The 57,671-nt window shown below is 45.7% G+C and carries 35 protein-coding genes and 2 pseudogenes (1 of these 37 running past the window's edge); 25 read left to right on the top strand and 12 right to left on the bottom strand.

Annotation, left to right across the window (positions count from 1 at the left end):
* The 8 genes from RIG66_RS23740 to RIG66_RS23705 all read left to right on the top strand — a co-directional run.
* Positions 1-2,862, top strand: partial view of an amino acid adenylation domain-containing protein gene (locus RIG66_RS23740; RefSeq protein ID WP_446381165.1) — the 3' portion only. Its footprint begins 2,856 nt before the window's first position; the window shows 2,862 of its 5,718 coding nt (coding positions 2,857-5,718); its start codon lies beyond the left edge, outside the window; it ends in the stop codon at positions 2,860-2,862.
* An 87-nt stretch (positions 2,863-2,949) separates the two neighbouring features.
* On the top strand, positions 2,950-6,207 hold the full coding sequence (locus RIG66_RS23735; RefSeq protein ID WP_446381164.1) for a non-ribosomal peptide synthetase: 3,258 nt from the start codon (positions 2,950-2,952) through the stop codon (positions 6,205-6,207).
* Positions 6,204-9,620: a non-ribosomal peptide synthetase gene (locus RIG66_RS23730; RefSeq protein WP_446381163.1), complete on the top strand. Its 3,417-nt coding sequence runs from the start codon at positions 6,204-6,206 to the stop codon at positions 9,618-9,620. Before RIG66_RS23735 ends, RIG66_RS23730 begins: the two co-directional genes overlap by 4 nt.
* Positions 9,617-14,323, top strand: coding sequence for an amino acid adenylation domain-containing protein (locus RIG66_RS23725; RefSeq protein ID WP_446381162.1), 4,707 nt, complete (start codon positions 9,617-9,619; stop codon positions 14,321-14,323). Before RIG66_RS23730 ends, RIG66_RS23725 begins: the two co-directional genes overlap by 4 nt.
* A gap of 84 nt (positions 14,324-14,407) precedes the next feature.
* Positions 14,408-15,442, top strand: coding sequence for a TauD/TfdA family dioxygenase (locus tag RIG66_RS23720; RefSeq protein ID WP_446381161.1), 1,035 nt, complete (start codon positions 14,408-14,410; stop codon positions 15,440-15,442).
* Positions 15,443-15,522: 80 nt separating this feature from the next.
* Positions 15,523-19,920 (top strand): non-ribosomal peptide synthetase family protein, encoded by a 4,398-nt coding sequence (locus tag RIG66_RS23715; protein WP_446381160.1) that lies wholly within the window; start codon positions 15,523-15,525, stop codon positions 19,918-19,920.
* 71 nt (positions 19,921-19,991) lie between these two features.
* Complete coding sequence (locus tag RIG66_RS23710; RefSeq protein WP_446381159.1) at positions 19,992-20,747, top strand: class I SAM-dependent methyltransferase; 756 nt, start codon at positions 19,992-19,994, stop codon at positions 20,745-20,747.
* Between the two features lie 130 nt (positions 20,748-20,877).
* Entirely contained in the window at positions 20,878-22,281 is a 1,404-nt protein-coding gene (locus RIG66_RS23705) for an aspartate aminotransferase family protein (protein ID WP_446381158.1), read from the top strand.
* Positions 22,282-22,367: 86 nt separating this feature from the next.
* Here RIG66_RS23705 and RIG66_RS23700 read toward each other — a convergent pair whose 3' ends face one another.
* Positions 22,368-23,204, bottom strand: a complete 837-nt coding sequence (locus tag RIG66_RS23700; protein WP_446381157.1) for an iron-siderophore ABC transporter substrate-binding protein — start codon at positions 23,202-23,204, stop codon at positions 22,368-22,370.
* Positions 23,205-23,581: 377 nt separating this feature from the next.
* On the opposite strand from RIG66_RS23700, the gene RIG66_RS23695 reads away from it, so the two are divergent.
* The 4 genes from RIG66_RS23695 to RIG66_RS23680 all read left to right on the top strand — a co-directional run bounded on the left by RIG66_RS23695 (position 23,582) and on the right by RIG66_RS23680 (position 26,518).
* Positions 23,582-23,740 carry a hypothetical protein gene (locus RIG66_RS23695; RefSeq protein WP_446381156.1) on the top strand — a complete coding sequence of 53 codons (159 nt, stop codon included), beginning with the start codon at positions 23,582-23,584 and terminating at the stop codon, positions 23,738-23,740.
* 43 nt (positions 23,741-23,783) lie between these two features.
* On the top strand, positions 23,784-25,157 hold the full coding sequence (locus RIG66_RS23690) for a GH1 family beta-glucosidase (protein ID WP_446381155.1): 1,374 nt from the start codon (positions 23,784-23,786) through the stop codon (positions 25,155-25,157).
* Between the two features lie 46 nt (positions 25,158-25,203).
* On the top strand, positions 25,204-25,353 hold the full coding sequence (locus RIG66_RS23685; protein WP_446381154.1) for a hypothetical protein: 150 nt from the start codon (positions 25,204-25,206) through the stop codon (positions 25,351-25,353).
* A gap of 457 nt (positions 25,354-25,810) precedes the next feature.
* Positions 25,811-26,518, top strand: coding sequence for an N-acetylmannosamine-6-phosphate 2-epimerase (locus RIG66_RS23680; protein ID WP_446381153.1), 708 nt, complete (start codon positions 25,811-25,813; stop codon positions 26,516-26,518).
* A gap of 496 nt (positions 26,519-27,014) precedes the next feature.
* On the opposite strand, the gene RIG66_RS23675 is transcribed toward RIG66_RS23680, so the two are convergent.
* From RIG66_RS23675 to petB, 3 genes are all read right to left on the bottom strand, one after another.
* The gene (locus RIG66_RS23675) at positions 27,015-28,160 is read right to left on the bottom strand and encodes a glycosyltransferase family 4 protein (RefSeq protein WP_446381152.1); all 1,146 of its coding nucleotides are present in this window, start codon (positions 28,158-28,160) and stop codon (positions 27,015-27,017) included.
* A gap of 407 nt (positions 28,161-28,567) precedes the next feature.
* Entirely contained in the window at positions 28,568-29,050 is a 483-nt protein-coding gene (gene petD, locus RIG66_RS23670; protein ID WP_446381151.1) for a cytochrome b6-f complex subunit IV, read from the bottom strand.
* Between the two features lie 56 nt (positions 29,051-29,106).
* The gene (gene petB / locus RIG66_RS23665; RefSeq protein ID WP_006105380.1) at positions 29,107-29,775 is read right to left on the bottom strand and encodes a cytochrome b6; all 669 of its coding nucleotides are present in this window, start codon (positions 29,773-29,775) and stop codon (positions 29,107-29,109) included.
* 462 nt (positions 29,776-30,237) lie between these two features.
* Here petB and ctpA point away from each other — a divergent pair, with 462 nt between their 5' ends.
* On the top strand, positions 30,238-31,476 hold the full coding sequence (ctpA, locus tag RIG66_RS23660; RefSeq protein ID WP_446381150.1) for a carboxyl-terminal processing protease CtpA: 1,239 nt from the start codon (positions 30,238-30,240) through the stop codon (positions 31,474-31,476).
* A gap of 460 nt (positions 31,477-31,936) precedes the next feature.
* Here the strand turns inward: ctpA and RIG66_RS23655 are convergent, their stop codons facing one another.
* Positions 31,937-32,566, bottom strand: coding sequence for an MBL fold metallo-hydrolase (locus RIG66_RS23655; protein WP_446381149.1), 630 nt, complete (start codon positions 32,564-32,566; stop codon positions 31,937-31,939).
* Between the two features lie 166 nt (positions 32,567-32,732).
* Between RIG66_RS23655 and RIG66_RS23650 the strand changes: the two genes are divergently transcribed.
* The 3 genes from RIG66_RS23650 to trmFO all read left to right on the top strand — a co-directional run bounded on the left by RIG66_RS23650 (position 32,733) and on the right by trmFO (position 36,273).
* Complete coding sequence (locus RIG66_RS23650) at positions 32,733-34,037, top strand: site-2 protease family protein (protein ID WP_446381148.1); 1,305 nt, start codon at positions 32,733-32,735, stop codon at positions 34,035-34,037.
* 263 nt (positions 34,038-34,300) lie between these two features.
* On the top strand, positions 34,301-34,816 hold the full coding sequence (locus RIG66_RS23645) for an FHA domain-containing protein (protein ID WP_446381147.1): 516 nt from the start codon (positions 34,301-34,303) through the stop codon (positions 34,814-34,816).
* A 98-nt stretch (positions 34,817-34,914) separates the two neighbouring features.
* Positions 34,915-36,273, top strand: coding sequence for an FADH(2)-oxidizing methylenetetrahydrofolate--tRNA-(uracil(54)-C(5))-methyltransferase TrmFO (gene trmFO, locus RIG66_RS23640; protein ID WP_446381146.1), 1,359 nt, complete (start codon positions 34,915-34,917; stop codon positions 36,271-36,273).
* A 64-nt stretch (positions 36,274-36,337) separates the two neighbouring features.
* Here trmFO and RIG66_RS23635 read toward each other — a convergent pair whose 3' ends face one another.
* Positions 36,338-36,901 (bottom strand): hypothetical protein, encoded by a 564-nt coding sequence (locus tag RIG66_RS23635; protein ID WP_446381145.1) that lies wholly within the window; start codon positions 36,899-36,901, stop codon positions 36,338-36,340.
* Between the two features lie 221 nt (positions 36,902-37,122).
* On the opposite strand from RIG66_RS23635, the gene RIG66_RS23630 reads away from it, so the two are divergent.
* Positions 37,123-38,667: a phytoene desaturase family protein gene (locus RIG66_RS23630; RefSeq protein ID WP_446381144.1), complete on the top strand. Its 1,545-nt coding sequence runs from the start codon at positions 37,123-37,125 to the stop codon at positions 38,665-38,667.
* 272 nt (positions 38,668-38,939) lie between these two features.
* Here the strand turns inward: RIG66_RS23630 and RIG66_RS23625 are convergent, their stop codons facing one another.
* The 3 genes from RIG66_RS23625 to RIG66_RS23615 all read right to left on the bottom strand — a co-directional run bounded on the left by RIG66_RS23625 (position 38,940) and on the right by RIG66_RS23615 (position 46,301).
* A complete protein-coding gene (locus tag RIG66_RS23625) occupies positions 38,940-40,085 on the bottom strand; it encodes a YbjN domain-containing protein (RefSeq protein ID WP_446381143.1) in 1,146 nt (381 codons plus the stop codon).
* A 179-nt stretch (positions 40,086-40,264) separates the two neighbouring features.
* A complete protein-coding gene (locus RIG66_RS23620; RefSeq protein ID WP_446381142.1) occupies positions 40,265-40,957 on the bottom strand; it encodes a hypothetical protein in 693 nt (230 codons plus the stop codon).
* A gap of 19 nt (positions 40,958-40,976) precedes the next feature.
* The gene (locus RIG66_RS23615) at positions 40,977-46,301 is read right to left on the bottom strand and encodes an eCIS core domain-containing protein (RefSeq protein WP_446381141.1); all 5,325 of its coding nucleotides are present in this window, start codon (positions 46,299-46,301) and stop codon (positions 40,977-40,979) included.
* 179 nt (positions 46,302-46,480) lie between these two features.
* Here RIG66_RS23615 and RIG66_RS23610 point away from each other — a divergent pair, with 179 nt between their 5' ends.
* The 6 genes from RIG66_RS23610 to RIG66_RS23585 all read left to right on the top strand — a co-directional run bounded on the left by RIG66_RS23610 (position 46,481) and on the right by RIG66_RS23585 (position 50,138).
* Positions 46,481-46,663 carry a hypothetical protein gene (locus tag RIG66_RS23610; protein WP_446381140.1) on the top strand — a complete coding sequence of 61 codons (183 nt, stop codon included), beginning with the start codon at positions 46,481-46,483 and terminating at the stop codon, positions 46,661-46,663.
* A gap of 43 nt (positions 46,664-46,706) precedes the next feature.
* Positions 46,707-48,257 carry a lysine--tRNA ligase gene (gene lysS / locus RIG66_RS23605; RefSeq protein WP_446381139.1) on the top strand — a complete coding sequence of 517 codons (1,551 nt, stop codon included), beginning with the start codon at positions 46,707-46,709 and terminating at the stop codon, positions 48,255-48,257.
* A 27-nt stretch (positions 48,258-48,284) separates the two neighbouring features.
* A complete protein-coding gene (locus RIG66_RS23600) occupies positions 48,285-48,656 on the top strand; it encodes a hypothetical protein (protein WP_446381138.1) in 372 nt (123 codons plus the stop codon).
* A 137-nt stretch (positions 48,657-48,793) separates the two neighbouring features.
* Entirely contained in the window at positions 48,794-49,402 is a 609-nt protein-coding gene (locus tag RIG66_RS23595) for a Uma2 family endonuclease (RefSeq protein WP_446381137.1), read from the top strand.
* Positions 49,403-49,475: 73 nt separating this feature from the next.
* Positions 49,476-49,790, top strand: a complete 315-nt coding sequence (locus RIG66_RS23590) for a DUF433 domain-containing protein (protein ID WP_446339833.1) — start codon at positions 49,476-49,478, stop codon at positions 49,788-49,790.
* The gene (locus RIG66_RS23585) at positions 49,791-50,138 is read left to right on the top strand and encodes a DUF5615 family PIN-like protein (protein ID WP_446339835.1); all 348 of its coding nucleotides are present in this window, start codon (positions 49,791-49,793) and stop codon (positions 50,136-50,138) included.
* 239 nt (positions 50,139-50,377) lie between these two features.
* Here the strand turns inward: RIG66_RS23585 and RIG66_RS23580 are convergent.
* Positions 50,378-51,694: pseudogene (locus RIG66_RS23580) on the bottom strand (IS630 family transposase).
* Between the two features lie 52 nt (positions 51,695-51,746).
* Between RIG66_RS23580 and RIG66_RS23575 the strand changes: the two are divergent.
* Positions 51,747-52,274 (top strand): annotated as a pseudogene (locus tag RIG66_RS23575) (IS1634 family transposase); the annotation flags it as partial.
* A 158-nt stretch (positions 52,275-52,432) separates the two neighbouring features.
* On the opposite strand, the gene dnaE reads toward RIG66_RS23575, so the two are convergent.
* Complete coding sequence (gene dnaE / locus RIG66_RS23570; RefSeq protein ID WP_446381136.1) at positions 52,433-55,762, bottom strand: DNA polymerase III subunit alpha; 3,330 nt, start codon at positions 55,760-55,762, stop codon at positions 52,433-52,435.
* Positions 55,763-55,942: 180 nt separating this feature from the next.
* Here dnaE and RIG66_RS23565 point away from each other — a divergent pair, with 180 nt between their 5' ends.
* Positions 55,943-56,335, top strand: a complete 393-nt coding sequence (locus RIG66_RS23565) for a hypothetical protein (protein WP_446381135.1) — start codon at positions 55,943-55,945, stop codon at positions 56,333-56,335.
* Here the strand turns inward: RIG66_RS23565 and RIG66_RS23560 are convergent.
* On the bottom strand, positions 56,315-56,908 hold the full coding sequence (locus RIG66_RS23560; RefSeq protein ID WP_446381134.1) for a hypothetical protein: 594 nt from the start codon (positions 56,906-56,908) through the stop codon (positions 56,315-56,317). The two genes, RIG66_RS23565 and RIG66_RS23560, sit on opposite strands and share 21 nt — an antisense overlap.
* Between the last annotated feature and the right edge of the window lie 763 nt (positions 56,909-57,671).

Here is a 57,671-nt window from a genome sequence, read left to right as displayed (position 1 = left end):
CGCTTGGTAGCCTATCTTCTGGCTCAGACATCGTTAGATGGCATCATTCACGAACTGCGTAACTTATTAGAGGAAAAGCTACCGAATTACATGATGCCGTCGGTTTTTATGCAGTTAGAGGTGCTACCGCTGACACCCAACGGCAAGATAGCTCGTAGTGTTCTGCCCGCACCTGATATCGCTAGCTCCTATCTGAAAAGCTCTTTTGTCGCACCTCGCGATTCCCTTGAACAAGAGCTAGCTAGGATTTGGAATCAAGTTCTTGGTCTCAAGCAGGTAGGTGTCTACGACAATTTCTTTGAGTTAGGTGGACATTCACTCTTGGCTACTCAGGTGATTTCTCTCCTACGAAAAACCTTCAAGGTAGAACTACCGCTACGCTGCTTGTTTGAGTCACCGACTATAGCTGGACTGGCTAAGAGCATCCAAGAGCTAATGAAGGCAGAACTAGAACAGAAGGCTTCTACCATTGAGCGTGTCTCCTCCCGACAAGCTAAGCAGCCCCTATCCTTTGCCCAACAGCGACTGTGGTTACTAGAGCAACTACAGCCAAACAGTGGTATTTACAATACTCCTGCTGCCGTGCGCCTAGTTGGGGAACTCAATATCACTGTACTAGAACAGAGTTTCAATGAAATCGTGCGTCGTCACGAAGGTCTACGAACGACCTTTTCCCAAACTGATGGGCAACCCGTTCAAGTGATAACCCCAGCCCTCAATCTGAGCCTGCCCATAATAGATATTTGCGATTGGCAAGAAGCTGCACGAGAAGCTGAGGTTCAGCGCCTAGCTCGTCAAGAAGCCCAACGCCCTTTCAACCTGGTTCAAGGACCACTTCTGCGATACACTCTCCTACGCCTTGACGAGAAAGAGCATGTCCTATTGTTCACAATTCATCATATTGTTTCAGATGGTTGGTCAATAGGTGTGTTGGTACGAGAGTTAGCCGCACTTTACGAAGCCTTTTGTGGCGGTAAGCCCTCCCCTCTACCAGAACTGCCCATCCAGTACGCAGACTTTGCCGTTTGGCAACGACAGTGGTTGCAAGCAGAGGTACTTGAAGCCCAACTCGCTTACTGGAAGCAGCAATTGGGTAGTAATCTACCTGTGCTGCAATTGCCTACAGTTCGTCCCAGAGAAGAAGTAAAAACCAACCGAGGTGCTACTCAATCGTTCCGAATTCCCGCCAATCTATCCAAAGCGCTCCAAACACTCTCGCGCCAAGAGGGAGTCACCTTGTTCATGACTCTGTTGGCAGGTTTTCAGGTACTGCTACAACGCTATACCGATCAAGATGACATTGTTGTCGGCACTGATGTTGCCAACCGTAATCGGGCTGAGACAGAGCCATTGATTGGTTTTTTTGTCAACTTGCTGGTCTTGCGTACTGACTTGAGTGGAAACCCCAGTTTCCGAGAGTTGCTTAAACGAGTACGGGAGGTAGCCTTAGGAGCTTATGCTCATCAAGATTTACCCTTCGACAAATTAGTAGACGCTCTACAGCCTAAGCGAAAATCGAGCCACACTCCCCTATTTCAGGTGTTGTTTGTACTTCAAAATGCCCCGATGCCGCCTTTGGAATTACCAGGACTAACGCTAAGCTTTCTGGAGGTCGATAACGAAATAGCAAGGTTTGAGCTGATTTTATTTCTGACAGAAAGGGATCAAGGCATTGAAGGAAAGTGGCAGTACAATGCTGACTTGTTTGAATCCGCCACTATCAACCGTATGTCAGGTCAGTTAGAGACGCTACTCAAGACCATTGTGGCGCAACCTGATGCCAAAATAAATACTCTAGACATGATCCCGGAAACTGAAAAAGAACAACAAGCTGTAAAAAAACAGAATAAAATCACAAAACTCAAGCAGTTTCTAGCCGTTCAACCTCAAGCTGTAGACTTATCACAAGCGAAACTGATAAAAACGGGTTATTTACCGACCAAGGAAACATTGCCTTTTGTAATTAAACCGAATATTGAAGAGGTTTGTATAATACAATGGGTCAAGAGTAATCGGGAATTAATAGAAAGTGAACTCTTAAAGCATGGCGCTATTCTTTTCCGAGGATTTGATATTAGCTCAGTCTCCGAGTTTGAAAGGTTAGCTGAAGCTATTTGTCCAAGTTTATTTGGAGAATACGGTGATTTACCGCGTGAAGGAGTTTCTGGAAAAGTTTACGGCTCGACCCCCTATCCTTCCGACCAGGCTATCTTATTCCACAACGAAAGTTCTCATCTGCACTGCTGCCCCCAAAAAATCTGGTTTTTCTGCGTAAAACCGTCTCAATCAGGGGGAGAAACGCCGATAGTTGACTGTCGAAAAATCTTTCAATTACTTGATCCAAAACTGCGAAAAATATTTGATAAAAAGCAGTTAATGTATGTCCGAAACTACACCAATGGTTTGGATGTAAGCTGGCAAGACTTTTTTCATACCACTGATAAGAAGAAAGTGGAGGACTATTGTCGCAAAGCATCAATTCATGTTGAGTGGAAACCCGATGGAGGCTTAAGAACTCGTCAGGTGCGTCCGGCAATTATCCAGCATCCTCAGACGGGTGAGTCGGTATTTTTTAATCAAATCCAGTTACACCATGCCTCTTGCCTAAAACCAGAAGTTAGGGAATCCTTACTCTCTACATTCAGTGAAGATAATCTTCCACGGCATGTTTACTATGGTGATCACTCGCCAATTGAAGATTCTGTCATTGAAGAAATTATGGCAGTTTACCAAAAAGCTCAAGTGAGCTTTCCTTGGCAGAGAGGAGATGTGTTAATGCTAGATAATATGCTGACTGCTCACGGACGCAATCCTTACGTAGGCGATCGTAAGATTGTGGTGACAATGGGTGAAATGGTTTAAGGGGCTTAATTCACATAAGTATTAGGTAAAGAGGATCAAGAGCCTGCTTTATGGATCGTAAACAGCTAAATGAGTAGATGTGTATAAATGCAAAATCAAATTACTAAAGGCTTTCGACTTTCTCCTCAACAGAAGCGTGTTTGGTCATTACAGCAAAATAGTTCAGCTTACTGTGTCCAGGGCGCCCTTCTCCTAAAAGGTCATATCAAACCAGAGATATTGAACTATGCTTTACAGAACGTTGTCAATCGGCAGAGAATTCTAGGTACAAATTTTCGCCGCCTCCCTGGGATAAAAATGCCAGTCATGGTTATAACTGATAGCAGTAGCTGGTCGTGGCACAGCATCAATTTGAGTGATTTGGAAGCGGAGGAACAAGACGCTAAAATTGAGTCCCTTTTTCTGGAACAGAGACACCAAGGATTTGACTTGGAGCAAGGAGCGATTTTGCGTTCATTTCTACTCAAACTCTCAGCCACTAAGCAGGTTTTGATAGTTAGCTTACCTTCCCTTTGTGGCGACGCTTGGACTCTCAAGAATTTGGTCGCTGAAATTAGTAAGGCTTACTCGGCTTACCTACAAGGTGAGGAAGTGTCCGATCCAGTGGTGCAATATGTTCAATTTTCAGAGTGGCAGAATCAGTTACTCGAAGACGACGATGCTGAAGCCGGGAAAGAGTATTGGGAGCAGCAAGATTTCTCAAATGCAAACAGATTGAAGCTGCCTTTTGAGAGCGAATCTTTGCCACAGTCAAAATTTGCTCCTAGCTGTCTGAGCGTGACGCTTGGCTCTGATGTACTCGAAAAAATTGAGGCGCTGGTGCAGCAGTATGAGACTTCACCGTCTGTCGTGCTACTAACCTGTTGGCAAATCCTGCTTTGGCAAGTTACAGGACAGTCAGATATTGTCGTCGGCACAATTTATGATCGCAGAGACGGAGAATATGAACCCCTGCATAACGTACTAGGGCTACTTGCTACTTGGCTGCCGATTAAAATTCACGTTGTACCAGACTTGCACTTCACAGAAGCCTTAGAACTCGTTAAAAAAGCGACAGTTGATGCTGAAGAATGGCAAGATTATTTTTGCTGGAATGACGATAGAATAACGTCTCAAATTGGTTTTGAATGGGTTGAATGGTCGGAACAATGGTTGAGTGCTGGTGTTTCATTCTCTCTTTACAAGCAGTACAGTTGTATTGAACCGTTCAAGGTTAAACTGACCTGTATTAGTAGCAATAACTCTCTGAGTTTAGACGTTCATTACGATACTAATTTATTCTCTGTAGATGCCATTCAACGCCTGTCTAGACAGTTTCAGACTGTATTAACCAGCGCGATTGAAAATCCAGAGGCGCTCATTAGTCACTTAGAGATGCTCACGCCTAGTGATCGCCAACAACTTCTGGTCGAGTTTAACCACAGCCAGATTGATTACCCTCTAGATCGATGTATTCACCAACGCTTTGAAGAACAGGTAGAAAAAACACCGAATACTATTGCTGTGGTTTTTGAAGACCAACAGTTAACCTATGCCCAGCTTAACCAAAAAGCCAATCAACTGGCTCACACCTTACAGCAACGGGGAGTCAAGCCAGAGGTTGTAGTTGGACTGTGGGTAGAGCGTTCCCTAGACATGATTGTCGGACTCCTGGGTATCCTCAAAGCCGGAGGAGCCTACTTACCCCTTGATCCAGCCTTACCCATTGAGGCTCTAACCTTCCGGTTGCAGGATGCTCAAGTTCCCATCCTCTTAACCCAACAGTTGTTAGTCGAAACTTGTCTAACTCTTACGGCACAGGTAATCTGTTTAGATACGGACTGGGATACTATGGCTCAACAGAGTGATGCCAATTCCAGTAGTGAAGTCACCCGTGAACATCTAGTCTACGTTATTTACACATCAGGTTCTACAGGCAAACCCAAGGGTGTGGCAATTGAGCATCGGCAACTGCTTAATTATCTGAACGGAATTATCAACCAACTCGACTTACCCAGAGGTGCTAGTTTCGCAACGGTTTCCACCTTCGCCGCCGATTTAGGGAACACTGCCATCTTCTCAGCGTTGTGTACCGGGGGATGTCTGCATATTATCTCCCAGGAGGGGGCAACGAATCCAGAAGCCTTAGCCGATTACTGCAACCATCATCCCATTGATTGTCTCAAAATTGTCCCGTCTCACCTAAAAGCGCTTTTAAGTGCATCTCACCCGGAGAAGATTTTACCCAAAAAGCGGCTGATTCTGGGGGGCGAGGCGCTGAGTTGGACATTAGTGGAGAAACTCCAGCAGTATTCACCAACTTGCCAAATTGTCAACCACTATGGACCAACAGAAACGACAATTGGAGTCCTAACTTATTCCATCGAAGATAGAGCAATTTGGGAGCGATCGCAGACTGTCCCCATTGGGCGTCCTCTTGCCAATACTCAGGTTTACATTCTAGACGAGTATTTACAACCTGCCCCGATGGGTGTAGCTGGCAAACTTTATATCGGTGGAGATAATCTGGCGCGGGGGTATCTGAACCAACCCGACTTAACCAACGAGCGATTTATTCCCAACCCCTTTAGCCATGAGTCGGAGTCACGGTTATACAAAACGGGAGACGTGGCGCGTTATCTGCCTGACGGCACAATTGAATTTCTGGGGCGAATTGACCATCAACTCAAAATTCGTGGCTTCCGCATTGAACCGGGAGAGATTGAGTCGGTACTCAGACAAAACCCCGAAGTTCAGGACGTTGTAGTCTTAGTTCGAGAAGATGACTCTGGTGGCACACGCTTAGTCGCTTATGTTATTCCCAGGCAGGGCAAAACCTTCAATACTAGTGAACTGCGCCATTTTCTGAAAGAAAAGCTGCCTGACTATATGATGCCATCAGCCTTTGTGCTGTTGAAAAACCTGCCCCTAACTGCCAACGGTAAGGTGGATTTTCAGGCGCTGCGTTCACTGGAGATAACTAGACCCGATTTAGAAGATGCTTTTGTGGCACCCCGAACACCTGTTGAAGAGTCACTGGCAAGAATTTGGGCAGAACTGTTGGGGCTTGAGCAGGTTGGTGTTCACGACAATTTCTTCGATTTAGGTGGGCACTCCCTGCTCGTCACTCAGGTTGTATCTCGTTTGCGTGACACCTTTGCCGTGGAGTTACCCCTGAGCAACTTTTTTGATGCTCCCACTGTTGCTGATTTGGCAGTAATCATTACACAAAGGTTAGCTGAACAGACGGATAGTGAACTGCTGGCTAAGACGTTTGCAGAACTAGAGCAGCTTTCCGAGGAGGAGGTTCAAGCCCTACTTGCCACCGAAAAAGAGTTCATTAGTCAGGAGGGAAGTAGAAAATGAGTGACGTAATTAAAGGGATTGCTAATCTTTCTCCCCAGAAACGTGAGCTTCTGCTACAACGACTGAGGCAGAAACGAGATAACGTCTCACCCCAAAAAATCAAGCCTCAACCTCGACACTCCAGTACTTTTCCCTTGTCCTTTGCTCAAGCTAGGCTGTGGTTCCTTGAGCAGTTAGAGCCGGGAAACCCCTTCTACAATCAATCGGCAGCCGTACATCTGCTGGGAAGGCTGAACTTAGCTGCACTAGAGCAAAGCTTCAATGAAATCCTGCGCCGCCACGAAGTCTTGCGAACGACCTTTACTGTGGTAGAGGGGCAGCCTGTTCAAGTGATTGCTCCCACCTTACCCTTAACCCTGCCAGTTGTTGACCTACAAAAACTCCCTGAAGCCGAGAGAAAAGGCGAGGTTCTGCGCCGAGCTACTGAAGAGGGTCAGCAGTCTTTCAACCTCTCAAAGACACCCCTACTGCGATGCACTCTCCTGCGGTTGGACGAGACAGAGTATGTGTTGCTGTTCACTATGCACCACATTATCTCCGACGCTTGGTCTAAGGGGGTACTTCTTCGTGAACTAGCAATACTCTACGAAGCCTTTTCTATAGGAAAACCTTCGCCGCTACCAGAGTTACCCATTCAGTATGCAGACTTTGCGGTCTGGCAGCAACAGTGGCTACAGGGAGAAGTCCTAGAAACCCAGCTAACCTACTGGCGGCAGCAGCTTGAGGGCAGCCCTCCGCTTTTGGAACTCCCCACAGACCGAACCCGCCCCCCAGTTCAAACCTTCCGGGGTGCAACACAATCGTTCATTTTGCCTAAGGCGTTAACCGAAGCGCTTAAAGAGTTGAGTAAGCAGGAGGATGTCACCCTTTTCATGACCCTGCTGGCGGCATTCAAGACGTTGCTCTACCGCTACACAGGGCAAAACGATATTCTTGTAGGTTCGCCTATTGCTAACCGAAACCGGAGCGAAATTGAGGGACTGATTGGGTTTTTTGTCAATACCTTGGTCATGCGTACCAACCTTGGAGGTCGTCCCAGTTTTCGGGAGCTTTTGAGCCGAGTGCGTAACGTCGCGCTGGCAGCCTATGCTCACCAGGACTTGCCCTTTGAGCGCCTTGTCAATGAACTGCAACTGGAGCGGGATCTGAGCCACACGCCGCTGTTCCAGGTAATGTTCGAGTTCGGCAACACGCCAATATCGGCTTTAGCGTTACCCGGTTTGACCCTGAGTCTTTTAGAAACAAAGAGCAGTACGGCAAAATTTGATTTGAGCCTGTCGATGAGGGAAACCGAGCAGGGGCTGATTGGGAGCTTAGAGTACAATACCGATTTATTCGACGCAGGTACGATCGCCAGAATGCTAGGGCATTTCCAGACCTTAGTGGCAAGCATTCTCGCCAATCCTGACCAGCGTCTTGAAAACTTACAGCTCTTAACAGACGCTGAAAAACAACAATTGCTAGTGGAGTGGAATGACACTGGGGCAGATTATCCCCAGAATCAATGCATTCATCAGTTGTTTGAAGCTCAAGTCGAACAGACACCGGATGCAGTAGCGGTTGTCTTTGAAGATCAACAGTTGACCTACCGAGAACTGAACGCTAAGGCGAATCAACTCGCGCACCATCTGCAAAAGCTGGGTGTAAAACCAGAGGTACTGGTGGGACTATGTGTAGAGCGATCGCTCGAAATGGTTGTGGGTGTATTGGGTATTCTCAAAGCTGGCGGGGCTTATATGCCTTTAGATCCAGGGTATCCGCAAGAACGCCTAGTATTCATGCTTGAAAATGCTAACGTGCCAGTGCTACTAACGACAGAAACGTTGGTGTCACGGTTGCCAGACTACCAGGCTCAGGTTGTGTATCTCGATGATGACTGGCAGGAGATTAGCCAAGAAAGCGATCGCAATCCCATCAGCAAGGTCACGACTCAAGACTTAGCCTATTTAATCTACACCTCTGGCTCCACAGGCAAACCAAAAGGCGTTCAAATTCTGCATAGTGCTTTAGTTAACTTCTTAAGTGCGATGCGCCTAAGTCCAGGGTTAACTCAAGCCGATACCTTCCTATCAGTTACTCCATTATCCTTTGATATTGCAGCCCTAGAACTGTACCTACCCCTGATTGTCGGCGCTCGTGTGGTAGTAGTCAGTCGTGAAGTTGCGGCTGACGGCACTCGCTTATTAGAGCGATTAGCATCTTCCGGTGCCACAATCATGCAAGCGACACCAGCCACTTGGCGAATGCTTTTAGCCGCAGGGTGGCAGGGCAGTGAGTCCTTGAAAATCCTCTGCGGTGCTGAAACGCTTAACCGCGAACTTGCGATTCAGTTACGTGAACGAGGTACTGAATTATGGAATTTATACGGACCCACAGAAACCACGATCTGGTCAACTGCCTACAAAGTAGATAGTCAAAAGAGCGACTTTAGAGCAGGTGAAGTCATCTCCATCGGTCGCCCAATTGCCAACACGCAATTGTATGTTTTGGATCAAGACCAGCAACCTGTTCCTGTGGGGATTATCGGTGAACTACACATCGGCGGTTTAGGTTTAGCCCGTGGTTATCTCAATAGACCTGAGCTGACATCTGAAACGTTTATTTCAAATCCCTTTAATGATGTTTCAACGTCCCGACTGTACAAGACGGGTGACTTAGTTCGCTACAGACCCGATGGTACTCTTGAGTACATCAGTCGCATGGACTACCAAGTAAAGATTCGAGGTTTCCGCATCGAACTGGGAGAAATTGAAGCCCTACTCAATCAACACCCAGGGGTACGAGAAACGGTAGTTCTAGCTCAGGAAAAGGTACAGGGGGACAAGCGCCTGATAGCCTATATCGTTACCGATCAAAAACTAGCACCTTCTATCAATGACCTGCGCCGCTTCCTTAAACAGAAGTTGCCCGATTACATGGTGCCTTCAGTCTTCGTGCCACTCGAAGCGTTACCCCTAACCCCGAATGGTAAGGTAGACCGCAATGCTTTGCCTGTACCGGATCATGTTTGTCCAGACATAGACGTTGCCTATGTGATGCCACGCAATCAGGTGGAGCAAACCATTGCCAAAATTTGGCAAGACATTCTCGGTGTCAAACAAGTTGGTATCCATGACAACTTTTTTGAGTTGGGTGGTCATTCCCTACTGGCAACTCAGGTCATTTCTCAAATGCGTAAACTTTTCCAAGTAGAACTGCCCTTACGCCACCTCTTTGAAGCCCCGACTGTAGCTGACCAAGCGTTTGCCATTCAACAGAAACAAGGTAATAAAGACCCCCAGAGTCTCAATACAATTTCAAAAGTTGAACGAGAAAATACAGAACAGCTACTAGAAAAGCTCGATCAAATGTCTGAGCAAGACGTTGATTCATTGCTTCAGGAAATGTTAGCAGAACAGGAGGTTAATTCATGAGCAATACGTCCAAGCAAGTCACTGACCATTCACCGAAAAAAAAGCGTGAACTTCTAGCACAACTACTCCAAAAAAAGGCAACTCAGTCTCAGCGATTCCCCCTGTCTTTTGCCCAACAGCGGCTGTGGTTTATTGACCAATTGCAACCGGGTCTTTCTGCCTACAATATCGCCACCGCTTTACGGATTACGGGTTCCCTGAATATCCCAGCACTGGAGCAGAGTCTCAATGAAATCGTGAGGCGTCATGAAGTCTTGCGAACCACCTTTACAACCGTCAATAACCAACCATTCCAGTGCATTGCTCCTAGCTTAACCTTAACCCTGCCCCTGATAGACCTGCGGCAGCTACCTCCAGAGGAGCGGGAGGTTGAAGTCAGGCGCAGAGCCAATGCAGAAGCCCAACACCCCTTCAACTTGACAGGCGACCCCTTATTGCGAGCCACGATCCTCAAGCTCGATGCAGAAGACTACGTGGTGTTGTTCACGATGCACCATATCATCTCTGACGGCTGGTCAATGGGAGTACTCATTCAAGAGGTTGCCGCTGTTTACGAAGCCTTCTGTGTCGGAAAGCCCTCACCCCTGCCAGAACTGCCCATCCAGTATGCAGACTTTGCCATCTGGCAACGAGAGTGGTTGCAGGGGCAAGTTATGGAAACCGAACTCGCTTACTGGCAGCAGCAGCTTGGCAACCCTCCCTCCCTACTTCAGTTACCCACAGATTATCCCCGACCTGCAGTTCAGACGGGTCAAGGTGCGACTCAAATTTTCTCCCTATCCCCCAACCTGACTGATGCACTCAAAGCACTCTCGCGCCAGGAAAATGTCACTCTTTTCATGACCCTATTGGCAGCGTTTACGACGTTGCTTCACCGTTATACTGGGCAGGATGACATCTTGGTCGGTTCACCCATCGCCAACCGCAACCGCCCTGAGGTGGAAGGACTCATTGGCTTTTTTGTCAATACCCTAGTGCTGCGTAACCACCTTTCCGGCAATCTCAGTTTTCGGGAATTGCTGAGTCAGGTGCGGGAGGTCTGTTTAGCTGCTTATGCTCATCAGAACCTGCCGTTTGAAAAGCTAGTAGAGGCACTGAATCTAGAGCGTAATCTGAGCCACAATCCATTGTTTCAAGTCATGTTCGCCCTTCAGAATGCGCCCCAAGAAGACTTGGCAATTTCAGGTTTGACGGTGAGTCCCCTAAGGGTTGAGACGGGTACAGCACAGTTTGATTTGAGCCTAAACATAGTAGAGACAGAACAGGGATTGATCGGCTCGTTGAATTACAGCACGGACTTATTCGAGTCTGCCACGATTACCCGGATGGTGGGGCATTTCCAAACCCTGTTGGAAGGCATTGTTGCTAATCCTAACCAGCGCCTCGGGGACATTGGTTTATTGACAGCCAGGGAACGGCAGCAGTTGTTGGCGGAGTGGAATGATACCCATACTGATTATCCCAAAGACCAGTGTATCCATCAGCTATTTGAAGCTCAAGTAGAACGAACTCCAGATGCAGTAGCGGTCGTCTTTGAAGACCAACAGTTAACCTACCGAGAACTGAACACCAGAGCGAATCAACTCGCCCACTACCTGCAGAGGTTGGGGGTAAAGCCAGAGGTATTGGTGGGTATTTGTGTAGAGCGATCGCTTGAGATGATCGTGGGTGTATTGGGTATTCTCAAAGCTGGGGGAGCTTATGTCCCCCTAGACCCGGCGTATCCCCAAGAGCGTTTGACTCATATCTTGTCCGATTCCCAGGTGTCGGTGCTGTTAACTCAGCAAAGGTTAGTGTCAAAGCTGGATAAACATCACGCCTGTGTCGTTTTGTTGGATGCAAATTGGCAAGTCCTTGCTCAACAGAGCCAGGGAAATCCTGTCAGTGCAGTTCAGCCGGAAAACCTCGCCTATGTTATCTACACCTCCGGTTCCACGGGAACACCAAAAGGAGTTGCGATCGCTCACTACAGTACAGTTGTCTTATTAAATTGGGCAAGAACTGTCTTTGCACGAGAGGATCTGGCTGGAGTCCTCGCCTCGACCTCTATCTGCTTCGATCTATCAGTGTTCGAGCTGTTTGTACCCCTGAGCTGGGGGGGTAAGGTTATCTTGGTTGAGAATGTGTTGCATCTGCCTACTTTGCCTGCAAACCAGGAAGTCACCCTGGTTAATACGGTTCCTAGCGCGATCGCTGAATTACTGAATATTGACGATTTACCTGCTTCGGTGCGTATCGTCAACCTGGCAGGTGAACCTCTCCAGAATGGATTGGTCGAGCGCATCTATCAGCGAGACACGGTTGAGAAAGTCTTTAACCTCTACGGTCCTTCTGAAGATACCACCTATTCCACATTTGCCTGGGTTAAGAAAGGAACCCACAAACTCCCTCCCATCGGGCGACCAATTGTTAACACGCAAATTTATATCCTCGATCGCTATCTCCAGCCAACTCCCATTGGTGTACCCGGGGAACTGCATATTGGTGGTGCTGGGTTAGCCAAGGGCTATCTTAACCGCCCTGATCTGACGGCACAGAAGTTCATCCCCAACCCCTTCCAAAGGAGCAGGGGGAGAAAAGAAGACCCATCCTCAAATATAAAGCGGTTATACAAAACAGGCGACTTGGCTCGTTATCTCCCGGATGGCACGATTGAGTTTTTAGGTCGCATCGACCATCAGGTAAAGATTCGTGGCTTTCGTATCGAACTTGGAGAAATTGAAGCCGTATTGAGCCAATATCCAGGGGTACGAGAGGCTGTGGTTCTGGCTCAGGATGATGGACGTAGCCATAAGCAGTTGGTTGCTTATGTCGTGATGGGGAATCAGTCAGCCCTTTCTATCAGTAACCTGCGCCACTTCCTGAAAGAGAAATTGCCTGACTACATGGTGCCTTCCATATTCATATCCCTGGAAGCCCTACCCCTAACTCCCAATGGTAAAGTAGACCGCCGCGCTCTGCCAGCGCCCTGTGCGACTAGACCGGAGTTAGACAAACCCTTGGCTAAACCTCGTACCTTTGTTGAAGAAATATTAGTGTCCCTTTGGCTCGATATCCTGGGGTTAGAACAAGTGGGTATCTATGATAACTTCTTTGAGCTAGGCGGACATTCACTACTCGCCACCCAAGTTATTTACCGGGTACGCTCAGCTTTGCAGGTGGAACTACCCCTACGCTGTTTGTTTGAGTCACCTGCGATCGCACAATTAGCCGAGACCATTGAAACGAGAATGAAGGTGGGGCAAGGACTAAACGCTTCCCCCATTGTACCCGTCCCCCGGAGTCAACATCTACCCCTCTCCTTCGCTCAACAACGGCTGTGGTTCCTGAATCAGGTGGAGCCAAACAACACAGCGTATAACATTCTTGATGCCGTGCGTCTCACAGGTTCCCTGAATATCCCAGCACTGGAGCAGAGTCTCAACGAAATTGTGCGGCGTCACGAAATCTTGCGTACCACCTTTACCACCGTGAATGGACAACCTGTCCAGGTCATTGCCCCAACCCTAACGTTAACGGTGCAGGTTATAGACCTCAAGGCACTCCCAGAGGAGCAGCAGTCCCAGCAGTCCCAGCAGCTCGCGATACAGGAAGCACAGAAACCCTTTGACTTATCCAAAGCTCCGTTATTGCGAGTGACACTCCTGCAACTTGGCTTAACCGATTACGTGGTGCTATTTACCATGCACCATATTGTTGCTGATGGTTGGTCGATGGGAGTCCTAATCCAAGAAATCGCTACCCTTTATCAAGTCTTCTGTATCGGACAACCTTCACCTCTACCCGAATTATCAATTCAGTATGCAGACTTTGCCGTCTGGCAACGAGAGTGGTTGCAGGGAGATGTGCTAGACACTCAACTGGCATACTGGCAGCAACAGCTTGGCAATAACCTTCCGGTGTTGAAATTACCCACCGACAATCCTCGACCCGCCGTTCCCGCCTATCGGGGAGCAAAACAATCGCTAAGGTTATCCAAAACCCGATCTGCAGAACTCAAAGCCTTCAGCGCCAAGGAAGGAGTCACCTTGTTTATGACATTGCTGGCTGCTTTTAACATCTTGCTCCACTACTATTCCGGTCAAGACGACATTGTTGTTGGTACTGATGTCGCTAATCGCAACCGAGCCGAAACGGAAGGGTTAATTGGATTTTTTGTCAACCAATTAGTATTACGCACCCAACTCGGAGGAAACCCCAGCTTTCGAGAGGTGCTGGAACGGGTACGCCAAATGACTCTGGGAGCTTATACTCACCAGGATCTGCCCTTTGACAAGCTAGTCGAAGCGCTTAATCCAGAGCGAGATTTGAGCCGCACGCCGCTATTTCAGGTCAAACTTATACTTCAAAATGCACCAATGCAGCCCTTAGAACTTCCCAGTTTAACTTTAAGTCCTGTGGAGGTTGAAAGCACAGCAGCAACCTTTGACTTACTCCTGGATGTAATGGAAACAGACGAAGGATTAATGGGGGTGTTGAAGTACGATACAGAGTTATTTGAGGCGAGTCGCATCACCCGGATGCTTGGTCATTTTGATACAATTTTGCACCAGATTACGACAGTGCCAACAGTCAAGCTGAATGAATTGAAAGAAATAGTCTTTGCGGCAGATAAGCAACAGGACATTGCCAAAGAACAAGCTTATCAAAGCGCTATTCAGCAGAAGTTAAATACTATCAAACGCAGAACTCAGAGCAGATAAGGATGCCAATGTTACAACAACAAGAGTAGCGCCAGCGTCTTGCCACCTCTTCCCTCTTCCAACTAAAATAGGAGTGCTATAATCATGACAAAAACTGAAGTAAATAGCATCAGAACGCTAGTAAATGTTAGACGAAAAGCCATTAGTGTATCGACTGATGAATTAATCAAAACAGAATTTTTACAACCCCATGAAAAGCTTCCTCTGGTTATCAAACCCGCCGTTAAGGGAGTCAGTTTACAATCCTGGGGTCAGCAAAATCGTGACGTTATCCAAAGCCAACTCCTAAAGCATGGAGCTATTCTATTCCGAGACTTTAAGGTAAAATCAGTAGAGGAGTTCGAGCAGATTATTGCTGCGATTTGTACAGAAGTGCTGGAGTATCGCTATCGAGCATCACCGCGCACTCAGGTGGGTGGTAGAATTTATACCTCAACAGACTATCCTGCCGAGCAAAGCATTTTTCCTCACAACGAACACTCCTACTCTCCTACCTTTCCCTTGAAAATCTTCTTTTTCTGCATGACACCAGCCAAAGAAGGGGGACAAACACCAATTGGCAGTTGTCGCAAGATTTTTGATCGCATCGATCCCCAAATCCGCGATCGCTTTATTGAAAAAAAAGTTATGTATGTGCGTAACTTCGGTGATGGTTTTGGTCTTCCCTGGCAAACGGTATTTCAAACCTCAGATAAAGCGAAGGTGGAAGACTATTGTCAGAGTCACGGGATTGAGGTGGAATGGAAAGAGGATAATCGCTTGAGAACCCGTCAGGTTAGTCCCGCTGTTGTCCAACACCCACACACAGGAGAAATGATTTGGTTTAATCATGCAACGTTTTTCCATGTTTCCACTTTAGAACCAGCTATCCGGGATTCGTTGTTGGCAATGTTTAAAGAAGAAGATTTGCATACGAATACGTATTATGGGGATGGTTCTCCTATTGAGCCTTCTGTGTTAGAACATTTGCGGGAAGCGTATCAACAAGAAATGATCACGTTTTCCTGGCAAAAGGGAGATATATTGATGTTGGATAATATGTTGGCGGTACATGGTCGTCAGCCTTTTGTTCCTCCTCGGAAAATTATGGTGGGTATGGCTGAACCTTATAGTCCTTAGTCTGTTTTAAGTTGGCATTAGGGTCAATAGATGGAAACGCAGAGATACGCAAAGGTTTCGCAGAGGTTAAGAGAGGTATTATGTCTCAGGAAATGATTGAGGGGTTTCAACTTTCTCCGCAGCAAGAACATTTAGGGTTGCTGCAACGGGTTGATAAAGGTTCAATTTATCAGGCTTTTTGTGCTATCCGGATTGAAGGACGTATTGATATAAGTCACTTGGAAGCGGCTTTACAAGATGTCGTTAATCGCCATGAAATATTTCGTACTTATTTTCCTTGTATTCCGGGAATGACGCTTCCGGTTCAGGTTATTACTGATAGCAAGGTGAGCTTAGAATTTTTGGCGGATAATGCCGAAGATAAGAAGAATGTTTCTTTTGATTTACCCTCTGGTAACCTTGAGCAGAGTCCGCTTTTTCATGCCTGTTTGGTAAGTCTTTCCGGAGATAAGTATCTATTACGTCTTCAATTACCAGCTCTCTGTGCAGATGCTGTAACTCTTCATGATTTAGTCAGGGAAATTGGTCAGTCTTATTCAGCAATTTTGCGTGGAGATGTCCGATCTGATGAACCGCTGCAATATGCCGATTTTTCTGAATGGCAGAATGAATTACTGAACGCTGAGGAGACGGAAATTGGACGAGAGTATTGGCGCGGTCAAGATTTTTCGGCTCGTTGGGCGTTAAAGCTTCCTTACGACAGCCCTAGTTTAGAAACAGCGCCATTTGAACCGGAATTTATCAGTTTAGCGATCGCGCCCAATTCGTTAGCGAAGCTGGAAGCCCTAGCCCAGAAGTATCAGACGTCAATAGCTACTGTGCTGCTAACCTGTTGGCAAACGTTACTCTGGCGGCTGACTGGACAATCTGAGATTATTATTGGTACTGGCTGTGATGGTCGAAATTATCAGGAACTCAAAGGGGCGTTAGGGTTATTTGCTAAGTATTTACCCGTGCGTTGTTGTTTAGCAGAAGATTTGCGATTCAGTCAAGTTTTACAGCAGGTGGATGAGTCCGTAGCCCAGATTAAAAAATGGCAGGATTGTTTTTCTTGGGACTATGTTACTGAGTCGGATGAGCCAGGTGTAGAGGTATCGTTTTGTCCACTTTGTTTTGAGTTTGAGGACAAATTTATCGCCTATGTTGACGATGACGTAAATTTTTCAATTGATGAATTATACACCTGCATTGATCGCTTCAGAATTAAGCTCTCTTGTCGGCAGCGGGATGATGCTCTGATTACAGAATTTCATTATGATGCCAACCATCTGTGTGCAGAGGATATTCAACGGTTAGCTGAACAATTTCACCAGTTGGTAGACAGTGCTACGAACCATCCAGAAGCAACGATCAGTGAGTTGAATATTTTAAGCGATCGCGCCCGAAATCAACTTCTCGTTGAATTCAACCAAACTCAGGCAGATTATCCTCAAGACAAATGTATCCACCACTTAATCGAGGAACAAGCAGAGCGTACCCCTAATAGTATCGCTGTTGCCTTTGAAGACCAGCAACTTACCTATGCTCAACTGAATCAAAAAGCCAATCAACTCGCTCACTACTTGCAACAACTGGGAGTAAAACCAGATGTACTCGTGGGGATTTGCGTGGAGCGCTCACTGGAAATGGTGATTGGTATTCTCGGTATTCTCAAAGCTGGCGGAGCGTATGTCCCCCTAGATCCAACCTATCCTCAAGAGCGTTTATCCTTCATTTTAGAGGATACTCAAACCTCAGTGGTATTGACTCAGCAGCGACTCATTGACCATTTCCCCCAACATAACACCCATATTATTTGCTTAGACAATGACTGGGAAGCTATTACTCAAGAGAGTAAGTCTATTTCTATTCCCCCCTTATTAAGGGGGGCTAGGGGGGATCAAACCTTATCCAAACAGGATTGTTTTCCCCCGGAAATGACAGGCGAAAATTTAGCCTATATTATCTATACATCAGGTTCAACAGGCAAACCCAAGGGAGTACAAATTACCCATCGAAATCTTGTTCACTCCACTAGCGCTCGTCTTACTTACTATCAAGAACCCGTCACCCGCTTCTTATTACTGTCTTCTTTTGCCTTCGATAGTTCTATTGCAGGTATCTTTTGGACACTCTGCCAAGGTGGAATGCTTTACCTACCGCCAGAGGGGTTACAACGGGATGTACCGCAGCTCATTGAGTTAATTGCCAAACAGCATATCTCCCATTTATTAAGCCTTCCCTCATTGTATTCCTTAGTTTTAGAACAAGCCAAACCCGAACAGTTAACCTCACTTCGCACGATTATTGTTGCTGGAGAATCTTGTCCAAAAGAGTTGGTACAACGTCACCTGGATTTAAAATTAGAAGCCTCTTTGTTTAACGAGTATGGACCAACAGAAGGAACCGTTTGGACTAGTGTCTACCATTGCCAATCTCCGGAGAGGCGAACCCAAGTTCCCATCGGGCGTCCCATTGCCAACACACAAATTTATCTGCTTGATGCTCATTTGCATCCGGTTCCCATTGGCGTAGTTGGCGAACTTTATATCAGTGGTGATGGTTTAGCTAGAGGTTATCTCAATCAACCGGAAATGACAGAGCAACGGTTTATTCCCAACCCCTTTAGTCACACATCCGGGGCGCGTTTGTACAAGACTGGAGATTTAGCTCGTTACCTCCCCGATGGAAACATTGAGTTTATCGGGCGGATTGATAACCAAGTAAAGATTCGCGGTTTCCGAGTAGAATTAGGTGAGATTGAGACAGCATTAAGCCAGCATCCAGGGGTGCGGGAAAGCGTGGTTCTGGCACGAGACGATGTACCGGGGGATAAGCGGTTGATTGTCTATATCGTGCCGAATCGAGAATCCATTCCTACTATTTCTCAACTGCGTAACTTTCTCAAAAAAGTGCTGCCAGAGTACATGATACCATCGGCTTTTGTGTGGCTTAAGGAGTTACCTTTAACCCCCAATGGTAAGGTAAATCGACGCGGATTACCTGCTCCAGATCAAGTACGACCAGAAATTACTGGAGTCTTTGTTGCTCCCCGCACTCCTGTTGAAGAGAAACTCGTTAAAATTTGGGCTGAACTGTTAAAAATTGAACGAGTGGGTATCCACGACAACTTCTTTGAGTTGGGAGGACATTCGTTACTCACCACTCAGCTTCTTGCCAAGGTACGAGATACATTTCAGGCGGATGTATCCTTACGCCAGTTGTTAGAAGTACCAACGGTGGCAGGTTTAGCGGAGAATATCGAGAAGGTTTACTTCACAGAATCTAGTACGAGACTTAGTTCCAAAACGGTTATTGATCTGAACGCTGAAGCCATTCTAGATTCTAGCATCTACCCAGAAACATTCGGTGAGCTTGTAACTGAGCCAGTTCATATTTTATTAACCGGAGCAACCGGATTTTTGGGAGCCTTTTTACTCCATGAACTCCTCCAACAAACCCAAGCTACTATTTATTGCTTAGTGCGTTGCCAAACCCTTGAAGACGAGCAGAAAAAACTTCAACGTAGTCTTGAAGGTTATCTCCTCTGGAATGAATCACTCCGCTCCCGAATTATCCCAGTTGTGGGTAATTTATCAGAGCCGCTTTTGGGGCTTTCGGAGGAGCAATTTCAAAGAATGGCACGTCAAATTGATGTTATTTATCACAATGGTGCCTGGGTACATCACGTTTATCCCTATTCTGTCCTCAAGGCGACTAATGTGTTAGGAACTCAGGAAGTTCTCAGGTTAGCCTGTAAAACTAAAGCCAAACCAGTACATTTCATCTCCGCGTCCAGTGTTTTTTCAGCCGTCGGCGATTCGGGTGTTAAAATTATTCGTGAGCAGGATAGCCTAGATGAGAACAATGTACCTACGGGTGGTTATTCTCAGAGTAAATGGGTTGCCGAGAAATTAATAGAAACGGCTAGGGAACGAGGGCTTCCTGTCTGTTTTTATAGACCCTCCCGGATATCCGGACATAGCCAAACGGGTATCTTTAATCCCCATGACTTTTTGTATAAACTGATCATTGGCTGTATCCAATTCGGCAGTGTACCTGATGAGGATATTCGGGAAAATATTGTTCCTGTGGATTATGTCAGTCGGGCGATTGTCCATTTATCAAGGCAGAAAGAATCTATAGGAAAGGCGTTTCATTTAGTGAATCCCCAGATTCTCCACTCTAGTCAGCTCATTGACCAAATTCGCTCACTCGGCTATCCTCTGGAGCAGCTTTCTTATGACCAGTGGCGCACCAAATTACTCAATACCACTCAAGGTTCTTCAGAACATCCCTTGTATGCCTTAGTGCCATTTTTCCCCGCAAGAGATGCTGAAGCGGAAACGTCAAACTCGGGAGTTCTACAGTTTGATGGTCAGAATACGCTCGCTGGACTTGCAGGCACTTCTATCACTTGTCCACCTGTGGATCATCAGTTACTTAATACTTACTTGGCTTACCTCCTTAATGAGAAAATGGCGAATAAGGAATCATAGAAAGCCTAAAGTCTACAGTTTTATTCCTTTTTTCAGGAAAACGTAAAAACGATACTCAGGAGAAATATTTTATGTCTGAAGCAACGACTCATTATTCTAGCTATGACCCTCTGGCGCGAATTTACAACGAAGACTGGGCGATGGCAATCCTAAAGGAGACGCTATCACCCATAGAAAAATTGCTGCTCCCCCATCTACCAGAAGGAGCGCACATTCTTGACCTCGGTTGCGGTGCTGGACAATTGGCACAACAACTCCTTGAAGAAGGATATAAAGTCACTGGAATCGATGGCTCTAAAGGAATGTTGAATTATGCTCGCCAGAATGCCCCCAGTGGACAATTTATACTGGGTGATGCCTGCTCATTTGAATATCCACCAACGTTTCATGGAGTTATTTCAATTGGTGTCTTAAACCATATCATGAAGCTTGAGGAGTTGAAAAAAATATTTCATAACGTGTATGAGGCATTATTAGACAATGGTTTGTTCGTCTTCTACATCTATTTAGAAGAAGAGTATCAGTCCAAATGGAATGGTCAGATGTCGGGTAATGTTAAAGATGACTATGCTTGGGCGGCTCGAAATAGCTATTGTCCCGAAGAAAAAGTCGGTCGGATCAATTTAACGGTTTTTCAATGGGTTGATGAAACGTGGCAGCGTTCAGATACTACTATCCTTGAAAAGTGTTATTCTACTTCAGACGTTCAGTCCGCTTTGTCAAAAGCAGGCTTTACCGATGTGAGTATTTATGATGCTGAGCGTGATTTAGCAATACCTGCAAGAGCGGGTAGTACCTATTTTGTTTGTCGTAAGCGGCTTGAGTGATCAGGCTTGCATAGTTAAATCGGGCGCACGTCGGTACGCCCCTACACTTCTCATCTATTAAATTAGGTGTGCCACATCACTACTCTTTGCTTTGTTGATACTAGGAATTAGAAAAGGAGATAAGAATTTTATGGCAACCCAAACAGAAACTAGCGCTACTGTATCTACCTCAGAGAAAACGCTCCATCAACAGAAGGCTCTAGAAGAATTTATTGCCCGCTATACCCAACGGACGAAAACGTCAAAACAGCTTGCAGAAAACTATCGTCCAGTTCTCGCTGACAACAAAAACTTAGGAGAATTCAATCCCGTTTTTAAAGAACTATATTATCCTATTGTGGGAAAACGCTCTTTAGGTTCCCGAATCTGGGATGTTGATGATAACGAATATATTGATGTGATGATGGGGCTGGGAATTAATCTCTTTGGTCATAATCCGCCCTTTATTAAAGAAGCACTCCTCGAACAATTGGATAAAGGCATACAAATTGGGCCACAATCAGAGCTAGTCGGGGAGGTAGCTGAGTTAATTTGTCAACTGACGGGGATGGAACGGGTAGCATTTAGTAATACAGGCACTGAAGCTGTGATGACGGCGATTCGTCTGGCACGAGCGGCAACAGGTCGTACTAAAATTGCCTTATTCTCAGGCTCCTATCATGGTCATTTTGATGGAACACTGGTTAAAGCCCAAAGGGTAGATGGCAATTTGCGTGTCGTACCTCTTGCTCCCGGCGTACCTCCTAATACTGTTAACGATGTTTTGATTTTGGATTATGGGAATCCTCAATCATTCGAGAGTATCAAAGAGTATGAACAAGAATTAGCAGCGGTTCTCGTGGTTCCTGTGCAAACCAGTAGACCTGCTTTACAGCCAAAAACATTCCTCCAGCAACTGCGCCAATTAACCCACGACTTAGGGATAACTTTAATTTTCGATGAAATGGTAACCGGATTTCGCATTCATCCGGGGGGCGCACAGGCTTATTTTGGCGTTGAAGCCGATATCGCCACCTATGGAAAAATTGTCGGTGGTGGAATGCCTATTGGTATCATTGCTGGCAAAGCCGTCTATATGGATGCGATTGATGGTGGGATGTGGAATTATGGGGATTCTTCCTACCCCCAAGCCACAAAGACATTTTTTGCAGGTACATTCTGTAAGCATCCCTTAGCCATGGCGGCGGCACGAGCAGTTCTAAAGCATCTCAAGACTCAAGGTTCTGCTCTCCAGGAACAGTTGAATCAACGCACGTCGCAATTGGTTGAAACGTTGAATACTTTCTTTGAAGCTAATCAAGTCCCCCTGCGGTTGGCAAATTTTGGCTCACTATTCGGATCAGCTTCTATAGAAAATCCCTCCTCTGCGGAGAATTCTGCGGCGTCAGGGAGTATGGGTTTATTACGCTATCAACTACTCAGCCGAGGAGTTCACCTCCTCGGAGCCAGTGGTTATTTATCCACTGCTCATACTGATGAGGATATCGATTACATCATTCAAGCCGTGAAGGATAGTATAGGGGAACTGCGATAGGGAGGGTATTTGCTCAGCTTAAAGGGGAATTGTATTATCCCAGATGTTCGGAATATTTAAGCGGAAGTTCCCCTTTGACTGCAGCTTCATGAGTCCTGATTTGCTACCAAATACTTGAATAAATCATCAATCACTGCATAAGCCGCGAGCGGATTTCCACCTCTCCAAGTTTGTAAATTGACTGTATATACCCGTCCCTGCTGAACAGCTTTGAGCTTATTCCACAGTGGCTTTTGTTTAAGTTGTTTAAGCATATTTTCAGAGTCATTATCTTCATCTACAGAGATAAAAATGACATCCCCGTCTATATCAGTTAGGAGTTCCTCAGAGAGAATAACGAGTCCAGAATCATTCTCTAAATCCTGGGTTGGTGGGCGGCTTAAACCAACTTCATCAAGGATCATGCCACTAAAGGAGTTTTTTAAATCAATAGAAATACCACCACAGCAAAGATACATATAGGACACTTCAATCTCTCGATACTGATCACCCAATGCTGCCCTAAGTTTCTGAATTCGCTGTTCGTAATTCGCCCAGATTTGCTTAGCTGCTTCAGTTTGACCTAAAACCTCAGCGACAAAGTTAAAATGCTCTTTCCATGAGGGATATCCCTGCCAGTCATCAACTACTGTTGGCGCAATTTGAGAAAGTTGATTGTAGGAAGCTCCCCAATCATTCAGGGTAATAATTAAATCAGGCGTTAGGGTCAAAATCTTTTCTAAGTTAGGTTGTTGGTTGGTTCCAACCGTTTTAATCCCATCTAATTTCCCTTCTAAATAAGGAGGTATGTTGTCAAAATAGAGAGTTGTTCCAACTGGCTTAACCTCAAGGGCAAGAGCATTTGCCATGGTGGGAACACCCAGTACAACGAGACGTTGAGGGTTGAGTGGAACACAGGTTTTTCCAGCCACATGCTCAACCATACGGCAATTGGTTGAGGATGACGTTTTAGGGATAGAGGAATAATTGCACGCTACAATCAAAACTACTATTATGCAAAATAAAAAAACCTTTTGATAAGCGTAAACCAAGTCACGAGAATACCTTTGAACCCAGAGCTTCTTGAACATAGCTAGTACAGTCCTCAGAACCACTTTTACCGCACCCAAGTCTGTTAAGTGGGTGGACTTTCATTAAAGTTAACGGTTGAGATTAGATTAGGGAATAGGGAATAATGGGCATAGCCTCTCTTGCAACTTTAATTTAAAAAGCTCAGCCAGCTTTCCAGGATACTGTGGGAGAACAAGTTGATAATTATTTTCAATAGATGTATCGCTAAATCGGTTTCTTTGTCAAGGAGTTGAGCGAAATATTTTTTGGTGCGGGAGAGTCAGCTAGTGCAGCGGGCATAAAAATACTTGAGCAGCTTCGTAGATACGATGAAGCAGGGGGAGCAGAGGGAGCAGGGGAAGCGGGGGGAGATATTAGCTGTTCAGTTATTTCTGCCTTCTTGCACTAGTTTATCTGCAATCATAGGCATGGGGTCAACATTTAAATTCATTATGACCAGTTACCAATTTCCAGAGAAGTTCTGGTGGGGAAGCGCCACGGCTTCCTATCAAATCGAAGGTGCAGTAAACGAAAGTGGGCGCAAACCCAGTGTCTGGGATACATTTAGCGCTACCCCTGGACGTACCCTTAACGGTGATACGGGTGCTGTGGCTTGTGATCATTATCATCGCTACGAACACGATATAGACTTAATAGCACAACTGGGTATTCAACACTATCGGTTTAGTATCGCCTGGTCACGAATTATTCCCGATGGTCGTGGTACGGTGAATGAACAAGGGGTTGATTTTTATAAGCGTTTGGTGGATTGCTTGCAGGATAAGGGAATTACGCCCCACGCTACCTTATTTCACTGGGATTCCCCCCAGGCGTTAGACGAGGCTTACGGTTCCTGGCAAAGTCGGCAAATGGCAATCGATTATGCTGACTATGTTACCACCGTGGTCAGTCGATTAGGCGATCGCATTACCCATTGGATGACGCTGAATGAAATACCCTGCTTTACTCACTGGGGTTATAGCGTTAATTCTGATCCACCTCATGCACCAGGAACGCGGGTGAGTTCACTCAAGCAGGTGTGGCAAACCTCTCATCATGCCCTTTTAGCCCACGGTTTAGGGTGTCAAGCCATTCGCGCCGCATCACCTGTTCCCTGTTCAGTGAGTTTAGTGGATAATTTTGCCGTAACCGTACCGATTAATGAATCTCCTGATCATATAGAGGCGGCTAAAAAAGCCTTTCATACTGTTGGAAAAAATGGCGGGATTGTTTTTCCTGCTTTAACAGGACAGTATAGTCCGGCATTGTTGGAAAAATTAGGCGAAAATGCGCCCGATATTCAGGATAAAGACTTAGAAACCATTCATCAACCCTTAGATTTTCTGGGATTTAATGTTTACTTCGGTGATTATGTTCGCGCTGTTGATAATGAATGCGGATATGAGGTTATCGACTTTCCCGAACATTATCCGAAACTGAATATGCCATGGTTGCATATTTTGCCAGATTGTATTTATTGGGGCATTCGTCATATTAGTGAAACTGTGGGGCGTCCTGATTTACCCATTGTGATTACTGAAAACGGTTGTGCTGTTGCGGATGAATTAAATAGCCAGGGGGAAGTTATCGATATTGATCGCATTTTTTACCTGCGCCAGCACTTGCGATCGGCTCATCGCGCTATTGCTGAAGGATATCCCCTCAACGGATATTTTCTCTGGAGTTTAATGGATAACTTTGAATGGTCTTATGGCTATGACCGTCGATTTGGATTGATTTATATTGATTATCCCACTCAGAACCGGATTCCTAAAGCCAGCTTTGATTGGTATCGAGAATGTATTAGAACCAATCGCGTGGTGTAGGATGGGATTAACTATACCAAATAGGGCTTTCTCCACCTTGAAGTTTATGTCCATCTACTGGCGTGGCACAGCTAACATGGTGGTAGAGATTTTACCATTAAATTGGGCGCAAGTCTTTGCGCTCCTACAGTTTTGCGTCGGTGTCGTTGCCCAGTTACGGCGCAAACAAAAGTCCGCTATTCTAATTAAAAAATAGGATGCAAGCGAGATATCGCGTTTCTCATCAGATGAGGTACAGGGATGAGGGCGCAAGGCTTCATGCTTGTCAACTTAAGCCCCAACCCCCTCACCCCCAGCTGACAGGTGTAGGTTTTTTATTTTAGGGTGGGGACAAGACAAGGAGGACAAGGATGGAAAGAAGACAAGGGGGAAAAACCGTACAGAATTCGGTTCGGTCAAACTAACTTCTAAAAGCCGAAACGCCCTATTTTTCGTTCTCACTCTTCCTTGTCTACTGGTCTACTTGTCTTCCTTGTCTTACCTCAACCCCAATCTTAAAAAACCTACCCTTGTGAGCTCTCCCACCCCGGGGAGAGGGGAGCCATGTTCCTTTTCATGATTCCAGAAGCGTCTTTATGTGATGATTCCCCTTCTGCCTTGGAACCTTCTGCCTTATCCCAACCCAAACGGGGGTAGTTAACCCGGATTGAGTAATGACAGCCAATTCTCAGAACTTAATTTTAGCCTTACGTCACGGTTTGATCGTCTCTTGTCAAGCCCCCGTTGACTCGCCTCTCCATGATCCATTGGTGATTGCGGCGATGGCGCAAGCCTCTGTGAATCAGGGCGCGGTTGGGGTGCGAATTGAGACCCCAGCCCATGTTCAAGCGGTGCGGCAGCAATGTCCGACAACGCCGATTATTGGGTTGTGGAAACAGCAAATACCCGGATCTGAGGTTTACATTACCCCTCAGTTTAATCATGCCCAGGCGATCGCGTTAGCCGGAGCTGATATTATTGCTGTTGATGCTACGTTACGACAACGCCCTGGTGGGGAAACCCTCTCTGAATTAATTCCCCGAATTCACGCGGAATTGGGTAAGCCTGTAATGGCGGATATCGATACGATTGAAAATGCTATCGCCGCCGTGAACGCTGGGGCTGATGTTGTGGGAACTACCCTGTATGGTTACACCGCCTCAACCCAACATCTCCAGCCACCGGGGTTTGAACTTTTGTCCCAAATCGTCGAACAGTTAGACGTGCCAACCATCTGTGAAGGCGGGATTGCATCGCCCCAGATGGCACAACAAGCCCTAAAGTTAGGCGCTGATGCTGTGGTGGTGGGAACGGCGATTACGGGAATTGATTGGCAAGTTCAAGCCTATCAAAAGGCGATGAGGGATGGTTATAAATTATAAGTAATGAATTTGAATTTCCTATTTGATCAGATTTACGGTAAAATGAAGGGTTTATTTTGGGTATTTCTATTGCCTATGCGATCGCAAAAGTGACAAAATGTAAACAGAGCGGTAGTCCGTGACTAGGGGTATTCAGGGGTCAGGTGCGAAACATTGCCAGGTTCAGCGCAGGGTGGTGGCGATTGGCACACAGACTTGCGATCGCCCAACCAAGCGTTGACCCAGATTGTAAAAAATTGCAAATAATGTGCATAACCTCTAGCCAAGTGGACGTATGAAATAGTGGAGGTGATGGTTATGCTGGCATTCTTGATTTTAATTGCCTACCTTACAGGTTCTGCAATTTTTCTCGATGTTTTGTTTAAGGAAGAGTTAAAACAGTTTTAAGGAGATAGAGACAGTAAGTATAGCAGTAGACACATCGAAGCAAGATCCCCGACTTCTCCAAGAAGTCGGGGATCTTGCTTCGATGTGTACCTCACTTACTTGAAAAGCGCTATAAGTTGTACAAAAGTTGTTTAAACTGTTCCTGAAAAGCATCTCGGCTAAATTTAGCCAGACATTGTTCTCGCAACCACTCCCCATCACAGCGCTGATCCTCTCCTTTAAGGATTTCAATACAGGCTGCTGCTACAGCGTCCGGATCACGGTGCGGTACTCGCCAGCCTAAACGCCCATCCTGTAAAGGATCAGCCGATCCATCGGCGTCCCCAGCTAATACAGGTTTACCGCAAGCCATGGCTTCTAAATAAACAATACCAAAGCCTTCTTGAGAGGGCATGATATAAGCATCCGCTACGCGGTAATGTTCCACTAAGTCACTGGTGGGAACGAACCCAGCAAAAACGACGCGATCGCGAACACCAAGATCGTGAGTCAATTGTGCTAATCTAGGCTGATCATCACCGCGCCCAATGACTAAATAGTTTACATCTGGGAAAACCGTCGCGATTTTGGGGAGGGCGCGAATCGTCACATCCACTCCCTTATAAATATCCCCTGACCACAGACGTGCTACAGTCATTAATACTTTAGCCCCTGCCAAATCATATCGCTGAATTAACGCTGGAGACTTGTCACCCGGAGTAAAGGCATCACCATCCACCATACAAGGTAAAATCTTTACCTGATCGCGATCTAACCCATTCGCCGCACAAGCGCGATCGCGACTGTAGCGACTAATTGTCCAGATTTGAGCCGCACCAGCCAGCGCCCGACGTTGGGAATCAGGTAATGGCTGCCAAACTTCCTTACCATAAGTCAAAACGGTGTAAGGAATACCCAATGGCTGACAAAGAAACTGAATCAGAGGGGCTAAGTTAATATGACCACAGAATACATGCTTGGGGCGTTTTTGCCACAAACAAAGCCCCAGCGCTGCGGCTAGCCTGAGACGCCCTAGCATTGGGGGTTTAGTTTTTAGGTAATGGAATTGTAGACAGGGGACATCAAACGGATTGTCGCAATCTGGGCTATCCCGGAGTAAAAATACCTCAGCCCCGATCTTGGCTTCAGATTGAGCCTGAATGGATATATACGCTTGTAATATATTTTTAACGTAAGATTGAATACCGCCTTCAATGGTAAAAATCTCTAGAAAAACAAATAAATGATGAGTTGGGGTATTATTCAGACTCCTCAATTTTTTCTTTTCCCCCGACCTACTAATGCTGTATGTTTAAATTCTTCCTAACCCCAATACTACTCGAATAAGTTCTATAGCGCTACGCGCCAGGCAATGGGCAATAGGCAATAGGCAATAGTGAAGAAAAACGCTTACTCATCAAGGGATTGACCCTTCGACTTACCTCGACTTACCTCGGCTTCGCTCGGTAACACGCTCGGTACAAGTCGCTCAGGGTCAAAGCGATTTGAATTTTTCTTTTATGTCCTAACTAGAGTGCGTAGTGCTATATTTGGCTGTTCCCTGTGACACACCGAGCGAAGTCGAGGTGTTCCCTGTTCCCTGATAATATAACACCTGCCATTGCCTTAGATTGAAAGATAACTAAGACAGCGACAGGTGTTAAGTTCAAAGAATTTGAACGTTTAGAACAGACCCAAAGTAAACGATTTGTCAATGGGGAACGTCGCGCCAATACCCATCCACAGCGTAACCAGGGTACCAATCATAAAGACAGTGGTTGCCACTGGGCGGCGGAAGGGGTTTTGGAACTTGTTGACGTTTTCGATAAAGGGAACCAGGATTAGACCCAGTGGAATCGCTCCCGTCAACGCAATCCCCAAGAGTTTATTGGGAACAACGCGCAGAATTTGGAATGAAGGATAGAGATACCATTCCGGTAGGATTTCTAGGGGAGTGGCAAACGGATCAGCAGGTTCGCCAACCATAGCTGGATCGAGGACAGCTAGAGCAACGCATAGCGCGATTGTCCCCATAATCACGATTGGGAAGGTGTAAAGCAGGTCATTGGGCCAAGCAGGTTCACCGTAGTAGTTGTGACCCATGCCTTGAGCCAATTTTTCGCGTAATTTGGGATCGCTGAGATCCGGCTTTTTCAGAATTGACATGATTTTAAATGTCCTTAATCAACAAAGAGTAGCACGTCTTTGTCAGGAATCGCCGTTTAGAGGGGACCAGAGATACCCTGCTTGCGAATCATGATAAAGTGCAGCAGCATGAAGACGGCAATGAGCCAAGGAAGAACAAAGGTGTGCAGGCTGTAGAAGCGAGTCAAGGTAGCTTGACCCACACTTTGACCGCCACGAATGAGTTCAACGATTAAGGAACCAACTACAGGAATCGCGTCAGGAACACCGGAGACGATTTTGACCGCCCAGTAGCCCACTTGATCCCAAGGTAGGGAGTACCCTGTCACGCCAAAGGAAACGGTAATGACTGCCAAGATTACGCCTGTTACCCAGGTTAATTCCCGTGGCTTTTTGAATCCGCCTGTCAGATAAACCCGGAAGACGTGCAAAATCATCATTAGCACCATCATACTGGCAGACCAGCGATGGACGGAACGGATCAGCCAACCGAAGTTGACATCCGTCATGATGTACTGTACAGACGCAAATGCATCAGTGACCGTTGGTCTGTAGTAAAAGGTCATGGCAAATCCAGTAGCGAACTGGATAATAAAGCAAACCAGAGTAATTCCACCGAGACAGTAGAAGATATTAACGTGGGGAGGAACGTACTTTGATGTTACGTCTTCAGCTAATGCCTGAATTTCTAGACGCTCCTGAAACCAGTTAAAAGCTTTTGATTCAGTTACCTGCTTAGAAAACATGAAGCCAGAATTTTTAGAAGGATATTGCTGTTTGCGTGTGAGCTAATCCTGGATAGGGTATAAGTCTACCAGGAAATGAGATAGCTCTGGGACTAGCGTTTAATACCGCTGGGGCGGAATCTTTGTATCGGGAACACTGACCCGATTTGAAATTGCTCTATGAGAAATGTAACATAACTTGACAAGAGTAGTCCTTTGTCATTCGTCATTCGTCCTTTGTCATTTGTTGAAAACTACTTGCACTCTGTCGGGCGGGTTTAGGGATATCAGGGTGAAAACCAAACGTTAACGGTAAAACCCGCCCCTACATCTCCCCTAGCTCCCCCAGCTCCCCCTGCTCCCCATCACCCCATCTGCGCCAACAGGAGGGGGAAACTGTGCAGTTGGCACACTTATTTTTCCAGACTTTGCCAAACTAGATAAATGAGAGCATCAAAGCCTAGCGTTAATTTTTGTTGAGTTATGCCAAAACGATCATTCTGGGTTGGACTGATAATCCTTTGCCAAATTGTCCTGTTATGGGTGGGGTGGACTCCCTCAGCTTTAGCATCGACTCAAGAAGAACAACTATTTTCCGAAGCGTGGCGGATTGTCTCGCAAGCGTATGTGGATGACTCCTTTAACGAGCAAAACTGGTGGCTGGTGCGCCAGAAAACTCTGAAGAAGGATTTAGAGGATCGTGATGCCACGTATAAGGCGATTGAGGGCATGTTAGCCACTCTGGATGATCCCTACACGCGATTGCTTAAACCGAGTCAATATCGCAGTCTCAAGGTGAATACATCCGGTGAACTGTCTGGTGTGGGGTTACAAATTGCCCTGGATGATGAAACCGGGCAATTAGCTGTTGTCGCGCCCATCGCTGGATCTCCCGCCGAGGAAGCCGGAATTCAACCGCGCGATCGCATTGTGGCAATTGATGGCGAAACCACAGCCGCCTTAACCCTTGATGAAGCCGCCGCCCGGATGCGAGGACCCGTTGGCACAAGTGTAACCCTCTCGATTCAGAGTAAGGACGAGCAACCTAGGGTGATTGAACTGGTGCGCGATCGCATTGCCCTCAATCCAGTTTATGCCGCACTCGATTCTGAATCCAACAACATCCCCATTGGCTACATTCGCTTAACCCAATTTAGTGCCAATGCGCCCACGGAAGTCGAAGCTGCCATTAACCGATTAGAGAAAGAAGGGGCAAATGCTTACATTCTCGATCTGCGGAATAATCCCGGCGGTTTATTGCAGGCGGGTTTAGAAATTGCTCGTCTCTGGCTGGATCGTGGCACTATTGTCTATACCGTTAATCGCAATGGCATGATGGGCAGTTTTGATGCTTTTGGACAGGCAGTTACAGAAGCACCGTTAGTCGTATTAGTCAACCAGGGAAGTGCCAGCGCCAGTGAAATTTTAGCGGGCGCACTTCAAGACAATGGTAGAGCAGAACTTGTCGGGGAACGAACCTTTGGGAAAGGATTAATTCAGTCCTTATTTGACTTATCTGACGGATCAGGTTTAGCCGTAACCGTTGCCAAATACGAGACGCCCAATCATCGAGATATCAACAAGTTAGGAATTACGCCGGATTGGGAGGTGTCTCTTGATCCGATTCCTGTGACTCGTGCGGGTACAGCCTCAGATCGCCAATATCAAGCCGCCGTGGAGTTATTGACGGGGGATTCTGTCTTAGCCGCTAAAGCCGCATAAGTCAGAGATGGGGGAGATGGGGGAGATGGGGGAGATGGGGGAGATGGGGGAGATGAGGGAGATGGGGGAGATGGGGGAGATGAGGGAGATGGGGAAGATGAGGGAGATGGGGGAGATAAGGGAGTTTTAACGAAAAATAGAGCGTTTCAGCTTTTTACAGTTAGTTTGACCGAACCTAATTCTGTACGGTTTTTCTTCCTTGTCTTCTTTCCTTCCTTGTCCTCCTTGTCTTGTCCCCACCCTAAAATAAAAAATCTACACCTGTCAGGTTGTAGGGGCGGGTTTTACCCATAACGTTTTGGCACAAACCGATAACTGAACTAAACCCGCCCTTCTGGGGATTCAGGGGACGCAAAAATTAAATTAGATCTGATCTGAACCGTCAAAAATTAGTCGGGGCGGGTTTAGTGACATCGGGGTGAGGGAAGAAACGATAATAGTGAAACCCGCCTTTACACCATCAAACTCGGTCAATTTGAGACAGCCGTTTATAAGCCTGATCGATCGCGCCTTTCCCCCGCAGCGCCCCGGTGTTTGCGCCAGGACAAATATAACTCAAGGTGTCTGGTGTAAAGCGATCAAGGAGAAATTGGAGGCTGCGAAGTTGCCGTTGCCAGTGAAATGTTTTTGACACTCGTAACGGTACAGGTTCTCCCTCTGGGTTCGGTAGCAAATGGCGTCCAGAAAATAATACGCCCCCTTCCTGGTTGTAGTAAAGGCAAGCGGAACCCGGAGAATGACCCGGTGTCCATAAGGCAGTACAGCGATCGCAAATTGTCAACTCTCGCTGAAAGGGGGTAACTTGGGCGCTGGGTAGCAGGTAGGCTTCTTGTTCTTGAATCACCAGGTTACAGCCAAAGGCGTCCTGAATCTCTTGGGCTTTGCCGATACCGCCGCGATGGGTAATGAACAGACAGGAGACACCGCCGTGATCCCGCAAAAATTGGTGAGTGACATCATTCCAAGCTGGACAATCAATCAACACCCCAGTCCCATTCTCTACAATGAAATAAGCTGTACCTCCTAAGGTGTCACGATTGGGTGGAAATGCGAAAATGTGATTAAGGACTAGGCGTGGGGATTTGAACACAGTAGCTTGTAGATTGGGCGACGATCTGGAACGAAAAACACGATGATCCGTTTGATACAAATCAGGTTGCACAATACGGATTGGTCTGTAATCATTAGCCACTTGGACTAATCAGACTCATCTGGGTCAAAATTTTGCTTTTATTACGAATGGGTATCTGTACATCATGGAACTCTGGTTACTCCTAATTTTACTTGTTTTCATTGCCTACTTTATTGGCAGGTACTCGGTTACCAGGATGAACCGGATGCCGACACCCTCTCAAAACTCAGCGACTGGATCAACCGTTTCCCAGGCGGCTGAAAAGTTAGGGCTGCGTCCAATAACCAAGCAGGAAGAAACGGAACTGCGAAATTGTTTTCCTTGGGGCGTATACTATCTCCAAAATCTGGAGTATCGTCCCCAAGCGGTTTTATGTCGGGGTAAACTCCGTACCAATCCGGATGCGGCTTACAAAACAGTGCGGAAAAATGTTGAGGCAGAATTTGGCGATCGCTTTTTTGTGATTTTTCAGGAAAGCTTCAGTGGGAAACCCTTCTTTGCCCTGGTTCCCAACCCCTACACCCAGTCTAGAGGGAAACGGTTGCAGGACGAGTTAACCCGACCGGGGCTAGCATTAGCTCTCTTTGTGATTACCTTATTTACCACAACTGTGGTGGGTGCCACTCAGATTGCCGGACTTTCGCCCGAACAAGTGCAATCCAACCCAGAAGCATTACTCAAAGGATTGCCCTATGCCTTAGCCCTGATGGCAATTTTAGGGGTTCACGAACTCGGTCATTACCTCGTCGCGATGTATTACAAAATGCGGACGACTCTGCCCTACTTTATCCCTATACCCTTTTTCTTAGGTACCTTTGGCGCATTTATCCAGATGCGATCGCCTGTACCTAATCGCAAAGCCTTATTTGACGTAGGCATTGCTGGTCCCGTGGCAGGGTTACTGGTTGCCCTTCCCCTGCTGTTCTGGGGGTTAGCCCATTCTAGTCCGGTTCCGTTGACGGAAGAATCGGGATTGGTAAATATCCAATCCTTAGATCCGCGTTTTTCCCTATTGCTGTCAGTCCTCGGCAAATGGGCATTAGGTAGTGAATTCATGCCAGATATGGCAATCAACCTGCATCCAGTCGCTGTGGCTGGGTATATTGGGTTAGTCGTCACGGCGTTTAATTTAATGCCCGTCGGTCAACTGGATGGCGGTCATATTATCCACGCCATGTTTGGACAGAGAACCGGTGCAGCCATTGGTCAACTGAGTCGCTTATTGATGTTGGTTTTGGCATTCCTACAACCCGATTTACTCCTGTGGGCGATTATTTTAATCTTGCTACCCGTTATCGATGAACCCGCGTTGAACGATGTTTCAGAATTGGATAACTGGCGGGATTTGGCTGGATTGCTAGCGCTGACTGTTTTGGTGAGTATTCTCTTACCCGTTCCGGGAACCCTGTCTCAATGGTTGAATTTTTAGGCGTCACCACTCCTGTAGTTTTCGATGTAGCATGAAAGAAACAACAAAATCTTATTTCTTCTACTCGCTAGAGCCTTCTCCAGGGACGCCTAATGCCGAGTAGCTGCAAATCCTAACCTGCTAAAATATTTGTTGTCCCCTTGTCTCCCTTATCTCCCTTGTCCCGAAGAGTTGCGATCGCCCAATGGTTAAACTAAATTAAACCACTGTGGGTTATTCGCTTGTCGTTGTTACCGCCTTCGGTCAACCCAAGGATAAAAAAAATGTCTCAAACTGAAACTTCCCGATTCCATAAACCTGCCAACAACAGCACCCCCAAGGACTTACATCAGCCTTCTGAAGCTTCAGATGCTAAAGAAAGCCATCTATTGCTGGTGGAAGATGATGAAGGACGCCGAATCGTTCCCTTAGACGCGGAAGTCTATTCCCTTGGTCGATCGCCGAATTGCGATATCCGCTTGTTCTCCATGTTTGTCTCGAACCAACATGCGACGTTACGACGGATAGCACTTGATGACGGGTCTTACTGCTACAAAATTATGGATGGCAATCTCCAAGGTCAACCTAGCACCAATGGTATCTTGGTTAATGGTCGTAAAATTAGTGCTTACGAACTTAAAGATAGCGATCACGTTATGTTTAGCGGTAGTTCAGGCGTGAGTGCGAAATACTACCGACTGAAGCCCGAAGATAAAAGACTTAAGTCCGAAGACAAACAAGGCGGATCTCAAGACCCGTTTGATATTACTCTAATTGACCCCAGTGTGTTAGACGGCTAGAGTCGAGCAGAATTTACTCCATCAAATTTAAATTTTAGGAGGGGTTCGTCGTCATTAGTCATGGGTCAATTGGGAGTACGTGTGATACTAAATAAGACATGGAACAACAGACAATTCAGGTAATTGGTGGTGGATTAGCGGGTACGGAAGCCGCGTGGCAGATTGCCCAAGCGGGTGTGTCTGTGGTACTCCATGAGATGCGCCCAGTGCAGATGAGTCCCGCCCATCATACCGGAGAATTAGCAGAATTGGTCTGTAGTAATTCCTTTGGGGCGCTATCTAGCGATCGCGCGGCGGGGTTGTTGCATGAAGAGTTACGCCGTCTGGATTCTATTGTTATCGCTAAGGCAGATAACCATGCAGTTCCGGCTGGGGGGGCGTTGGCGGTAGATCGGGGGGTATTTAGCCACGATTTGACCGAAACCCTTGCCAGTCATCCCTTGATTGAGTTACGGCGGGGGGAAGTGCCACAAATTCCCCCAGATGGGGTTGTGGTGCTGACAACAGGTCCGCTGACGAGTCCAGCTTTAGCAACAGACTTGCAGCGCTTCACCGGGATGGACTATTTCAGTTTCTTTGATGCCGCGTCGCCGATTGTCGTCGGGGAGTCGATTAATCAAGAGATTGCGTTTATGGCGTCCCGATATGACAAGGGAGAAGCCGCTTATCTGAATTGTCCCATGAATCGGGAGGAATATTTACGGTTTTGGCAGGAATTGTGTCAGGCGGAAAAAGCCGAGTTAAAGGATTTTGAGCAAGAAACGGCAAAGTTCTTTGAAGGCTGTTTACCGATTGAAGAAATGGCGCGACGGGGGGAAGATACGATGCGCTATGGTCCCCTGAAGCCTGTGGGATTATTTGATAGCCGTCAGGGAGATTTTCGCGCCCCAGAAAATCAGAGTAAACGCCCCTATGCGGTGGTACAGTTACGCCAAGAAGATAAGGCGGGTCAGTTGTGGAACATGGTTGGGTTTCAGACAAACCTGCGTTGGGGCGAACAGAAGCGAGTCTTTCGGTTAATTCCAGGATTGGAAAATGCCGAGTTTGTGCGGATGGGCGTGATGCACCGGAATACGTTTATTAATTCGCCCGAATTGCTGTATCCCACACTACAGTTTAAAAATCGTCCAACCCTGTTAGCGGCGGGTCAATTGATGGGAACGGAAGGGTATACAGCCGCATCGGCTGGGGGTTGGTTAGCGGGGACAAATGCAGCGCGGTTGGTGTTGGGATTGGAACCGATTACGTTACCGCCAACGACGATGATGGGGGCATTATTTGAGTTTATTAGTTCCGCCTCACCGAAACACTTTCAACCCATGCCACCCAATTTTGGTATTTTACCACCGTTAGGGGTGCGGATTAAAGGGAAAAAAGAGCGGTATGGGGCGTATCGCGATCGCGCTTTAGCTGATTTGCAGAGTTGGCGCCAGAAATGCCAAGTCTCGGCGGCTTGATTCAGACCAAATTACGCCAAATGCAAAGAACTATTATATCCGTAGGTATGACTTGATGTTGCCATCACAATAATAATTCATTGACTGGGCAACTATCAGAACCACTATTTACACAAAACGCAAACGAGAAAAAAATACTTTTATCTTCTTCGACAGCCTTATAAATGGCATCAAACTTATGGTAAATGTGCCCAATTTTAGCCTGTTCTTGAAGCGGCTTTTCTGAAAACCCTTCACGGGAAGTAATTATGGTGAAAGTCATGTCTTGATTCTTGGCATATTCTAAAGTCAGCCAGGAAACAAGTCTTTGTTCGGATGGAGATAAGCCTTTATACCATGTTGCATAGAGTCTGAATAATTTTTCTTTTTTGTTGGACTGATCATCTTCATCCTCTTCATCCTCTTCATCATCATCTCCATCAATCCCTAAAAAATCTGTGATTTCATTTATCGTTTCCCCAGTGCGATTAATTTCCTCAATTCCATCATTTATGCTGTCTATAATATCGTCAATTTCCTCCAGGGGAAGTGCTAAGGCTGGACTTTGACTAAACGTAACTGAACAAATAAGACCAAAAGATATAAAGCTTAATAAATCGAATTTACTAAACATCATTTCTTGCTTCATGACAATCCCGAAAATAAAACAGGATAAAAATTTGCCAATTTTTAAGGATATATATCCTCCTAATCTAGTTTAATTTAAAAATACCCCTCAAGCTTGGGTATAATTACTTAGGGATTAGGTGACTCGTGATTGTCAGCGGGTAGATACCTGATTATATTGACAAAAGAAGCTTTTGCTCTTCGGCATCGAGTCCCTCAATTAGTTCGCGATCGCAATATATAATGAGTTGTCCAGATATTATTGTTATCGGTAGTGGTATCGGCGGTCTAAGCTGCGCCGCAATGCTTTCCCGCTATGGCGTTGATGTCACAGTTTGTGAAAGCCACTCGATTCCTGGTGGGGCTGCACACAGTTTTGTCCGCAATGGTTATACCTTTGATTCGGGTCCCTCGCTATACTCTGGCTTATCCTACAGTCCTTCCCCGAACCCCCTGCGTCAAGTTCTGGATGCGATTGGTGAGGAACTCCCCTGTCTGACTTACGATACCTGGGGATGCTGTTTACCAGAGGGGGATTTTGACACCTCGGTGGGGGCGTCACAATTTGCTGAGGTACTCGCCAAGCTGCGCGGGAATCAGGCGGTAGCGGAATGGCGTTCATTACAACAGGTAATGCAACCTTTGGGAAAAGCTGCGATCGCAATTCCTCCGGCGGCGGTACGCTGGGATTTGGGGGTAGCGTTGACGGTGGGACGATTTGCGCCATCAATGTGGCAACATGGGCTAAATGTCATGAAACTGACGGGACCCTTTAGCCAGATTATGGATGATGTGGTGTTTGACCCCTTCTTACGCAACTGGTTAAATCTCCTCTGTTTCCTCCTATCTGGACTTCCGGCGAATGGAACCAGCGCCGCAGAGATGGCGTTTATGTTTGCGGATTGGTATCAACCGGATGTTGTCTTAGATTATCCCGTGGGGGGAAGTGGCGCACTCGTGGAAGCCTTGGTACGGAGACTGAAAAAACACGGGGGTCAACTGAGGCTAAATGCTCATATTGAGCAAGTTTTAGTGGAGAATAATCGGGCGGTTGGTGTGCGATTACGCGGGGGTAAGGAAATCCGGGCGCGTCAGGGAGTGGTGTCCAATGCCTCGGTTTGGGATACGCTGAAACTGATACCTGATGATGCAGTTCCTAGAGAATTTCGCCAGTCTCGACAAGCTACACCCACTTGTGAGAGTTTCATGCATCTGCATCTGGGGATTGACGCCCAAGGATTGCGTTCAGATTTAGCCTGTCACCATATTGTGGTCAACGATTGGGATAAAGGGGTGACGGCGCCGCAAAATGTGGTGTTGATCTCAATTCCTTCGATTCTTGACCCTTCCCTCGCGCCACCGGGAAAGCATACGATTCATGTTTATACGCCGGGGAATGAACCTTACAAACTTTGGCAGGGACTTGATCGCCGTAGTGAAGACTATTTACAGCAAAAGCAGGTGCGATCGCAAGTGATGTGGCAAGCCTTGGAAAGAATTATACCCGACGTGCGATCGCGGTGTGATTTAACCTTAGTGGGTACACCGTTAACCCATGAACGGTTTTTGCGACGGTATCGGGGTTCCTATGGACCAGCGATTCAGGCGGGGGCGGGTTTCTTTCCCGGAGTGGGTACACCTCTACCCGGATTATACTGCTGTGGCGATTCCACGTTTCCTGGAATTGGACTACCCGCAGTTGCAGCGAGTGGGATGATTGCAGCGAATACCCTTGCACCTGTACAGAAGCATTTAGATATGCTGAGGGAGATTGGTTGTATTAGATGATAGTTGGTGGTTCATTCTTCATTCGGTTGATAACAATTAGCATTATGGCTCTTTACATTATTTAAATGTCTGGGATACAAGGGAAATTGGGCAAAACCCGTCATAATCTGACTTTTCGCGTTATGTGGCGCAACGTTAGTTTTAAGTGTGTAGGGGCGGGTTTCACAACTATCTTTTTGGTTGCACCCAGATGTGACTAAACCCGCCCCTAATCAGGTCTCTAGACTTGCCGTGAAAAGTTAGGTCATAATCAGTGAATTAGCGATCGCGGATTACCGCTTTTCTATTTGTGCGATCGCCTCTTCTGGTGATGCATCTCCCTGAATCACAGCCTTGATTCCCGGTAGATATTGATCCATCATTGTCACGTTGGTGTCAACTAAGCGCTTCATTTGAGGAAATGTGAGTGTTGACCCTTCAACGTCAATGCTGGTTTTGTAGGCAACTTCTCCTTCAGCAAAGTCTAACTCAAAATTGCCGATAATCATGCCATAATTGGCTCTAGCGATGAATTCTCCTAACGCTCGACGCTTGGATTTGGGGACTGTAACTGGGCAAATTGAGTAAAAGACGAATTGCTGTTCGTTTTCTCTCGCTCTAGCGTAGCAAGTAAATTGACCATTTTTACCCTGGAATCCCATTTGTAATACAGGTTGTCCTTTTATTTGGTAAAAAGACCAGTCGTCCTGTTTGAAGAAATTGACCATTTCCGCAAAAATCTGGATTCTGGATGGTTCAGGTTTGGCGATAGTGCTGGGTACTTGCTTTTCTATGGCATCCAGACTAACATCAGCTAATTCATCGAAGAAATTGGTTATGCCCTCAAGCAACTCAGAAGTGGTTTGCTGTGTCACTTCCGATAGATTCGCCTCCGTCCAATCTTTGAAGAAGTTGGTAATTGCTTCTGCAATTTCTTCGCTTGAACCTGAAGTCGTGGCTTGAGCAAGGGCGGCTGGACTAATATAATCCCAGAGGGTACGGTAGCCTATCTCGCCTGATTCCTGTTGCTGTTTGATGGACAGCGCGAACCAATTCTCAGTAGAGAGTAATGGGTGATTGGGTTGTTCTTGGCTGAGATTCAGGATATAGGTTGCAGCTTCATTGATGTTTATGGTCTTTCTTGCTAGGCGAGACAGTAAGTCGGGTTTTAAAATGGTTTCGATTTGGATGTCGGGTTCGGGTAGAAATTCTCCAGCCGAGAGGGGGTTTCGCACTTCTGGCTTGAGATTGAATAGTGCTTCTGTGTCGATGCGCTGGTAGAGTTGGGGGTTAACTTGGAAGGTGAGACGACATTCAATAAGTTCGTCGTCTTGTTTGGTTAGGGCTAGGGTGAAGGAGTGAAGGGTTAGAGGCGATTTTGAGGAGTCACTTAAGGTCAACTCGATATCAATTTTATCCGATTCAATCTTTTCATCCATGTATAGTCATTATATTCAAATTCTTAATTGGGCAACAGTAGATTTGATACATGGCGCTGCATTATAAGGGAGCATCCCGATTTTGCAAATAGCCAAAAAAATCAACGGAAAAATGAGGTGTTTAGAGAAAGCTAGCAATGTTTTTGCACATTTTGGATGCTCCCCATTATAATTTCCTATTAGGGTTCATCACTGATTTCGTGAAACCGCTCTATTAGTAATGAATAATCTCGACTGGGAAAGATCTCAGGCAAGACTTTAAGCATTTCCATTATGTATCGCTTTTTATAGAAGGATGTATCTATATAGGCGGCTTTATCACAGAAAATATATTGCCAATAGTACATTCCTTTTGTCAAAAATAAGACATCAAAATATTGTTCTATTGACAAGTTCATTTTAAACAATTGCAAATCATCGAGTAGCCAAATATCTGGAAGATTTTTGTTTTCTTCGGGGATCAATACGGTAGATGTAGTCCAGCTTTTTTCAGGCTGGGTGTCGAAATAATGGGCTTTTCTCATCAATGTCTTCGTGTCTTCATCAATGTCTTCGTTCGTAACATCTACCCGATCATTTAGAGTCAGCACGTTAATAATGTTTTGCAGACAGAATTCCCCTATTAGTTCAGGATCTTCACTGTCTCTAACTTTCCAATGCAGATAAAGTTTTGCTGGAAATGACACCAGTTCTTTCATATTCTCTGGGATTTTATATTCATATCGTTTATTGAACAACTCAAAAGTACGATTTCTTACTGATTCACTATGATTTGGGAAATTCGTTTCTCTATGAATTATTTCGACACAATTATTTTGGTTGAATTCATCCAATAATTCTCTAAACTTTTGAATTAATTTTTTTTCCATCATAATTAATAATAAATCTATACTAGAATTTCATTTTTTTATTATTTAAAGCATTAATAACATTTTGTAAGTTTACCTCAAATGGATTTCCCGGTTTTTGTTTTAGCTCGTTATTCCAATAATCTTCCATTCTAATTTCAACATCTATTATGCTAGAGAAATCTCCATTCTTGTTCCGTTCTTTTACGAGTTCCCTAGCAAAAGTAGTTGAACAACCACAAGCCTCTGCAATATTAGGCTCTCCACTATTATTAATAGATATAACACTGGATTTGGAGAAATCAGGCAAAGGTATACTAATGTCTTCAGAAATCCTTGGTTTTGTATCTTTTTGCCACTGATTCTGACCATAAAAGTACAAACCAGCACGCATACTAACACTTTTAACAAAATCCGCTGAACCATAATTTATACTAGAACCTGTGCTAGCCGGATAAAATGAATTAACTTGTGTTCTTATCCATATAACATTGGGTTTTTGTGTTTTTTCATCTTTGTTTTCAACAAGATTTTTAGCATTAGTTTCAAAACTTTTTACTTGACTACCCGTATTAATATATCCGGGAGCAGGAATAAGGTTTTCATCGTTGCCTTTGCCTCCAACGGCAGCACTGATCATATGCATTCGTACCCACTTGCTGTCCTCTGTAAGTTTATTTATCCGTAGAATTTTAAATCCGTTTGGAGAAGCAGATGAACTTGGCGCCGTTCCTCCTGTACTTGTTTGTGTCGATAGTTTTTCTACTTGAGCAAATTTATTAGCACCTCCTCCAAAACTCCAATCAGCTTGAGCTGGTAATTCAACATCCTCGGAGGTTGAGTCACCTAACTGAATTAATAAAACACTCAACTGTTCCAATTTTTGTGTTATTACCTCTGCATCTTTAGGTTCCACTTTTGAGCGGGTAATTTTTTCCAAACTTTGATGAATTTCTCTGGCACTGTTTATCTTTGTTAATTGATCTGCATTATTTTGATATAACTGCTCTTGTTCATCTAAATATTTTTCCAACTCCGTAGGATCAGATGCTATCATTAGCTCGGCTGATTTGCCTTGTTCTTTGAAGAAAATTGTGTGTGATTCTCCAGCTTTATTATTAAATCTTTTTTCCTGTTCCCACCATTTTATTACATTATCTTCCTCACCGAACAAATCACATAGCTGCTTGAGTACATCAGCCAGAGTCTCTTCCGCCGCCTCAGTCTGATTATCTGCCTGTTCCGCCTCATTAATAGCCTTCTCATCCGCTGAGTTTTGCTTCGCCTCCTCCATTTCTTTAGCCGTCTTCTGGGCTTTCTGCTCCGTTGTACCCAGATGCTGACCGGCAGTACCAAGCAACGATTGAGCCTGTGGGCGCTTCTCTTCTGGCAGAGATTCCAGCTTTCCTTGCCACTCATTGAGCTTCGCCTCAACTGAAGTAGGTGTACTGGCAACCATGACAGTGGTTGAGGTTCCCTGAGTTTTTATCCACAGACGATGACTTTCATCTCCACCACTGAAGTTAACGGTTTTACCAACTTCACTATCCTCAAGCTGTTCACCCTCATTTTCATCTTGGTTCTCACCCTCTTTCTTACCCTTACCCTTGCCCTTACCAAATCCAAGTTTCTTACCAATCTTCTTGGCAAACTTCACCGCCTGAGAAATCAGCCAATCAATTGCCTTATCAATCGGCTCTTTCACCTTCTGAATGATTTCTTGAATCTTCTTACTAATGCCACCTAAGCCCAATAGACTCGCCATAAAGCTAATCACCACGGGTAGCGCCTTAGACAAAGCATTTTCCATCAACTTCGCGGCTCCACCCAGCGCCCCATTTGCAATAGCTGTCACCGACTCCATTACCGCGTTCACCAATTCGACAATCTGGCTACCGCGCTCAATGAAGAACATGATGATGTCGTAAATCATCTTACAGGCTTTGGCAAACGCCGAGGCTGGATTCAACAGGCTAATCACCCACAGCACACCCTGCTTAATCACACTCTCAATCACAAAATTCTGGATGGTATCAATTACCATCACTTTCAGGTCACCAATCTTATCCTGAATGAACTGCCACAGACCCGCTAATCCCTCATTCTTCAAGATAACGAAGACTTCAAAGGTCTTTTCTAACCCATTGAACACCTTCTCTCCGTTCTTACCCAGAGCCTTGATTGTCCGTGACTTAATTGAGTCATAGGCTAACCCTAGCACCTGCATCACTAACGTAAAGATGCCTTTGAGGTCAAAGCTTTCTGGCATTTGAATGCCTGCCTTTGCCATCGTACCCGTCAGCCAACCCAACAACCCTTTCTTGAGATGCTCCCAGATATTGCCGACAAAGTTTTGGAATCCTTGCTTAATTCCAGAAACTAAATTCCCTAAGAATTGAATCGGGTCGAGAATAATTTTCTCCACGGCACCAGCGGCTTTTGCCAAAACACCCATCAGCATATCTTTCAGTTGCATGATGGTCTGAACGGTTCCCACGATGGCGTCTTTAGCCTTGTCTTTTAGACCCTTGTTTGCTTCTTTGCGCTTCTCGATTTCGGCATCAAGCTCTTGCAGGTTCTCACTGTATTTTTGTGCCAGGGAGTCAATTAACTCATCCTGCTTGTTATTAACACTCTCCTCTAACTGATCAAATTTACCTTGAATGTTCTGTGCGGCTTCCTGTCCGACTTTCCGGAGATTTTCCGGCAAACCCTCAACGTGTTCCTGAATTTTCTGCTTGCCTTCAGCAATTTTCTGTTTAGCCTCATTCAGTTTTTGGGCAACAAAATTAGCAATGTCGGTCAGTGTGCCATCCATTGAATCGAGATACATTTGCCGCCCATCAACAAAGAATTGATTAACCTCTGGTGGCAACCCATGCCAACTATCACTAACTCGCTCATCCCATCCAGTTACGTCGTACCATTCACCATAGCGCTCATCTTCCCACGCCTCCATTTTCTGGTCAACGTAATTCTCAAATATCTGCTTGGCAGTTGCAGCACCTCCATCAAACTTCTTGGTTACTTCGTCATCGATGTTACTAAGAACGTCTTCAACATTTTTCTTCGTATCTTGGTAGATACCATTAATATGGTTAGCAATTTTAGTCCGTTCTTGAGTATCCTTGCCCTGAGTTTCACTCTGAGCGCCCATCACCTGATTCAACAGTTGTGAACGCTGACCATGCATTCCCTGGAGCTGGGTTTGGCTCGTCGTTTGTGCTTCCGCTTCAGCCTTATTAATCGTGGCTTTTTCATCCCGACCATAGGTTTGTGGGGCTTCTTTAGCGTGGGTTTGTGCTTCTTTCTTCGCACTTAGCGCTTCCACAAACTGTGGTTCATTTGATTTTTCCAGTGTCTCTTCCGGGACTTTCGCCTTGGCTAACTCGTCATCCAATTCTTGACTATTTGCCTCAAACGGTGCGGATACTTCAGCATCAGGTTTCGGTTTAGGTGCAGCTTTCTCGGCATTGATATCAGTTGGTGCATCTCCCGCTTCTGGCGGCTGCATTGGCGTGACAGGTTTGGGTTCAACACCACTGGTGTCAGGGGCAGCTTTGGTTTTCTCCTCAATCGGACCCGCCGCTTTTTTTTCCTCGTCAGTTACTTGTGAGGAGACATCCTGCCTCACAGAATCAAGCTGATTACTCTCCTTGAATTTTTTGGCGTCTTCTTCGTTATCGGGAATAATTGCGCCAATTTTTTCCATCAGCTTTGCCTTGAAAGCCTTCGCATTAAAGGCTCCCGGCTGCTGCTGGTTCATTTCCCCAACTTGTTTATCTTGCGCCTTACTTTCTACTTCATTGCCAGGGGGTTCAGCGCCGTCTTGGGCTTCTTTAGATTCAGCCTCGGCGGGGTCATGCTGTTTTTCTTTGCCAGCTACTCCCTTTGCCTTATCTACCACTCCTTTAAATGCGGGGTCTTCTTCTGGGGAACTGGGGGATTTTGCGCCACCGCCGCCTGGGGTAGCTGATGCCCCACCTGCTCCAGCCGCTTGTTGGTTTCCGCCTTGTGTTGCAGGGGCTTTATCTGCCTCTTCTGGAATGGCTGGTGCTGCTGCACCCCCACCTTCATTGGCTACCTGGGGAGTGGCTGGCGCTGGTGCGGGAGTGGGTTGTGCTGGTTGGGGTTTATTCTCTTTTACTGTTTGTTCTTGGGGATTTTCTCGGCGTTGGATTTTCAGTTGTGCCGGAAAACCGGATACCAGGCGTTCTTTTGTCTGTAACTTATTTCCCTTTGTCGCAACTTGGCTATCAGTTTTCGCCTGAACTTTATTGCCATTTTGCTGAACAACATGAGTTAATTCATGCGCCAATAATTCCTGTCCTGGCTGATTATCGGGTTGATATTCTCCCTGTTTAAAGAAGATATCTGTACCTGTGGTAAATGCCTTAGCCTGGATTGACTCATTCAGTTTGTTCGACTTACTATCGGTGTGAACCTGAACTTGACTAAAATCCGCCCCGAACGCCTGCTCCATTGGCTGGCGTATTTTATTGGAAATTGGCTGTCCCCTACCTCGTTTCTGTTGAATCTCTTGCTCTAGATTCGGTGCAGCCTCAGCTTCACTGGCATCCGATGATTGTGGTGTAGCTTTCTTCTGAACCGTTTCTGTATTTGTTTGAGTTTGATTTAATATAGGATTGACTGGCTTAACAGGCGACTGAATCCGCTGCGGCTGTACGAATTCGCCAGTTTTAAAAGCATTGAGTTGATTTAATTTGGGGTGAGAGGCGGGTTGAATTTGCTGAGAAGAGGAATTTGTGAACTTGCCCAGATTTACCTGTCTCTGAATCGAGGATGACGGTGTACCTGGAACGTTTACCGGAATTTCGAGTAAATTGTGATAGTCTTCTGATTTTTCTGTCTCTTGATCAGGTGTGTCTGGTGTGTCAGATTGGCGTTGAACGGTTGGAGGTTCACTCGATGATATCTCATCTTCTTCAGCATCTGGTATTTCCTGGCGCTGGATAGTATCATCTGATGCTGAACCATCGGAGGCGGCTGCTAAAGAAATCTCGTCGCGCTCGTTCGTCTCTTCTTGCTCTTGCTCATCTAACGCATCTGCTTGAATGTCTACAGCATCGGCGGCTGGCGTTGTGGGCTGATTCGCCACCTCACCAGATTTTGACGGACTTGGATTGGCGACGGCTGTAGGATTTGGAGCTTGAATCGGAATGTTGTGGGAGTTATAACCTAACTGGGAGATTTGATCAGCTTGCTGTTTGAGCTGTAGTTTTTCCTGTTGCGATAAAGGTGGTGGTAAGGGTTTGACACGACGCCTCTGTATCTTGAAGGGATTCGGCACAGGTGTCGAATTGGGCTTAGAGAAGCCTTTTTTCCAGAGGTGTTCGTGAGAAGACATTGCCGACTGCCCCAACGCTAGCGGTGATTCTGCTTCAGAATTCCCTTATTCTATCCGCTTATGGCTGAAAATTAACACAATTGTGATCAAATTTATGCTGTCAACTGAATAAGTTTTGTTAAACTGACTTGAATTAGTACACATACATTTAAATTAGGAATGGGTAGCGAGCAATGGGAATGGGTAGCGAGCAAGATGCTCGCACTACTACCGCGTTCGGTTACAGCATGGCGAGAATCCGGTTGTTCGTGCAATCGCGTATTCTAGATTTACCGCGTTCGGTTACAGCAGGGCGAGAATCCGGTTGTTCGGTGCGATCGCATGATTGCTCCGGTTATCTGTTCGGTCGAATGTTAAGATAGATGTCCGAGATCCTACAAGATTAGCATCGAGCAGTTCCCTATTATGTCCCCTGAGCAGTCCCCACCCGATCGCCAAAACACTCTCGAAGAAATTCGTGCTACCCGTTTGGAAAAAGTCCAACAGCTTAAAGCGTTGGGAATTGAGCCGTATGCGTATCACTGGCAGTCTACTCACCACGCGGCTGAACTGCAAGAGAAATTCGCGGATCTGGGGAATGGTGAAGAGGTTGATTTTGAAGTCGCGATCGCAGGTCGTATTTTAGCCCGTCGTGTCTTCGGCAAGTTAGCCTTCTTCAATCTTCAAGACGAAACCGGAACGATTCAACTCTATCTGGACAAAAAGCGGATTACCGCAACTATGACGGATCTGCCGAATCCGTTCACCCCTCTCAAGCAACTCACGGATATTGGCGACATTTTAGGCGTCAAGGGGACAATTAAGCGCACGGATAAAGGGGAACTCTCCGTCTATGTCAGTGAATATGCTATCCTGACCAAATCCCTCTTACCCTTACCCGATAAGTGGCATGGTCTCACCGATACCGAAAAGCGCTATCGTCAGCGTTATGTGGACTTAATGGTGAATCCCACGGTTCGGGAAACCTTCCGCCGCCGTGCTAAAATTACCGCCGCCATTCGCCGCTATTTAGAGGATCGCGACTTTATCGAAATTGAAACCCCTGTTTTTAGTACAGAAGCCGGAGGTGCAGAAGCCCGCCCCTTTATCACGTATCACAATACTCTAGAGATGGAGTTGTATCTGCGAATAGCCACAGAACTCCACTTGAAACGGTTAATTGTTGGCGGATTTGAAAAGGTATTTGAGTTGGGGCGAATTTTCCGGAACGAGGGAATTTCCACGCGCCACAATCCGGAGTTTACTTCAATTGAGGTGTACCAGGCTTACGCCGACTACAACGATATGATGACGTTGACGGAAAATTTAATTACCACCGTCACTCAAGAGAGTTTGGGCAGCTTAGAAATTACCTATCAAGGTGAAACGATTAACTTTACACCGCCTTGGCGTCGCGTCACGATGCATGAGTTGGTGCAGGAAGTGACGGGTTTAGATTTTAATCAATTTCAGACATTCGATGAAGCAAAAGTTGCGGCTAAAAAGGTGGGGATTGAAGGGGTAGACGACTGTCCATCATTGGGGAAACTCCTCAATGAATGCTTCGAGCAAAAATGTGAAGAAACCCTGATTCAGCCAACATTTATTGTTGATTTCCCGATTGAAATTTCTCCTCTGGCTAAACCCCATCGTTCTAAGCCGGGATTAGTGGAACGCTTTGAGTTATTTATTGCTGGGCGAGAAACGGCGAATAGCTTTTCTGAATTAACTGATCCGATGGATCAACGGGAACGCTTAGAAGCACAAGCTGCACGGAAAGCCGCTGGAGACTTGGAAGCCCAAGGGGTTGATGAAGACTTTCTGGCGGCGTTGGAGTACGGAATGCCACCAACCGGGGGATTAGGAATTGGTATTGACCGCTTGGTGATGTTATTAACGGATTCGGCGAGTATTCGGGACGTGATTGCGTTTCCGTTGCTCAAAAGTAGCAGCCGCGATGGTTCCCCTGCAGCCTGAGTGATATCATGTCCGGTGGAATAACTTATGAAGAGATGGATTGTCTTCAAAACTGAATCAGCTTCATCGAAGGGGTGGAAGGAACGCAAATTGCAACCTGCTGGACACTTAACCCGGATGCTGGCTGAGTATTTAGATTGTTCTGATAAGGCATTGCCAGAACCAGGCGATCGCCCGCGTGAGTTTGCCCGCTTTGAAGAGTCGGTTGATCCAAACTTCCCGGATGCTAGCACTCATGTTCGTTGGTCTGACTGGGAAGTGAGTCGGGTTGAGCGGTTCAAGTCGGTTGAGTCGGCTGAGTATGACGAGATTGTTGTGTGCTATTGCCGTTATTCACCGATTGAGCCGGAGTGGAAGGAGTTAGCCAAGATTGGCGTTTTGCAAGAGGGTAAACTTTAACTCTTTGCTATTTAACTGCTCATTGGTGAGTGCGATCGCTGTTTGGTTGTGCCAACGGTATCTGAAACCCAGTGCCGCAATGCTCTGCTAAAGTTGGGTTATAGCCTACCGAACTAGATGCTCCGAAGGGGGCGATCATGACTGTAACGACTAAGAAGCTAACCTTTGAAGAGTATCTGACCTACTCAGACGGGACTGATACCCGCTATGAGTTGGTGAACGGGGAATTAGTAGCAATGAGTATTGGCACCGGGCAACATGGAGAAATCATTGACTTTCTCTATCGGCAAATCGATGCTGAGATCGGGCGTAGCGGACGCGACTGGATTGTTAGACCCGTGGCGATTGGTGTGCGATCGCCTCGTGCTGGCAAGTGGGATACCTCTCGCATTCCCGATTTGACTATTATTCCTAGCCAGCAGTGGCGCGAATTAAGAACCCGCGAGGCTGTTATTGAACTCAACGAACCTCCTCCGATTTTAGTGATAGAAGTCGTTAGCGAATCGACAAAGACCGCCGATTATCGGGCTAAGCGGGTTGAGTACAACGTTTTAAATATTCCAGAATACTGGGTAGTTGACCCGCTGACATCAAAGGTGACGATTTTTACCCTGGTTGAGGAACTGTATGAAGGTATGGAGTTCGTTGGTGCTGAGCAGATTGTTTCAGGCACTTTCCCAGAGTTGAATCTGACAAGTGAGCAGATTATTTGGGCTGGAGCAATTCCTAGCGCTGAAGAAAACTAATGAAAGTTACACAATAGCTCTGCTCACTCAGACTTGTTATTCTAGGCTTCAGTAGGGTTTCAAAACCAATGCCATGACATCAGGAGTAATTTATCCTCATATAGAGAAAGCGGAAGGTCAACCCGCACGGTTACAGCGGATACCGCGTGTGCGTGTTGCTCAGATTGTCATGGATTATTTGGCTTATGGGTGGTCAGTGGAAGAAATGTGCCGACAGCATCCTTATCTGACACTATCAGAAGCTCATGCAGCGATGGTATATTACTTCGATCGCCAAGATGAGATTGATAGTGAGATTCGCATGGAATGGGAGCAAGCACAACAGGCAAAATCTCAAGCATCACCTTCTCCTTTCTTTGTGCGGATGAAGGCAAGAGGGTTATTGTAAGTGGCGATCGCACTCTACATGGATGTTCATGTACCTCAAGCTATTACGGATCAATTGCGTCGTCGTGGTGTAGACGTTCTTACAGCAATTGAAGACGGTTCAGCCGAGTTAGCTGATGAGGCGCTTTTGGAACACGCTAGTTCACTCGGTCGAGTTTTGTTCACTCAGGATATTCGCTTTAAAGCACTAGCTGAAGATTGGCAGCGTCAGGAACGACCTTTTACGGGTTTGATATTTGGACATCAGTTAGGGGGTACGATTGGGCAATTTGTCAAAGATTTGGAACTTATTGCTCTCGCTTCAGAACCTGATGAATGGCTTAATGTTGTTGAGTATCTGCCTTTTTAAGGCGATCGCTCTTTGGTCGTGCCAACGCATCGGAAAGTAAGTTCCACAATGCTCTACTGAAGCTGGGTTACAGCTTGCCGAAATAGATGCGGCAGAAAGGGGAGGGTTCGCCCCTGTGTCGATCAGCTCTTACATCTTTTTTCGGTTTGAAGCTATTGACGCCTAATCTCTTCTTGCTCTTGCTGGTGTTTTTTCCAGGCAGTCCAAGCTTGCACCACAGCCGCTAAGCTGTTATGCATTTAAACTGTGATAAGAGCATTACCCTTATTTTTCAGTTTACGTCCCCAGTTAACAACTAGCTTGTCTTCATTTAAAAGTTGATTTAACAAAGATTCTAACTCTTCAATGGATTCAAAAAGCCGATTGGCAATATATTCTTTCGTTGAATGCCAGACTAATTCAATTAAGTTATAATCTGGACTATATTCGGGTAAATATTCAAGATAAACATTGGGCATTTCAGCTTCAATTTTATTAATATACTCTTCTTTTTTGTGAAAGCTAGCGTTGTCTAAAATAATACAGCAGTTTGCTCTGCTATGCGGTACATTGTCGATCCCCCTAAATCCCCCTTAAAAAGGGGGACTTTGATTTACTGTACTTTATTACAGCGCAAAGCGCTGTAACAAGCTTGGCTCCCTTTGCGGCAAAGTCTTCTTTTTTATTTCCCGCTTCTACCCATTCATTAATTGCTTCTTCATAAAAGCTCTTTAAAACTTTATAAAAGTTGTCTGAATTGCTTGTATCTAAAAATTCGACAAATCTCTTCTTATCTGAATTGCGCATACATCCCATGACATTGACTCTTCCCTTTCTTCGATCTCCTCTAACTCGTTTTCGCTTCCCTTTTTTACACCAATCTTTTCTTCTAATTAAGCTGTTCGGCATTTAAATTGGGATGCCTAAAACCCTGAAAGGCAACAGGGAAAAGGCAAAGGATAACAAAAAATACACAATTTAAATGCGTTTTAGCTTACCCTTAAACTAAATCCACTTTCATCCCAAAACCATATCTGGAGACGTTCTGGGTTCTATTTTTCTATTTTTATATATGCCTCTATTTTTTCTTTAAATGCTTCTCTTTTTTGGGAGTTTCTCTTCGCCTATAAGCTATATTTTGTCCAAAGGTAAACGTACTTTTTTCTCTCTAATATCCTCCGAACCTGTGAACCACTTAACTGAATTCCTGTTTTTTCCGCTAAATACTTGGCCAATCTTTGAGTTGTCCATCGACCAAATTCATATCCGAACTCTTCGGGACTTTTTTCGATTGTTTCCAGTAAAATATCAATATATTTATCTGTGACTTTTTGATGGTTTCCTGACATTCTTCTATCTCTGAGACTTTCCAAGTTATCTGGGTCTCCATGAACGCACCAATAGCACACTTTGTTTTTTGAGCAACCAATAAACTCTGCGATTTCTTTTTGTGTTTTGCCATCATTCAGCAATAGAAGTATTAGAATTCTTTCTCTAATATCTGCATTGCCCTCTGTTTTCAGAGTAATTTGTAGTTTTTCTTTTTGCTCCGGTTTTAGGTAATTCTTGGCTGTCATATTTTTTCGTTTTTCGGATTTCCTATTTTAATTATACCTTATTTAAATGCCGAACAGCTTATATGTAGTGAGAAGTTCCGTACCCGAAGAAACACTGAATGCCGAAGATACTGTCAAAGCCTATAAAAGTTTATCCAAAGTTGAGCAAGCCTTCCGCAGCTACAAAACCATTGATTTAAAGGTACGCCCTATCTATCATCGTAACAGCGATAGAGTGAAAGCTCATGTTTTCTTATGTATGTTGGCGTACTATGTAGAATGGCATATGCGCCGATGTTTAGCCCCGATTCTTTTCGATGAAGATGATTGGGATAATGCCCTTGATTTACGCCAAGGAATTGTTACTCATTCGATGAAGAGCAACTCGGCTTCTGCCAAAGCCCAAAAGAAGCGGACTGCCGATAACTTACCTGTGCATAGCTTTCAAACATTGTTAGCTGATTTAGGGACAATTGTTAACAATCGAATTCAGTCTAATATCCCAGGTGTTCATTTCGATTTTGACCAGGTAACCGAACCGACTCCTGTACAAAGAAAGGCTTTGGATTTATTGGGCGTCAGCCTGATATGTACCCAGTGAAGTCAAGAGTTAAATCGCCCTAAGCCAGGATATACATACAGTGTAGCGATTTGTCAAAGGGGAACTTCAGCTTAGGAATTAAGCCTTTGTACTACACTTTGGTGGATTCTCAACTCATCACCAACCTAAGGCTGGTTAATGCGGCGGCTTCCCCTCTCTTAAAAAACAGGTTGCAATACCTCCACCTGCTTCAACTCCAAGCCTTGCTCAAATATCTGATCAATCGGTAACATTTGATCCTCATCTGTCATAAACTTATGGTCTTTTGTCGCCCGAATCGTAGCACCATCCTCTAACACATATTCAAACACCTCTTGCTCACCGCGATTATGCCATTGGGCAATCGGTTGGGTGTAGACATAGCCATGCTCATCCACACTATAAACCGTACACTCAATCTGCTTTTCTACAATTTCCCCAATTGCCACAGCACCATATTCAACCGTAAGAATGGGTGTATCATAACTCAAGCAATATTCAGCAAATAGGATCATCTGCTCGAATAATTCTTCCGCAATTCGTTTTGCTACACCATTTTTTGCCGCCCCATCGATAAAAATTCCTCGATGTTTCTCCATTTCTGCCACTTTCTTTTTACCCATACAGTTATGAGCAATAAAGTCATTGGCAATAAAGTTATGAGTTTGGCAAATACTTAAGTCGAAAACCTCCTCTTGACCAACATATTCAATCGAGACAATTTCATCCCAGAATACATCAGACTCTGCAATTGCCATCAGTGCTTTATCCTGCAAAGCCGTGGCAAAATTCTGGGATTGACGATTAGCATGGAACTGATGATCGACTGGTGCAGTCGTCCCAAAAAGTTGTTCTGCACAATGATTAAAATCAGCAATCAGTTCAGGGTCACTATTACAGAAATAGCTACAGGAAGGACTCTTTGTCGAAAGATGACCATCACCTATTAAATAAGCAGTTAGCTTAATTTGAGCATCTGATATATCACTCTCTGTAGCCAGTGACAATATCTTAGTTAAGCCAATCCGACTACCAACCTTAAACTGCTCCAGAGGCTGCCATCCTAATAGTGAATAGAAACGATGATCCGCTGTCGCTCTAATTTTACGATTGGTTTTCGTGGTAATTTCCCAAACATCTCGCACCCCGTTTGGATAAATTTCGCTAATCGGTTGCTGAGTAATCTTTTGAGTCACCGTATCCAGAGACAAAACTTCTCGTCCCAACCAATACTCAGGTTTGGACGCAATTTCTTTTAGAGACACTAAATGCCCCGTTTCTGCATCAATAATCTCCGTTGAACCACTCAGACAGCGGCGTAGCAAATCCGCTTGACCCAGGGAATACCCCGCCAAATCCTGAGCCATTTTCATGATCTGCTCTTGATAACAAAGCGTACCATACGTTTCTTTTAAAATAGGCTCTAATAGCGGATGTTGATATTCAACCTTTTCTTTCCCATGTTTCCGATTAATAAACTTGGGAATCAGACCTGCATCCAAAGGTCCTGGACGATACAATGCCAAAATCGAAGAAATATCTTCGATACTCGACGGTTTCAACTCCCGCACCACCTGGCGCATCCCCGACGATTCTAGTTGAAAAATTCCCTCTAACTCGCCTTTCTCTAAAACCGTATAGGTCTGTTTTATGTCATCAGGTATTTTCTTGATTACCCCTTTTGCCACAATCTCAAACGCCTTACGTTCATCTAGGGGTAACTGATCCAGATCTAACGTTATATTTTGATGTTGGCGAATCAATTCCGCCGTTTTCTGAATCGTGGTTAAATTTTTCAGACCTAGAAAATCCATTTTTAAGAGTCCAAGGGATTCTAAGTCCTCCATAAAATACTGAGTAATCACCGCCCCCTCATTATTCACCTGCAAGGGAACAATTTCATCTAAGGGTTCGGAGGAAATCACTACCCCCGCCGCGTGAACGCCAAAGGTTTTATTCGTCCCCTCAATCCGGATTGCCATATCCAGCCAGCGCTGGACTTCGGGGTTATTTAAGTAAGCATCTCTAAACTCTGGTGTAGGCGTTTTCTCAGAAATCATTACCTTTAATTTAGTGGGTTTTCCCCGTGAAACCGGAATCATTTTTGCCATCCGATCTGATTCCCCATAGGGAATATTCAAAACCCTGGCGACATCTTTTAATACCGCCTTTGATGTCATCCGGTTAAATGTAATAATTTGTGCCACCCGATCTGCCCCATATTTGTGGGTGACATATTCAATGACCTCATCCCGGCGTTCAATACAGAAATCTGTATCAATATCAGGCATAGATTTCCGTTCCGGATTGAGAAAGCGCTCAAATAAAAGCCCATGATGCACCGGATCAATATTGGTAATTTTCAGAGAATAGGCAACTAAGGAACCCGCCGCAGAACCCCGTCCTGGACCGACAGGAATCTTCTGATCTCTGGCATATTTAATATAATCCCACACGACTAAAAAGTAGGTGGAAAATCCCATCTGCTGCATCATTTTCAGCTCATATTCCAGCCGTTCTTTATAGACGAGATCGATGTCACTGCGAGAACGACATCCCATGCGCTCCAATAATCCATCCCAAGTAACTTCTTCTAAGTAACTATCAGCACTGTGACCTTTGGGAACAGGATAATTGGGGATGCGTGGTTCCCCCATAATGTCATAACGTTTTACCTTATCCGCGACTTCTAATGTATTCGCGATCGCCTCTTGGATCACCTCATCGGGCAAATGATCCCGAAATAGCTGTGCCATCTCCTCGGCGGACTTGAGATACTCGGTTCCGGAGTAGCGCATCCGCTTCTCTTCTGAAATTAATTTCCCGATTTGAATGCAGAGTAAGGCGTCGTGGGCTTCGACATCGTAACAGGAGATAAAATGAGAATCATTGGTGGCAACCAGTTTAATTTCTAATTCACGGGCAATTTTCACAATTTCTACGTTAACAATCCGGTCTTCAATTGACCCATGATCTTGAATTTCTAGATAATAATCGTCCCCAAAAACCTCTTTATACCATTGGGCAAGCTCTCGTGCCTTTTGCACGTCACCCTTGAGAATCGCTTGGGGGACTTCTCCGCCCAAACAACCACTGGTGACGATTAATCCATCACGGTATTGTTGGAGGAATTCTTTATTAATACAAGGACGCTGAAAAATTCCTGTTCCTTGGATTCCTTTCAGATGAGAAATTGTCGTCAGTTTAACTAAATTTTTATAGCCTTGGGTATTTTTAGCCAAGACAACTTGATGGTATTTGCGCTGTTTCTTCTTCGTCTTATCTTGAATATCCCCATTAATCACATACATCTCATTGCCGATAATCGGCTTAATCCCTTTCCCCCGACAGACTTTAATCAACTCGATCGCGCCATACATTACCCCATGATCCGTCAGTGCGATCGCGGGCATTCCTAATTCCACCGCCCGATCCACTAATTGCGGTAGCTGGGATGCGCCATCAAGTAAGCTGTAGTCACTGTGAATATGTAGACCGACGAAGGACATAGAACAAAGAGAGATAAGGATTCTGTTAAGGGGCGCGATCGCTCACCTTCATGGTAAGCTGACAGGTCTAATGGTATTCCTGATGCATCCAGATTGACCCTGGCTACCCCACATATAAGGATACATCATTCAACTACACCCTATATGTAGTCACACCGCCCTGAGGGGGTGACAAGGGACTTGAGGGTACTACTGGGTGTCGGGTTTAGGGTGTCGGGTGTCGGGTTTAGGGTGTCGGGTGTCGGGTGTCGGGTGTCGGGTGTCGGGTGTCGGGAAAAATTGACGCTTCGACTCCGCGAGGGCGTCAACACCTCGACTCCGCTCGGTGTTGAACTTTACTCAGGGAGTAACCAAAAACTCTATTGTTTATTCGTTGGCTCGCCTGGAGAGCGCTTGCGCCTTACCCTATCTCCTCATTATGGGCTTTTGTGTTGCTCTAAGATTTTCCCCACACCCCATACCCCACACCCCATACCCTGCCTACCTTTGACGCGAGTTTGTCACCCCTTCAGCACACCGCCCGTAGGGGCTTGGTTACCAAGCCCCTACGGTTTAGGCGATCGCACTCGATAGATCTTGCCAGCGCTGATGCCACAATTGCTGCATCTTTTGCATAATCTCAGGTAAATCCTGAAACTCCTGACTTTGTTGATTGATTTCCCCGACTAATCCCTGAAGTCGGTTAAAATCTCGGCAACAGTAGAGTACCCGTTTCCAAGCCCCATACCAATCCTGTCCGGCTTGCTGATGGGCGCGAATGGGTTTCAGGCGTTCGTCCTCGTTTCTGAGATATTCAGCCTGTTTTGCCCACGCCTGACGCCAGGGTTGCACGGCTTCCGGTTGCTCATGCTGATCATACCAGTCACGTTCACGACGGAAGATTTCCCCTAATTCATCCAACTGGGAACGCGAGGTACAGCGCCCAATTGCCGCTAATCCCGCCTCAATCCACAGGGGCAAGTTGCGATAACTAACAAAGATAGCACGGGATTCCACCAGCTTGACCCAGATTTGGTGTTGCCAACATTCGACGCGATCGATTTGCTGGAAGGGAATGTTAAGAAATGTAGCGACTTGATGGCGTACTTCGTCGAGAGAAAATTGGCGAGGATCAATTACCCCAGCCGTGATTAAGTTCCGAGACATGGTAAATCACTCCTGATTTGGGTATTCGCGGTAGCGTTGGCTTGATTTAGGAGAGTTGATACTAGATTTGTGGCAATCTCGGCTTTTTTGCCGGAAAAACGCCAAAATCCTCAACCCTAAAATCAATTGACCCAAAATCTTAGCCACCCCGCACAAGTTGCTTTATGAAGTCGGAGTGGCTAGAGGAGTGTTACTATTTCTTCTAGCCTCCAGACTGGAGACATCAGTTTGGGGGTTAGCTGCTCAGAGCTGCGGGAACAGCTTTGAGTAGCGCTAAGAGTTTTTGGTTTAATTTGGATTATCTTAGCACATTGAAGGATAGATACTCCAGCGTCAAGGCTTTGTTACAAAAGTTTATTAGGCAGTCGTATTTTCATCCAAACTTGCTGAATTCGGTGTTGATACTTTTCGCTTAACTGAATCAGAACTAGCGGAAGATTTAGCTAATTAAAACAATATTACTATTCGTAACTTTGCAATTGCCTAGACAACAAATTATAAATGCTGGCAAGGTTTTAAGCTGTGTCTATCTACTTCTCGACATTTCCCCCTCATCCCCTAACCCCTTCTCCCTCCGTGGGGAGAAGGGGAACCGGATCTCTTGCCCCCCTCTCCCCGGCGTGGGAGAGGGGCTGGGGGCTCACAAGGGTAGGTTTTTTACATTGACGGTATAATGGAGGTAAGACTTGGAAGACCTGGAGGGAAAGTGGACAAGGAAGAAGACCAAAAAACCATCAAAACTCATGAAGATCTAATTATTTAT

The organism is Coleofasciculus sp. E2-BRE-01, assembly GCF_040221695.1.
Classification (GTDB): Bacteria; Cyanobacteriota; Cyanobacteriia; order Cyanobacteriales; family Coleofasciculaceae; genus Coleofasciculus.
Note: the sequence above shows the minus strand (reverse complement) of the source record. Positions and strands in the feature narration are given on the sequence as shown.

Bases quoted from the DNA above. Each gene is read 5' to 3' on its own strand.
- lysS (WP_446381139.1), top strand. From the start codon at position 46,707: ATGTCCCCTGAGCAGTCCCCACCCGATCGCCAAAACACTCTCGAAGAA.
- RIG66_RS23650 (WP_446381148.1), top strand. From the start codon at position 32,733: ATGGAACTCTGGTTACTCCTAATTTTACTTGTTTTCATTGCCTACTTT.
- RIG66_RS23610 (WP_446381140.1), top strand. From the start codon at position 46,481: ATGGGTAGCGAGCAAGATGCTCGCACTACTACCGCGTTCGGTTACAGC.
- RIG66_RS23735 (WP_446381164.1), top strand. From the start codon at position 2,950: ATGCAAAATCAAATTACTAAAGGCTTTCGACTTTCTCCTCAACAGAAG.
- trmFO (WP_446381146.1), top strand. From the start codon at position 34,915: ATGGAACAACAGACAATTCAGGTAATTGGTGGTGGATTAGCGGGTACG.
- RIG66_RS23630 (WP_446381144.1), top strand. From the start codon at position 37,123: ATGAGTTGTCCAGATATTATTGTTATCGGTAGTGGTATCGGCGGTCTA.
- RIG66_RS23725 (WP_446381162.1), top strand. From the start codon at position 9,617: ATGAGCAATACGTCCAAGCAAGTCACTGACCATTCACCGAAAAAAAAG.
- RIG66_RS23600 (WP_446381138.1), top strand. From the start codon at position 48,285: ATGAAGAGATGGATTGTCTTCAAAACTGAATCAGCTTCATCGAAGGGG.
- RIG66_RS23710 (WP_446381159.1), top strand. From the start codon at position 19,992: ATGTCTGAAGCAACGACTCATTATTCTAGCTATGACCCTCTGGCGCGA.
- RIG66_RS23685 (WP_446381154.1), top strand. From the start codon at position 25,204: ATGTCCATCTACTGGCGTGGCACAGCTAACATGGTGGTAGAGATTTTA.
- RIG66_RS23700 (WP_446381157.1), bottom strand. From the start codon at position 23,204: ATGGTTGAGCATGTGGCTGGAAAAACCTGTGTTCCACTCAACCCTCAA.
- RIG66_RS23690 (WP_446381155.1), top strand. From the start codon at position 23,784: ATGACCAGTTACCAATTTCCAGAGAAGTTCTGGTGGGGAAGCGCCACG.
- RIG66_RS23720 (WP_446381161.1), top strand. From the start codon at position 14,408: ATGACAAAAACTGAAGTAAATAGCATCAGAACGCTAGTAAATGTTAGA.
- RIG66_RS23705 (WP_446381158.1), top strand. From the start codon at position 20,878: ATGGCAACCCAAACAGAAACTAGCGCTACTGTATCTACCTCAGAGAAA.
- ctpA (WP_446381150.1), top strand. From the start codon at position 30,238: ATGCCAAAACGATCATTCTGGGTTGGACTGATAATCCTTTGCCAAATT.
- RIG66_RS23620 (WP_446381142.1), bottom strand. From the start codon at position 40,957: ATGATGGAAAAAAAATTAATTCAAAAGTTTAGAGAATTATTGGATGAA.
- dnaE (WP_446381136.1), bottom strand. From the start codon at position 55,762: ATGTCCTTCGTCGGTCTACATATTCACAGTGACTACAGCTTACTTGAT.
- RIG66_RS23715 (WP_446381160.1), top strand. From the start codon at position 15,523: ATGTCTCAGGAAATGATTGAGGGGTTTCAACTTTCTCCGCAGCAAGAA.
- RIG66_RS23615 (WP_446381141.1), bottom strand. From the start codon at position 46,301: ATGTCTTCTCACGAACACCTCTGGAAAAAAGGCTTCTCTAAGCCCAAT.
- RIG66_RS23590 (WP_446339833.1), top strand. From the start codon at position 49,476: ATGACATCAGGAGTAATTTATCCTCATATAGAGAAAGCGGAAGGTCAA.
- RIG66_RS23635 (WP_446381145.1), bottom strand. From the start codon at position 36,901: ATGAAGCAAGAAATGATGTTTAGTAAATTCGATTTATTAAGCTTTATA.
- petD (WP_446381151.1), bottom strand. From the start codon at position 29,050: ATGTCAATTCTGAAAAAGCCGGATCTCAGCGATCCCAAATTACGCGAA.
- RIG66_RS23730 (WP_446381163.1), top strand. From the start codon at position 6,204: ATGAGTGACGTAATTAAAGGGATTGCTAATCTTTCTCCCCAGAAACGT.
- RIG66_RS23595 (WP_446381137.1), top strand. From the start codon at position 48,794: ATGACTGTAACGACTAAGAAGCTAACCTTTGAAGAGTATCTGACCTAC.
- RIG66_RS23680 (WP_446381153.1), top strand. From the start codon at position 25,811: ATGACAGCCAATTCTCAGAACTTAATTTTAGCCTTACGTCACGGTTTG.
- RIG66_RS23625 (WP_446381143.1), bottom strand. From the start codon at position 40,085: ATGGATGAAAAGATTGAATCGGATAAAATTGATATCGAGTTGACCTTA.
- petB (WP_006105380.1), bottom strand. From the start codon at position 29,775: ATGTTTTCTAAGCAGGTAACTGAATCAAAAGCTTTTAACTGGTTTCAG.
- RIG66_RS23560 (WP_446381134.1), bottom strand. From the start codon at position 56,908: ATGTCTCGGAACTTAATCACGGCTGGGGTAATTGATCCTCGCCAATTT.
- RIG66_RS23645 (WP_446381147.1), top strand. From the start codon at position 34,301: ATGTCTCAAACTGAAACTTCCCGATTCCATAAACCTGCCAACAACAGC.